Source organism: Pseudomonas sp. ASL7 (assembly GCF_056680375.1).
On sequence record NZ_CM155279.1, the window covers coordinates 3681283 to 3738598 of the forward strand.

Sequence of the window (57316 nt, forward strand, 5' to 3'; positions counted from 1 at the left end):
CGATCGCGCTGCTGACCTTGACGAATACGAACAGCTCCAACACCGGAAACAGTACAAAGAGCAATAAAAAAGGGCGCATCAAATGGTTCCTCAACGCAAGAATGCCTTGCCAGTCTTCCCTAGATGACGTCGCCGATTCGTGAATTCAAGCATCGGCCACTTCATTTTTCGGCCAATGCTCGGCGTGAGCCAGGAAAACCAAGGCTTCCCGGACTTGTGTCGGCGTATTACAAGGCGCTTGAAACGGCAGCCAATACAGAACCGGACCGATGCGCAGGTGCATGCCTTCGGTGTCGATACCGGCCAATTGTGCCGGTTCGGTCTTCGGCAAGCCTGCCAGCTCCACGTAATGCGCGATGGCTTTGGCATGGTCGGCATTCATGTGCTCGACCATGCCCGCTTCGGCTTTGCCGGTAAACGGATTGGCTAGCGTCAGCTGATCAACCCAGTGGATCGCGCCGAAGCCGCCGATGTAACGGTGGCGCACGGGTTTGAGCACCCAGAAATCAAAATCGTGGGCTTTGTGGTAGCTCTGCGAATCCGGGAAATAACGGTAGTAGCGCTCGGCCGCTGCTTCGATGGCGGCCTCGTCTTCGAGCTTTTCCGCTTCGGCCAGGTAGGTCAGGCGACCAACGGCTTGCACGTCTTCAGCCCCACGCTCGCCCACAAACAGCGAACATTTCGGGTCTTTCTGCAGGTTATGCGTGTGCTGGGCGATGCGGCTGATCAGGATCAGCGGCCGTCCCTGCTCATCCAGGCAGTAGGGAACCACGGAGCCAAACGGGAAACCGGGCATGGCCTTGGAGTGTGTCGACAACACGCCACGGTATTCCTTGAGAAGCAATTCTCGGGCATTCTTGGCCGCTTCAACGCTCAATTTATGACTCCTTCTATAGAATCCGTCGAAAAAACGGACAGGTGACTGGGGATACGTTTCCAGTGCGCCATCAGGGCAGTTCTCATGTGCAGCCGGACCACATCAGGTGCAGATCGAGAGGCCCTCTTAAAGGAAACCACTCTGACCTCCTACTTGGGGCATGCGAATGCAACTCACTGACAAAGTAATCATTATCACTGGCGGTTGCCAGGGTTTAGGCCGTTCCATGGCCGAGTATTTCGCCGGCAAAGGCGCGAAGCTGGCGCTGGTGGACTTGAACCAGGAAAAGCTCGACGAGGCCGTCGCCGCGTGCAAAGCCAAGGGCGTTGAGGCTCGCGCCTATCTATGTAACGTCGCCAACGAAGAACAAGTGACGCACATGGTCGCTCAGGTTGCCGAAGATTTCGGCGCGATCCATGGCCTGATCAACAATGCCGGAATCCTGCGTGATGGCCTGCTGTTGAAGGTCAAGGACGGCGAGATGACCAAGATGAGCCTGGCGCAATGGCAAGCGGTAATCGATGTCAACCTGACCGGCGTGTTTCTGTGCACCCGTGAAGTCGCGGCGAAAATGGTCGAGCTGAAAAACAGCGGCGCGATCATCAATATTTCCTCGATCTCCCGCGCCGGCAACGTTGGCCAGACCAACTACTCCGCCGCCAAGGCCGGTGTCGCTGCGGCGACCGTGACCTGGGCCAAGGAACTGGCGCGTTACGGTATTCGCGTGGCGGGCATTGCACCGGGCTTCATCGAAACCGAAATGACGTTGGGCATGAAGCCGGAAGCGCTGGATAAGATGACGTCCGGGATTCCACTCAAGCGCATGGGCAAGCCGCAAGAGATTGCCCATTCGGCGGCGTACATTTTCGAGAACGACTACTACACCGGTCGGATTCTGGAAATGGATGGCGGATTGCGGATCTAAGGCCCCCAAAAACAACTGTAGGAGCGAGCTTGCTCGCGATGAACTCGAAGGCGGCGCATTTTTCCAGAAAGCACGCGTTATCGTTTACGTCCATCGCGAGCAAGCTCGCTCCTACGGGGGGATCTATTTAATCGTCTTAATCGTCGCTGATGGTGATGTTCGGCATCGCCGGTGTCGCCGCTTCCTGCAATACGATCCGTGCGCCGACGTGGCGGGCGAGTTCCTGGTACACCATCGCAATCTGGCTGTCGGGCTCGGCGATCACCGTTGGCTTGCCGCCATCGGCCTGCTCGCGGATGACCATCGACAGCGGCAACGAAGCCAGCAATTCGACGCCGTACTGGTTGGCCAGCTTCACACCACCGCCCTCACCGAACAGATGCTCGGCATGCCCGCAGTTGGAGCAGATGTGCACGGCCATGTTTTCCACCACGCCCAGCACCGGGATGTTGACCTTGCGGAACATCTCCACGCCCTTGCGCGCATCCAGCAATGCCAGATCCTGTGGGGTGGTCACGATCACAGCGCCAGCTACCGGGACTTTCTGCGCCAGGGTCAGCTGGATGTCACCGGTGCCTGGCGGCATGTCGATGACCAGGTAATCCAGATCGCCCCACGCGGTTTGCGTCACCAGTTGCAACAATGCCCCGGAGACCATCGGCCCGCGCCAGACCATCGGCGTGTTGTCGTCGGTCAGGAATGCCATGGACATGACTTCGACGCCATGGGACTCGATCGGCAAGAACCACTTCTGGTCCTTGACCTTTGGTCGGGTGCCTTCAGGGATACCAAACATGATGCCCTGGCTCGGACCGTAGATGTCCGCGTCGAGAATCCCGACCTTGGCGCCTTCGCGCGCCAACGCCAACGCCAGGTTGGCGGCGGTGGTGGATTTGCCCACGCCCCCCTTGCCAGATGCCACGGCGACAACGTTTTTCACGTTCGCCAGGCCTGGAATCTGCGCCTGTGCCTTATGCGCGGCGATCACGCTGGTGATCTCGACACGAGCGATCGTCACACCTTCCAGCCCTTCGATGGCCATTTGCAGCATCTGCGACCAGCCGCTTTTGAACAGGCCCGCAGCGTAGCCCAACTCCAGCTGGACGCTGACGCGATCGCCCTGGATGTCGATGTTGCGCACACACCCGGCGCTGACCGGGTCCTGGTTCAGATAAGGGTCGGTGTATTGGCGAAGGACGGCTTCCACCGCTGCGCGATTGACGGCGCTCATGGGCAACTCCGATAACAAGACTGGAAAATCAGGCGGGTATCCTAACCGTTATATGGCTTGTTCGGCATGCTTTCAGAGTGTGACAAATATCCCATGGCTGAATGCTACCTGTAGCAGCTGGCGAAGCCTGCGTTCGCCTGTAGGAGCGAGCTTGCTCCGGGCGGCGTTCCGACGAAAGACGTTAACGATAACGCGTTCATGTTGGATAAACGTGTCGCTCTCAGGTCTTTCGCGAGCAAGCTCGCTCCTACAGGCAACCGGACGCAGGCTTGGGCGAGTCCATCCAATTACAAGGACCGTGGATGCCGGTCGCGGGGGTGAAAAATATGCGCCGGCGCTTTATAGTGGCCGACTTCCGTTTCATCAAGTAGCCGAGCCCCATGTCCGAGCCACGCAAGATCCTCGTCACCAGCGCCCTGCCCTATGCCAATGGTTCGATCCACCTCGGCCATATGCTGGAATATATCCAGACCGATATGTGGGTGCGCTTCCAGAAGCACCGCGGCAATCAATGCATTTATGTCTGCGCCGACGACGCCCACGGTTCGGCCATCATGCTGCGCGCGGAAAAGGAAGGCATCACCCCGGAACAACTGATCGCCAACGTCCAGGCTGAACACAGCGCCGACTTTGCCGAGTTCCTGGTGGACTTCGATAACTTCCACTCCACTCACGCCGAAGAAAACCGTGAGCTGTCGAGCCAGATCTACCTGAAGCTGCGCGACGCCGGGCACATCGCCCAGCGCTCGATCACTCAGTACTTCGACCCGGAAAAGAAGATGTTCCTGGCCGACCGCTTCATCAAGGGCACTTGCCCGAAATGCGGCACCGAAGACCAGTACGGCGACAATTGCGAAAAATGCGGTGCAACCTATGCACCGACCGACCTGAAGGATCCGAAGTCGGCGATCTCTGGCGCCACGCCGGTGCTCAAGGATTCCCAGCACTTCTTCTTCAAGTTGCCGGACTTCCAGGAAATGCTGCAGGCCTGGACCCGCAGCGGCACCCTGCAAGACGCGGTCGCCAACAAGATCGCCGAATGGCTGGACGCCGGCCTGCAGCAGTGGGACATTTCCCGCGATGCGCCGTACTTCGGTTTCGAGATCCCTGACGAGCCGGGCAAGTACTTCTACGTTTGGCTCGATGCGCCAATCGGCTACATGGCCAGCTTCAAGAACCTCTGCGACCGTCGTCCGGACCTGGATTTCGACGCGTTCTGGGGCAAGGATTCCACCGCCGAGCTGTACCATTTCATCGGCAAGGACATTGTCAATTTCCACGCGCTGTTCTGGCCAGCAATGCTCGAAGGTGCCGGTTTCCGCAAACCGACCGGCATCAACGTGCACGGCTACCTGACCGTCAACGGTCAGAAAATGTCCAAGTCCCGCGGCACCTTCGTCAAGGCGCGGACCTACCTGGACCACCTGTCGCCGGAATATCTGCGCTACTACTACGCGGCCAAGCTTGGCCGTGGCGTCGACGACCTGGACCTGAACCTCGAAGACTTCGTGCAGAAGGTTAACTCCGATCTGGTGGGCAAAGTCGTCAACATCGCCAGCCGTTGCGCCGGTTTCATCCAGAAAGGCAACGCCGGTGTGCTGGTGGCGGGTAACGCCGCACCCGAGCTGACCGACGCGTTCCTCGCCGCTGCGCCGAGCATCTGCGACGCCTACGAGGCTCGCGACTTCGCCCGTGCGATGCGCGAAATCATGGGCCTGGCCGACCGTGCCAACGCCTGGATCGCCGACAAGGCGCCGTGGTCGCTGAACAAACAGGAAGGCAAGCAAGACGAAGTCCAGGCCATCTGCGCCTTGGGCATCAACCTGTTCCGCCAACTGGTGATCTTCCTCAAGCCGGTGTTGCCACTGCTGGCCGCCGATGCCGAGGCGTTCCTGAACGTCGCGCCGCTGACCTGGAACGATCACGCAACGCTGCTCAGCAACCATCAGTTGAACGAGTTCAAACCGTTGATGACCCGTATCGACCCGGTGAAAGTGCAAGCCATGACCGATGCTTCGAAAGAAGACCTGACCGCCAGCGCAACCGACACCGGCGAAACCGCACCGGCCGGCAACGGCGAACTGGCCAAGGATCCGCTGTCGCCGGAGATCGAATTCGATGCCTTTGCCGCGGTCGACCTGCGCGTCGCTCTGATCCTTAAGGCCGAACATGTGGAAGGTGCCGACAAACTGCTGCGCCTGACCCTGGACATCGGTGACGAGCAACGTAACGTGTTCTCCGGGATCAAAAGCGCTTATCCGGATCCGTCCAAGCTCAATGGTCGCCTGACCATGATGATCGCCAACCTCAAGCCACGGAAAATGAAGTTCGGCATCTCCGAAGGCATGGTGATGGCGGCGGGCCCTGGCGGTGAAGAAATCTACCTGCTGAGCCCCGACAGCGGCGCCAAGCCAGGGCAGCGGATCAAGTAAGCTTCTGCGCTAAAACGAATCCCACCGTCGTGCCCGGCGCGACGGTGGGATTTTCATGTCTGGCCCACCCTCCCGCCTTGCCGGATAATGCCTAACCTTCAGGTAGACAGGCCTTTTCTTGCCGGCAAGATCATGACCCAGATGCTTCTTACACTTATCAGCGCTGCCCTGATCAACAACTTCGTGTTGCACTGGCCGCTGGGCGTCGATCCGCTAATGAGCAGTGAGCGCGGTCAAGTTCATGCACTGGGCATTGCGACGACGTGTCTGATGCTGATCGTCGGCATGCTCGGCTATGCGCTCTACCACTGGCTGCTGGTGCCACTGGAGCTGACTTCGCTGCGTCTGTTCGTATTTCTGCCGCTGAGCGTGTTGTTGATCGCGCCGCTGCTGAAGTTACTGTCGAAGGTAATGTCGACGCTTTCATTCGAAGGGCTCTGGCCGCTGCTCCTCGGCAATGCCGGCGTGCTTGGGCTGGCGCTGATCAACGTCCAGGACGACAAAGGATTTTTCCAGGCCACGACCCTGAGCCTTGGCGCCGGTCTGGGTTTCTGGCTGGTACTGAGTCTGTTCAGCGACTTGCGCCAGCGCACCGTCGATAACGATGTCCCCCTGCCTTTTCGCGGCCTGCCGATCGACCTGATTGGCGCCGGTCTGATCGCAGTGGCCTTTCTCGGATTCAGCGGACTGATCAAAACATGAGTCTGATTCAACGCATCGACGCCCTCCTGCCCCAGACCCAATGCGGCAAGTGCGGCCACCCCGGATGCAAGCCCTACGCCGAGGGCATCGCCAGCGGCGAGCCGATCAACAAGTGCCCACCGGGCGGCAGCGAAACCATTTCGGCCCTGGCCGATTTGCTGAAAGTGCCGGTGCTGGAACTGGATGTGAGTCGCGGTTCGGCCCCGGCGCAGATTGCGTATATTCGTGAAGCGGAGTGCATTGGATGCACCAAATGCATTCAGGCTTGCCCGGTGGACGCCATCGTCGGCGCAGCCAAATTGATGCACACGGTCATCGTCGATGAATGCACCGGTTGCGACCTCTGCGTGGCACCCTGCCCGGTGGATTGCATCGAGATGCGTCCGCTACCACTGGGCACGGTGCTGCCGATCGTCGGCGGCTTGGCCTTCAGCCTTGAGGAACAACGCGCCCGCGCGGCCAAACGCAATCACGCCCGCCGCCGTTTCGAACAACGCAACGCCAGGCTGCAACGTGAGGAAGAACAGAAACTCGCGGAACGTCAGGCTCGTGCGCAGCGCACAGTGCCGCAGCCCAGTGAAGCGCCCTCCCTCGACCCGGTTCAAGCCGCACTTGAGCGGGTGCGTGCTCAGAAAGCAGCCACTGCCGATGCAGTGTTGAAAAAAGCCAAGATCGATCTGGCCATGAGCCGGGCGCAACTGAACAAGTCGCTCAAGGCCTTCGGGCATCCACCGACGTTTGAACAGCAGGCGCAACTCATCGTCCTGCAACAGCAGTTCGAGGCGGCCGAGCAAGCGTTGGCGACATTGGAAAACAGCGCACCGCCCACCTCGGCGCCCGTTGCTCCGGCAAAAAATGCGGAGCTGAATCGGGCAAAAATTCAATTGGCGATGCGCCGCGCAGCGCTTAAAAAAGCTCAAGCGAGCGAAGCGTCCGCTGAACAAATCGAAATATTGGAGGGAGCAGTGAGCGAAGCCGAGCGTCAGGTGGATGCTTATGGCGCCCCTTGAATCGGTAGACGAACGCCTTCAGCAGGCCATGAAGCTGGTGTTGCTGGCCACGTTGCCGGGGATGCTGGTGTTGTTCGGGCTGTATGGTTGGGGGGTATTGATCAACCTGATCCTGGCGGGTGTAACAGCGCTGGCTGTTGAAGGGGCCGTGTTGCAGTTGCGCAAGCGAGCGCTCAAACCCACCTTGAGCGACGGTAGCGCCCTGGTCAGTGCGACGCTACTGGCGCTGGCCCTTCCGCCTTATTGCCCGTGGTGGCTGACGGTCAGTGCTGCGGCGTTCGCAATGGTGTTCGGCAAGCACTTGTATGGCGGCGTCGGCAAAAACCCTTTCAACCCGGCAATGCTCGGCTTCGCCCTGGTGCTGGTGACGTTTCCTCAACCAATGACCCATTGGCCGTCATCCCACGGCATGGACCTGTTGGGCGGTTTGCAGCAGGTGTTTGGTTTCAGCCTCAATGACCCTCCGGATGCCTGGGCCCAGGCCACGGCGCTGGACAGCCTGCGGATCAACAAAAGCCTGACCATGGACGAACTCTTCGCCGGCAACCCGGCGTTCGGCCACGTCGGCGGCCGTGGCGTGGAATGGGTCAACCTGGCGTTTCTGGCCGGGGGCGCATTTCTCCTGCAACGGCGAATATTCACGTGGCATGCGCCAGTCGGCATGCTCGCCAGCCTGTTCATCATCAGCCTGCTGTGCTGGAACGGCTCGGGTTCCGACTCTCATGGCTCGCCGCTGTTTCACCTGCTCACCGGCGCGAGCATGCTCGGTGCATTCTTCATCGTGACGGAACCGGTGTCTGGCGCAAAAGCCCCCGGTGCCCGACTGTTGTTCGGGGCGGGAGTGGGGCTGCTGACCTATTTGATTCGCACCTGGGGCGGCTACCCGGACGGCGTGGCATTTGCGGTGTTGCTGATGAACCTCTGTGTGCCGGCGCTGGACCGGTTTGTCGCCGCCAGGCAAGAGCGGAGTGCGCCATGAACCGAACGTCGAGCATTGTCACGCTGGTGCTGCTGGCAACCGTGGGGGTTGGTGCGACCTACCTCGTGCAACACGCCATCGCGCCGCACATCGCCGCCGAACAACGCCTGATCGACAGTCGCAACCTGCTGGACCTGCTGCCCTCGGACAGTTACGACAATCAACCGCTGGATCAGCCGCTCAACCTCGACAACATCGCACTGGCCAATAGCACCCTGCTCGTCGGCTACCGCGCAACCAAGGCCGGCCAACCCAGCGCCGTGTTGTTGCGCAGCCAGACCCTGGGCTATGCAGGCTCCATCGACTTGCTGATCGCCATCGACATCAACGGCAAGCTGCTGGGCGTCAAAACCCTCAAGCAATCTGAAACGCCTGGGTTGGGCGGTAAAATCGCCGACTGGCCCAATAGTTGGCTTCAGATTTTCTCCGGCAAGTCCCGAACCGAGCCTGACGACAGTCGCTGGTCTTTAAAAAAGGATCAGGGTCAATTCGATCAGATCGCGGGCGCGACCATTACTTCAAGAGCGGTGGTCAGCGCCATTCATGACGCGTTGCGCTACTTCGATGAGCACCGGCAACAGCTGATCGGGAGCAGTCTCCATGAATAAGTCATCGCCTCTGCAGAATTCGCTGATGCTGACGCCGCTGATCGGTGCCACCGACTCGTGGGTAACCGCGCTGGGCCTGTGGCTGATGTTTATCGTGGTGACCAGTACCTTCGGCGTGAGCATGGGCGCCTTGCGATCGCGAATGGTCCCGGCCACACGCCTGCTGGCCAGTGTGCTGCTGGCGGCGGCTCTGACCAGCTGCGCTGAACTCGCCGCGCAAGCCTGGTCGCTGCAAGGTCTGCAGCACGTGGGGATCTATGCAGGATTGATCGCCCTGCAATGCGTCGTGCTGGAACACACCGGGTTTTACCAGAGCGCATGGCGTGACCGCCTGCGCTTGTGCGGTGTGTTCGGCGCATTGCTGGTGGGCATGGGCCTGCTACGCGAACTCTTCGGCAACGGTAGCTTTCACTTGGCCACCCTGGCCCCTGGCGGATTCATTTTGCTGGGCCTATTGATAGCCGCCTGGCAGGCCTGCACCCGCCCGACCACTCCACACTGAACGCTTTCAAGGAAACGCACTGCCCATGAATGCCGCAAAACGTCTGGAAATCTTCCGCCGGTTTCACGAAGACAACCCGGAACCAAAGACCGAACTGGCCTATTCCTCGCCGTTCGAATTGCTGATTGCCGTGATTCTCTCGGCACAATCGACCGACGTCGGCGTCAACAAAGCCACTGCCAAACTCTTTCCGGTGGCCAATACGCCGGCGGCGATTTATGCACTGGGTGTCGAAGGGCTGTCGGAGTACATCAAGACGATCGGCCTGTTCAACAGCAAAGCCAAAAACGTGATCGAGACGTGCCGCTTGCTGGTGGAGCGTCACGCAGGCGAAGTGCCGCAGACCCGCGAGGAGCTGGAAGCACTACCCGGCGTCGGTCGCAAGACTGCCAACGTGGTGCTCAATACCGCCTTCCGTCAGCTGACCATGGCCGTCGACACGCATATCTTCCGGGTCAGCAACCGCACTGGCATTGCTCCAGGCAAGAATGTGGTCGAGGTTGAGAAAAAACTGATGAAGTTCGTGCCCAAGCAATACCTGCTCGATTCACATCACTGGTTGATCCTTCACGGACGCTATGTTTGCCTGGCCCGCAAGCCCCGCTGCGGCAGTTGCCGGATCGAAGACTTGTGCGAATACAAGCAAAAGACCTCCGACGATTGAGGCGCTATTAGGTTTTTTGATAAGTCGATTGAAAAAATCTTTTTTACCCGCGAGGAGAATGTCGATATAAGGAGCGCCAAAGGCAGTCTAAGCCTGGAGTTAACCTATGAGCACTGGCAAAGAGCAATTGGACGTAGAAGACGACTTCACCCCCGTTGAGGCCGATGACGCTGAACCGGTGGTTGAGGTGGCGAAGACCAACCTGAGCAAACGCCGTACCATCGACAATCTGCTGGAGGAGCGCCGACTGCAAAAGCAATTGGCCGATTACGATTTTGATCTATGACACCTAAAAGCCTCCCGAAACGGAGGCTTTTTACTTAGTGCCAAATGCTGACGCAATCACACCAGACCATTGCGTTGAGCCAACTCGATCAGGTCGACCAAGGAACGAGCATTGAGTTTCAACAACAGGCGAGTCTTGTAAGTACTGACGGTCTTATTGCTGAGGAACATACCATCGGCTATCTCTTTGTTGGTCTTGCCTCGCGCCAACTGTTGCAAGACCATCATTTCCCGCCCTGATAGACGATCCACCATATCGGCTTCACTGGCATTCCCCAGACTGGAGCGTACGGTATGCAAGGCTTGGTTCGGAAAGTAACTGTAGCCTGACAGCACGGCCTTTATTGCACTCAGCAATTCAGTAAGATCCTGCTGCTTGCAGACATATCCCGCAGCACCCGACTGCATGCAACGCATGGAAAAATGCCCCGGCGCCTGAGAAGTCAATATCAGCACTTTCATTGGCATCGCGGCCGATGTCAGACGTGCAATTACTTCCAGCCCATCCAGTTTCGGTATCCCAATATCGAGAATGACAATATCCGGCATATATTCACGTGCCAGTTGCAATGCATCCACGCCATTATCTGTTTCAGCAATGACCTCGTAGCCATGACGCTCCATTAGCATACGTACCGCAAGACGAATGACGGGGTGATCATCCACGATCAGCACTTTATTCATGGGCAAGTCCAATTTCGCTGTTCGAATTTTTAGAGCCCGCACAATAGCCTAGTCGTTTCACCCCTGGCATGCCGCGCCCCCCGCCCCCCCACACCGAGAGACATTCCCTACAAACAATACGGATCTCTCCTACAAAAATTCTTCGAAAACACCGCACCGGAAACTTTTTCAGACTGACGGTATTTCTCTTTTAACCAGTTTTTTGTATCAACTTACGACCAAAAAACGAAATAGCACGGCTTGGTTGTGGTGATTCGACAGGCGCAAATTATACAGTCATCCTTAAAAGTAACCGATATTTACCAAATCAACATTTATACCAGAAATATCACACACCAATTATCCACTTACGCTTACAGCAAAAAAACAAAACCCGAACATCATAAGAAATCAAACCAAGCGAGCACCCGCACCCTTCGGAATTTTTATTACCTTAAAAAAAGACAAGGCAGAACAACTCAATACAAACCTACTATATTGATTATTCCACCCCTCAACAATTACCCATTAACCATTCGAGAAAAGACAAAATTACATGAGTATAAAATATGAAAAGATTCAAACAAACAATTACCAACCCCATGACCGTCATCGCGATATTCGCAACACTGTCTGAAACATCGGCAGCTCTCTCACTGCCTTTCCTCGACGAGGATGAAAGAGATATCTACATCTGGTTCCTGATCAGCTTTCCTTATTATTTGATTTTACTTTTCTTCGCCACACTCAACTTTAACTACCGATCGCTTTACGCACCCTCTGACTTTGAAAAGGGAAAGCATTTCATAAAAGTCATGGACAGGGCTGAGCGCCCGGACAGTGACGCCATGCCGGAGGAAAAACTGAAGGAGAGCACATTGAAAAATTCAAAAACCCCTAAGAAACGCAGTAATCAATAGCGTTTGAGGGATTGTCAGGAGGGCTTGAAAGAAACCGGAAAAACGCTAAATCGCAGGACAGGTAGAACATCACCCTTTTCAAATGTGTGGCCACGTCGATGACGGGCCACACATTCTATTCGTTCTACGGCCTCAACGGTCTCAGAACAGCTTCCGGCCTTTGTTCGCCGCGATACGCATGCGCAAGGCGTTGAGCTTGATGAAGCCCGCCGCGTCGGCCTGGTTGTAGGCACCGCCATCTTCTTCAAAGGTTGCGATGTTGGCGTCGAACAACGACTCGTCAGACTTGCGACCCGTGACGATCACGTTGCCCTTGTACAGCTTCAGGCGCACAACGCCGTTCACGTGTGCCTGGGACGCATCGATCATCTGTTGCAGCATCAGACGCTCAGGGCTCCACCAGTAACCGGTGTAGATCAGGCTGGCGTATTTCGGCATCAGCTCATCTTTGAGGTGAGCGACTTCGCGGTCCAGCGTGATCGATTCGATCGCACGGTGGGCGCGCAACATGATGGTGCCGCCCGGGGTTTCGTAGCAGCCACGGGACTTCATGCCCACGTAACGGTTCTCAACGATGTCGAGACGGCCGATACCGTGTTCGCCGCCGATACGGTTCAGGGTCGCCAGCACGGTGGCCGGGGACATTTCGACGCCGTCCAGCGCGACGATGTCGCCGTTGCGGTAGGTCAGTTCCAGGTACTGCGCTTTGTCAGGAGCCTTCTCCGGGGAGACGGTCCATTTCCACATATCTTCTTCGTGCTCGGTCCAGGTATCTTCCAGCACGCCGCCTTCATAGGAGATGTGCAGCAAGTTGGCATCCATTGAGTACGGGGATTTTTTCTTGCCGTGACGCTCGATAGGGATGTTGTGCTTTTCAGCGTAATCCATCAGTTTTTCACGGGAGAGCAAGTCCCATTCGCGCCACGGAGCGATCACTTTCACACCCGGCTTCAACGCGTAGGCGCCCAGTTCGAAACGAACCTGGTCGTTGCCTTTGCCGGTGGCGCCGTGGGAAATGGCGTCAGCGCCGGTTTCGTTGGCAATTTCGATCAGGCGTTTGGCAATCAACGGACGAGCGATGGAAGTACCCAGCAGGTACTCGCCTTCGTAAACGGTGTTGGCGCGGAACATCGGGAAAACGAAATCGCGTACGAATTCTTCGCGCAAGTCGTCGATGTAGATCTCTTTGACGCCCATGGCCTGAGCCTTGGCGCGTGCAGGTTCGACCTCTTCGCCCTGACCCAGGTCAGCGGTGAAGGTCACGACTTCACAGTTATAAGTATCCTGCAGCCACTTGAGGATCACCGAAGTGTCCAGGCCGCCGGAATACGCCAGAACGACCTTGTTTACGTCCGCCATGCCATCACTCCACGGGGTTCTACGGAAAGCCGTCGAGTCTACCGGGCATGCAGAATAATTTACAGAGGCGCGACAGCTTATGACGACGAAGCGACAGATTATGTCGAGTGAGCGACGATTACAGCGGGTTCAGGAGGTCGCCGGGGTGCTGCCCGGAGACGTGGTTTGAGGCGCGACTTTCTCGGTCGGCGCCACCCGCTCCAGCCGCACGGCGACCCGGCGATTCTTCGCCCGGTTGGCCGCATTGGTGTTCGGTGCCACCGGGTACCGCTCACCGTGGAAGCGCAGGGTGATCTGCGACTCCTGAATGCCATTGGCCTTGAAATAGTCCATCACCGCCAACGCCCGGCGGCGTGACAATTCGCGGTTGGTCAGGCGATTGCCGCTATTGTCCGAGTGGCCATCGAGTTCGATATGGTTGACCGTTGGATCAGCCTTCATGAACTCCAGCATGACCTGCAACTGCGCCTTGGCTTGCGGGTTCAAGTCTATACCTTCCCCCGGAAAACCGATCTCGGACTGTTTAACCTGTTCGAAATTCTTTGGCAGCAGTTTCGCCACACAGCTTTGGTAATCATTGAAGGCCTTGCTGAACTTGACGGGTAACAGGCGTACTTCAGACACCCGTCCGTCGCCTGAGGAGTGCCGAATCACTGGGCTGCGACCGTCTATCAGGCCACTGATCAAGCGCCCGGCCTGAACTTGCGAACTGTTGAACAGTACATTACCGCTGCCGATTTGCACGGACCCCAAGTTGATGTCGCCACGCCCTGGCTGCCAAGGTGCGGCGGCTGCCAACAAGGTCGCCGAACCACCGCCAATCATCGCGTTATAGGCCTTCAGACGAAATATCGCCTGCTCGCCGGCCCGACGCACGAACTCCCCCGAACCGAAATCGGTGATCGGCTGCGTCAAGCGGCACTCGAACTTGTCACCTTCGACCGTCCACTCGATGCTCTCCAGACGGGTCTGGAAAGTGAGCGCCATCGCAGGAAGGCTGGCAAACACACTGAGCAAGGCTAAATAACGCTGGCGCACGGGAGGCTCCACTGGCTTCTACAACAAAAAGACCGACACACACATGTTTACGGCATACCTGTTGGATATCGGAAGCTTGCTGCAAAACTTGATAGCGAGTGCCTGCAAGAGTCTTTTCCGGTAGCATTCCCCTGAGTTTGACCCGCCTGGAATCCCCTCATGTCCGACCGCCTGACCCTGCTGCGTCCCGACGACTGGCACATTCATCTTCGCGATGGTGCCGTGTTGACCAATACCGTTGCGGATGTCGCGCGTACCTTTGGTCGCGCCATCATCATGCCCAACCTGGTACCTCCGGTGCGTAACGCCGCTGAAGCCGACGGCTATCGCCAGCGGATTCTCGCTGCACGCCCGGCCGGCAGTCGCTTCGAACCGTTGATGGTGCTTTACCTGACCGACCGCACACAGCCCGAAGAAATTCGCGAGGCCAAGGCCAGCGGTTTCATTCACGCCGCCAAGCTCTACCCGGCCGGCGCGACCACCAACTCGGACTCCGGTGTCACCAGCATCGACAAGATATTCCCTGCACTTGAGGCCATGGCCGAAGTCGGGATGCCCTTGTTGGTTCACGGAGAGGTCACCCGCGGCGATGTCGACGTGTTCGACCGCGAAAAAATCTTCATCGACGAGCACATGCGTCGGGTGGTCGAGCGCTTCCCGACACTCAAAGTCGTGTTCGAACACATCACCACCGCGGATGCCGTACAGTTCGTCAACGAGGCTGCGGCCAACGTCGGCGCAACCATCACCGCGCATCACCTGCTGTACAACCGCAACCACATGCTGGTGGGCGGGATTCGGCCGCACTTCTATTGCCTGCCGATTCTCAAGCGCAATACGCATCAGGAAGCACTGCTCGACGCCGCCACCAGCGGTAGCGAGAAATTCTTCCTGGGCACCGACTCGGCCCCCCACGCCCAGCACGCCAAAGAAGCGGCTTGTGGTTGCGCCGGTTGCTACACCGCTTACGCGGCGATCGAGATGTATGCCGAGGCCTTCGAACAGCGCAACGCGCTGGACAAGCTCGAAGCCTTCGCCAGCCTGAATGGTCCGCGTTTCTACGGCCTGCCGGTGAACACCGATCGAATTACCCTGGTCCGCGAAGAGTGGACCGCCCCTACCAGCCTGCCATTTGGCGAGCTGACCGTAATCCCGCTGCGCGCCGGTGAAAAACTGCGCTGGCGCCTGCTGGAGGAACACGCGTGAGTGAAGATCATTTCGACGACGAACAGGACGGTCAAGGCGGCGGAGGTGGTTCGCGCCACCCGATGGCAGCTCGCTTCCGTGGATACCTGCCAGTCGTTGTCGATGTTGAAACCGGCGGTTTCAACTCTGCCACTGACGCCTTGCTGGAAATCGCTGCGACCACCATCGCCATGGACGAAAAAGGGTTTGTGTATCCCGATCACACCTACTTCTTCCGTGTAGAACCCTTTGAAGGCGCGAACATCGAAGCAGCCGCGCTGGAATTCACCGGTATCAAACTGGATCACCCACTGCGCATGGCGGTGAGCGAAGAAGCCGCACTGACCGATATTTTCCGTGGCATTCGCAAGGCGTTGAAATCGAACGGCTGCAAACGGGCGATTCTGGTCGGGCATAACAGCAGCTTCGATCTGGGTTTCCTCAACGCCGCCGTCGCGCGCCTGGACATGAAACGCAACCCGTTTCATCCATTCTCCAGCTTCGATACCGCGACATTGGCGGGGCTGGCTTACGGTCAAACCGTACTGGCCAAGGCCTGTCAGGCAGCCGATATCGACTTCGACGGTCGCGAGGCTCACTCGGCTCGCTACGACACAGAGAAGACGGCCGAGTTGTTCTGCGGCATCGTCAATCGCTGGAAACAAATGGGCGGCTGGGAAGACTTCAACGACTGATTTGTGTGTGTATGTAGGAGCGAGCTTGCTCGCGATGGACGTGAACGATAACGCGTGCTGTCTGGGGAAAAACATCGCCTTCAGATTCATCGCGAGCAAGCTCGCTCCTACAGGGATTGCAGTATCCCGCCCATAAAAAAACCGGCCTCAACGGCCGGTTTTTTTATGCCTGACGCTTGGCTTACAGCTTGCCAGCGTTCTCGGTCAGGTAAGCAGCAACACCTTCTGGCGAAGCAGTCATGCCCTTGTCGCCTTTTTTCCAGTTGGCAGGGCAAACTTCGCCGTGCGCTTCGTGGAATTGCAGAGCGTCGACCAGACGAATCAGCTCTTCCATGTTACGGCCCAGTGGCAGGTCGTTGACGATCTGCGAGCGAACGACACCTTTGTCGTCGATCAGGAACGCGCCACGGAAAGCCACGCCGTCTGCAGACTCAACGTCGTAGGCCTTGGCGATGTCGTGCTTCATGTCGGCAGCCATGACGTACTGAACCTGACCGATGCCACCGGCATTGATCGGGGTGTTGCGCCAGGCGTTGTGGGTGAAGTGAGAGTCGATCGAAACAGCGATCACTTCAACGTTGCGTGCCTTGAAGTCTTCCATGCGGTGGTCCAGAGCGATCAGCTCGGACGGGCAAACGAAAGTGAAGTCCAGTGGGTAGAAGAACACCAGGCCGTATTTGCCTTTGATGGCCGAGGACAGGGTGTAGCTGTCTACGATCTCGCCATTGCCGAGTACGGCCGGGACGGTGAAATCTGGGGCTTGTTTGCCTACGAGTACGCTCATTGGATATCTCCTGGTGTAAAGACGTGAAGAACCGGGCTCGCATCAGCCTGCCACCCTCAGGCGACAGCCCTGTGACACAAACCGGTTTTGCAAAGACCGGTCATCATACACTGCGTGTTTGACCTGTCCAAAAAAGCATCCGTTACAGGTCGACGCGGATCACCTGCAGGCAAACCGTTCGTCAGTCACACGCCTGTGTGCCGCAAAGGTCATGGAAACCACTTTGACAATCATTCTCGTTAACATTAAGATCCATCGCAATTGAGTCACAACCAGCGACGGTTTTCACTTATGTATGTTTGTCTCTGCACTGGCGTCACCGACGGTCAAATCCGCGATGCAATCTATGAAGGTTGCTGCAGCTATAAGGAAGTTCGTCAGGCCACCGGCGTTGCGAGTCAATGCGGCAAATGTGCCTGCCTCGCCAAGGACGTGGTCCGCGAGACCCTGACCAAATTGCAATCGGCCCAGGCGGCGATACCTTTTCCAGTTGAATTTACAGCCGCATAAATACCCCATTTTAAAGAACCGGACTCATGTCCGGTTTTTTTATGCCAGAAAATCAATTGCTTATGCGCTAGACGCGGAACATAAACACTCTTATTTCGATTAATTTTCATTTAAGTTTCAATAGCTTAGGTTTGACACTCCTAATTACGCGGCTCAAACTCTGCCTTATTGACAGCTAATACAGGGCAGGACCCCATCATGAAAGGCGACACTACAGTCATCCAGCATCTCAACAAGATCCTTGCCAATGAGCTGGTCGCGATCAATCAATATTTCCTGCATGCGCGCATGTACGAAGATTGGGGCCTGAATAAGCTGGGCAAACACGAGTACCACGAATCCATCGACGAGATGAAGCACGCGGACCGGCTGATCAAGCGCATCCTGTTCCTTGAAGGCCTGCCGAATGTCCAGGATCTGGGCAAGCTGCAGATCGGTGAACACACCCAGGAAATGCTTGAGTGCGACCTGCGCATCGAGCGCACCGGCCACGCTGATCTCAAGAAAGCCATCGTTCATTGCGAAAAAGTGGGTGACTTCGGTAGCCGCGAACTGCTGGAAGATATCCTGGAGTCCGAAGAAGAACACATCGACTGGCTGGAAACCCAACTGGGCCTGATCGATAAAGTCGGTCTGGAAAACTATCTGCAATCGCAGATGGGCGAAGAGTAAGTTAGCGCCAGCTAAACTCGAGATAATAAAAAGCCCCGCGCTCTTTTGAAGAGGCGGGGCTTTTTCAGTCCTGTGGACATCAGGGGAATATTCCTAAAGCCTGCCCCCAACAAGTCGATAACCTGGCATCGATAGCTGTTGGCGATCCCCTCATTCGCCCATCACCTTTTCCAGAGAAGGTTTTTATGTCTTCCAACAAAGCCCGCGCAGACTCACTTTCGCTTCTGCTGTTTACCTTGCGCAGCGGCAAGCTGATGGCGATCAACCTGCTGAAAGTCAGTGAAATCATCCCCTGCCCGCCGCTGACCAAGCTCCCCGAGTCGCACCCTCACGTCAAAGGCATCGCCACCCTGCGCGGCGCCTCGTTGTCAGTCATCGACCTGAGTCGTGCCATCGGCGAACGCCCTCTGGAAGATCCTAACGGTGGCTGCCTGATCGTCACGGACATCAGCCGCTCCAAACAGGGCTTGCACGTTCAAGCGGTGAGCAAGATCGTCCATTGCCTGACCACCGACATCCGCCCGCCACCCTTTGGCTCTGGCGGCGTGCGTTCGTATATCACCGGCGTGACCTCCGTCGACGGCACGTTGGTGCAAGTGCTGGACATCGAAAAAGTGATCCACGGCATCGCCCCGGTACAGATCGAAATGGCCCCGACCGAACTCAGCATGGAAGACGCCGAGGTGTTGGGTCACGCACGGATTCTGGTGGTCGATGACAGCCAGACAGCGCTGCAACAATCGGTACACACCTTGCGCAACCTCGGGCTGCAATGTCACACCGCCCGTAGCGCCAAGGAAGCCATCGATTGCTTGCTGGACCTCCAAGGCACAGCGCAGCAGATCAACCTGATTGTTTCGGACATCGAAATGTCCGAAATGGACGGCTATGCCTTCACCCGTACCCTGCGTGAAACCCCTGACTTCGCGCACCTCTATGTGTTGCTCCACACCTCGCTGGATAGCGCGATGAACAGCGAAAAGGCCCGTCTTGCCGGTGCGAACGGGGTACTGACCAAGTTCTCCTCCCCAGAACTGACCAAGTGCCTGATCGAAGCGGCCAAGGCAGTCGCCGCACAAGGTCATTGAGTGTTGGTCGAAAAATTCTGCTTTCTGATGCGGCGCAGCCTCACTGAAGCTGTGCCCGCGATCACCTGGCCCCAGGGAATCGTCCTGACCCAATACCGTCCCGACCTGGCAGAAGACGTTCATCGCTTGATGGAACTGGGTTATCTGCAAGGAGGGGGTCGCGTACCGGCTCTGGACGTGTGGCAACAGCGTTTTGAAACTGATCCCGAATACGATCCAACGCTGTGTTTCATCGCGCTGGATGCCCAAGGCATCGTTGGCGTGTGCCAGTGCTGGACGAGCGCCTACATCAAGAGTCTGGTGGTGCATCCGCGGGCTCAGGGACGAGGTTTGGGGCGAGCGTTGCTGCTGAATGCATTCAATGTGTTTCAGCAGCGGCGCGAAGGATTTGTAGATTTGAAAGTGCTGGAAGACAACCTTCGGGCGCAGCGGCTGTACGAAAGCGCCGGCATGCGGGTAGTCCGCCGGGAACCGGTCCCCACCTGACACACTGAACAATGCGTTTATTTCGTTACGGGCGGCCTGATCCAGGCGATGAGTTGTCTTTGATGGCCTCATCGCGAGCAGGCTCGCTCCCACCTCTGATCTCCATAGCACACAGACTCGTGTTCGGCGCAGATTCTACTGTAGGAGTGAGCCTGCTCCCGATGGCGGCAGCGGCACGGCCTTACAAGTAGGTGATGGTGACCCTACCTTTTTCAGGTGTCGAAACGACACTGGCCTCATCTGCCTTCAACGACTCGAAAGCCGTCGAAAACGGTATCGGACCGTGACCGCAGGCATTGCGATAGGTATCCACGTCCAGATCCAAACCGGATGTCACCTGGATACGTTGCGACTCGGCAAACTGCGACGGCCCGGCATGACTCACCGCACATCCCGAATTGACGATCTGCCCGACAAAATGCACGCTGCCCGACACCATTTGCGGTGCAGCGGATACCGCCAGAGGTATGAACAACAGCACACTCGAAACCACGATTTTCCGCTTCATTTCAAGCGCACTCCAGCATCGCTCATGGATCACCTCCTCTGTATCCGGTCATAGAAAATATCTTTAATCAGCTTAGTCGCCCTCGCCAGCAAGCCAGCTCCTGCGGGGGACTGTGGTGTACGCAAATGTTTCACAAAATTCATCAGGCTTCCAAACTGACAGCGCCGTCAGTTAGCAGTCACCCTCCTGACCGTCGAACAGGTTTATAAGGGAAGTATAAATCTGCCCAAAATCCCGACCACCCAGCCCCGGCGCCCCACTCGCATGCGAACTCAGAAAAAAAACGTCCTTCTCGCAGCCTTTCTGATCGTGTTGGTTGCGCTGGGCGGGTGGTATCTCGCTAAACCCACCACGGCCAAACTCGCCACGCCGCCGGCCATCCCCGTGCGCGTGGTCAACGTTGTCGAAAAAGACGTCCCCCGTTACGTCAGTGGCATCGGCTCAGTGCTGTCCCTGCACAGCGTCGTGGTACGACCGCAAATCGACGGCATCCTCACCAAAATCCTGGTCAAAGAAGGCCAACTGGTGAACAAAGGCGATTTGTTGGCCACCATCGACGACCGTTCGATCCGCGCCAGCCTCGACCAGACCCGGGCCCAATTGGGTGAAAGCCAGGCGCAACTGCAAGTGGCCCTGGTCAATCTCCAGCGCTACAAACTACTGAGCGTCGACGACGGCGTTTCCAAGCAGACCTACGACCAGCAACAAGCCCTGGTCAACCAACTCAAAGCCACTGCCCAAGGCAATCAGGCCTCAATCGACGCCGCTCAGGTGCAGCTTTCCTATACTCAGATTCACTCTCCGGTCACCGGTCGCGTCGGCATTCGTACCGTGGACGAAGGTAACTTTCTGCGCATGACCGACGCTCAAGGGCTGTTCACGGTGACCCAGATCGACCCGATCGCCGTGGAGTTCTCCCTGCCACAGCAAATGCTACCGATCCTGCAAGGCCTGATCAGCGATCCACAACGCGCCCAGGTCAAGGCCTACATCGGTGCCGACACTGACGGTGAAACCGGCAACCTGTTGGGTGAAGGCCACCTGACATTGATCGACAACCAGATCAACGCCAACACCGGGACCATCCGGGCCAAGGCTGAATTCAACAATCCCGGGCAGAAACTCTGGCCGGGGCTGCTGGTGACGGTAAAGATTCAGACAGCACTGGATAAAGATGTGCTGGTCGTACCGCCCACTGTCGTACAGCGCGGGCTCGATCAACATTTCGTCTACCGCGTCAAAGGCGACAAGGTCGAAACCGTCCCCGTGCAATTGGTCTATCAGGACAGCGGCATGAACATCATTAAAGGCGTGCAGGCCGGCGACCAACTGGTCAGTGACGGCCAGTCGCGGCTCAAACCAGGCGCGACCGTCCAGGTGCTGAGCGATCCGCCGCAGGTTGTTCAGTCGGAGATGGAGCAATGAAGGGCCACGGCTCGGTCTCCGCCTGGTGCATCGACCACCCGGTGGCCACTCTCCTGCTGACCTTTGCCCTGGTACTGCTCGGCGTCATCGCCTTCCCGCGCCTGCCGATTGCGCCATTGCCGGAAGCCGAGTTCCCAACCATTCAAGTCTCCGCGCAACTGCCCGGTGCCAGCCCGGATACCATGGCGTCATCGGTGGCCACGCCGCTTGAAGTGCAATTCAGTGCCATTCCCGGCATGACCCAGATGACCTCAAGCAGTGCCCTCGGCTCGAGCATCCTGACACTGCAATTCACCCTCGATAAAAGCATCGATACCGCCGCCCAGGAAGTTCAGGCCGCGATCAACACCGCTGCCGGCAAACTGCCCAAGGACATGCCGACCCTGCCGACCTGGAAGAAGGTCAACCCGGCCGACAGCCCGGTGCTGATCCTCAGTGTCAGCTCGGACCAGATGCCCGGCACCGAACTCAGTGACCTGGTGGAAACCTTACTGTCGCGCCAGATCAGCCAGATCGATGGCGTAGGCCAAATCAACATCACCGGTCAGCAACGTCCGGCAATTCGCGTTCAGGCGTCAGCCGACAAACTGGCAGCCATTGGCCTGACGCTGGCGGACATTCGCCTGGCGATCCAGCAGACCAGCCTCAATCTTGCCAAAGGTGCGCTGTATGGCAAATCGAGCATTTCGACCCTGTCCACCAACGACCAGTTGTTCCACCCCGAGGAATACGGTCAGCTGATCGTTTCCTACAAGAACGGTGCACCGGTCCATCTCAAGGATGTGGCCAACGTCGTCAACGGTTCGGAAGATGCTTACGTTCAGGCCTGGGCCGGCGATAAACCGGGGGTCAACCTGGTAATTTCCCGGCAACCGGGGGCCAATATTGTCGAGACCGTGGATCGCATTCAGGCGGCCCTGCCCGCCCTGGAAGCCATGCTGCCAGCCTCGGTGCAAGTCAAAGTGCTGATCGACCGCACGCAAACCATTCGCGCGTCCCTGCATGAAGTGGAAATCACCCTGCTGATCGCAATCATGCTGGTGGTGGCGGTGATGGCGCTGTTCCTGCGCCAATGGTCGGCGACGATGATCGTGTCGGCGGTACTCGGCGTTTCGCTGACCGCCAGTTTCGCCCTGATGTACATCATGGGCTTCAGCCTGAACAACCTGACCCTGGTGGCGATTGTCGTCGCCGTCGGGTTTGTGGTGGACGACGCGATTGTGGTGGTGGAGAACATTCACCGCCACCTGGAGGCCGGCGACGGCATGCGCGAGGCGGCGATCAAAGGCGCCGGCGAGATTGGCTTTACCGTGGTTTCGATCAGTTTCTCGTTGGTGGCGGCGTTCATTCCGCTGCTGTTCATGGGCGGTGTGGTCGGGCGACTGTTCAAGGAGTTCGCACTGACCGCCACCTCGACCATCATGATTTCGGTGGTGGTGTCGTTAACGTTGGCACCGACCCTGGCCGCGCTATTTATGCGCGCCCCCGTGCATCACGCCCACAGCAAACCAACGTTCGGTGAACGCTTGCTGGGTGGCTATGAAAAACTTTTGCGTCGCGCCCTTAACCATCAGAAATTGATGATCGGTGTGTTTGGCCTGTCACTCGGTTTGGCCATCGCCGGTTACATCTTCATTCCGAAAGGCTTCTTCCCGATACAGGACACCGGCTTCGTCCTCGGCACCACCGAAGCGGCTGCCGATATTTCCTACGGCGACATGGTGAAAAAACACCTGGCGATGGCTGAAATCGTCGCTGCGGATCCGGCGGTACAGGCGTTTTCCCACTCGGTCGGCGTCTCGGGCAGCAACCAGACCATTGCCAACGGCCGTTTCTGGATCACGTTGAAAAAACGCGGTGACCGTGACGTTTCGGCCAGCCAGTTCATCGACCGGATTCGCCCGCAACTGATGAAAGTCCCCGGCATCGTGCTCTACCTGCGCGCCGGCCAGGACATCAACCTCAGCTCCGGCCCGAGCCGCGCGCAATACCAATACGTGCTCAAGAGTAACGATGGCCCGACCCTCAGCACCTGGACCCAACGCCTGACGGAAAAACTGCGCAGCAACCCGGCGTTCCGGGATATTTCCAACGACTTGCAACTGGGCGGCAGCATCACCCACATCAGCATCGACCGCAGTGCCGCCGCACGCTTCGGCCTGACCGCCAGCGATGTCGACGAAGCGCTGTACGACGCATTTGGCCAACGGCAAATCAACGAATTCCAGACCCAGATCAACCAGTACAACGTAATCCTCGAGCTCGATACCAAGCAGCGCGGCAAGGCTGAAAGTCTCAACTATTTCTACCTGCGCTCCCCCCTGAGCGGCGAAATGGTGCCACTGTCGGCCTTGGCCAAATTCGATGCGCCGACCGTTGGCCCATTGTCCATCGCCCATGACGGGATGTTCCCGGCCGCCAACCTGTCATTCAATCTGGCGCCCGGCGTCGCGCTGGGCGATGCGGTGATCATGCTCAATCAGGCCAAGATTGATATCGGCATGCCGGCCGCCATCAGCGGCAACTTCCAGGGCGCGGCCCAGGCGTTCCAGAGTTCTCTGGCCAGCCAGCCATGGCTGATTCTGGCGGCGCTGGTGGCGGTGTACATCATTCTCGGCGTGCTCTATGAGAGCTTCGTCCACCCGCTGACCATCATCTCGACCCTGCCGTCGGCGGGGCTCGGGGCAGTGATCATGCTGTGGATCTGTGGCCAGGACTTCTCGATCATGGCGCTGATCGGATTGGTGCTGCTGATCGGCATCGTGAAGAAAAACGGCATCCTGATGATCGACTTCGCCCTCGACGCACAGCGCAAGGGCGGCTTGTCGCCGGAAGAGGCGATTTTCCAGGCGTGTATCACGCGGTTCCGGCCAATCATCATGACGACCCTCGCCGCCCTGCTCGGCGCCTTGCCGCTGATGCTCGGCTATGGCACCGGCGCCGAACTGCGCCAACCCTTGGGGATCGCGGTCGTCGGTGGCTTGCTGGTGAGCCAGGCGCTGACGCTGTTCACCACGCCAGTCATATACTTGTGGCTTGAGCGGCTTTTCCATCGGCACACACCCACACCAGCGCCTGCTCCGATACCGGCGCTGGCGAACACAGACTGAGGCGGGGTCATGCGCGTTCTGATTATCGAAGACGAGGAAAAAACCGCGGACTATTTGCACCGCGGCCTGACGGAACAGGGTTACACCGTGGACCTGGCCCGGGACGGCGTTGAAGGATTGCACCTGGCATTGGAAAGCGACTACGCGGTGATCGTCCTCGACGTCATGCTGCCTGGCCTCGACGGTTTCGGCGTACTGCGCGCCTTGCGTGCGCGCAAGCAAACCCCGGTCATCATGCTCACTGCCCGCGAGCGTGTGGAGGACCGCATCAAAGGCTTGCGCGACGGCGCCGACGATTACCTCGGCAAGCCGTTTTCCTTCCTCGAACTGGTGGCGCGCCTGCAAGCGTTGACCCGACGCAGCGGCGGCCACGAACCGGTGCAAGTGACCATCGCCGACCTGTGGATAGATTTGATCAGCCGTAAAGCCACCCGGGCCGGCACGCGCCTGGACCTGACCGCCAAGGAGTTCTCGCTGCTCAGTGTCCTGGCGCGTCGGCAAGGTGAAATCCTTTCGAAAACCGCCATCGCCGAAATGGTCTGGGACATTAATTTTGACAGCGATGCCAACGTCGTCGAAGTGGCGATAAAACGCCTGCGCGCCAAGCTCGATGGGCCGTTCGACGAAAAACTGCTGCACACGATTCGTGGCATGGGTTATGTGCTGGAGAGCCGCGGTGTCCAGTAATTCCATTGCCCTGCGCCTCAGTGGAATGTTCACGCTGGTGGCGCTGCTGGTGTTCCTGTTGATTGGCTGGGCGCTGTATCAACAGGTCGATAAAGGCTTGGGTTTGCTGCCCGAGGCTGAGCTGGATGCGCGTTACAGCGTGCTCGAATCCACCGTCGGCCGTTTTGGCACGCCCGAGCATTGGGTGAAGATCAACAGCAAGCTCAAGTTGCTCGGCGAAGAAGACAGGCGCATCAGTTTCTGGATCATCAGCGGCGATCCCAACTACGAATACGGCAACCTTACACCGCAGATTCGCGCCTTTTCGCAAGGGCCGCTGGGCAAGCGTGACCTGAAACTGCCGGATCACCCTTACCCATTGAAGGTGCTGGTCAGCCAGTTCCCGGCCAAGGACCAGCGACCAGCGCTGCGTTTCATGATAGGCATCGACACCGAGACGTTTTTTCAGACTCAACACCATTTGCTGATTGCCCTGATCAGCCTGGCGATTATCGGCGTATTACTGGCCTCGGCCCTGGGGTATTGGGTCGCGCGGATTGGCCTCAAGCCACTGATCAAACTGTCCCAGGAAGCCCAGCGACTGGCCCCTCCATTGCGTTCCGGTCGCTTGCGATTGTCTTCACTACCACCGGAACTCAATCAGTTCGTCAACTCGTTCAACTCCACGCTGGAGCGGGTCGAGCAGGCTTATTCGCGCCTCGAATCATTCAACGCGGACGTCGCCCACGAACTGCGTTCACCACTGACCAATCTGATTGGCCAGACCCAAGTCGCGCTGACTCGCGGGCGCTCGGCGGAACACTATTTCGAAGTACTGCAATCGAACCTTGAGGAGCTTGAGCGACTGCGTTCAATCATCAACGACATGCTATTCCTCGCCAGCGCCGACCAGGGCAGCAAGGCCACCAAACTGACGTCCACCTCGCTGGCGGATGAAGTGGCAACGACGCTGGAGTATCTGGATTTCATTCTTGAAGACGCTCAGGTTCAGGTTCAGGTCAGCGGTGATGCGCAAGTGCGGATCGAAATCGCTCATCTGCGCCGGGCGTTGATCAATCTGCTCAGCAACGCGGTGCAGCACACCGAGCCAGGGCAGGTGATTGAGGTACGCATTGAGGTTGAGGCGCATCAGGTCAGCATTGGTGTCGCGAACCCGGGCTTGCCGATAGCCAGCGAACATCTGTCGCGCTTGTTCGAGCGTTTTTATCGGGTTGATGCATCGCGCAGCAACAGCGGCAACAACCACGGCTTGGGGTTGGCGATCGTCAAGGCGATTGCGCTGATGCATGGCGGGGACGTGTTTGTGCGCAGTGATCATGGGATGAATACGTTCGGGATTCATCTGCCCGTCTGACGCTTTACTCGACACCAGAACTGCACCCGATCCTGTAGCAGCTGGCGAAGCCTGCGTTCGGCTGCGAAGCAGTCGTGAAATCAGGCGATGCGGTCTATCAGATAAATCGGGTGTGCAGGGTTTGCGACTGCTTCGCAGCCGAACGCAGGCTTCGCCAGCTGCTACACGTGCGGCGTCGTGCGACTTACTGTTGCTTTACCCGCAACAGTCCTTTCATGGATCCGCTCTTTTTCCCTTCTCCAAACCCCCTTATCGTTGCCCGCACCAAACAGCACTTGCCAGGCAAGAAGGTCTTAAAGGTGTCCGACTGAAAAAGACAGCTGACCTGACGACCACTCCGTTTTCTCGACACGGTCCAGGGGCTCTTCCCTTTGTACCGTTGTCTTCAAAGCCGCTGCTATCAGCGGCTTTTTTTCGTTATGTGAGCAATCGTCGACTACCCGTTCAATGTCTTCTAAGCTTCAACCTGCAAAAGGCCCCTCCGAGCCTTAGGAAGGCATCAGTCCCATGACCGCAAGCCGTCCCCGTTACGTTTCAGGCAAAACCGGGCGACCTGAGGTCATGGTGATCCTTGGCAGTTCGCTGACCGTCATCGCCATTCTCGGCATCGTGGCCTTCCTGCTGATCCGCGAACACGCCAACGCCGAACAGGAAGCCACACGCAGCGCAACCACCATCGCGCAGCTGATCGACGCCGATGTCCTGCGCACCGTTGAACTTTACGACTTGACCCTGCAAGGCCTGATTGCTGCCGCGCAACGAGACGATCTGAAACAGGTTTCGCCGCAAATCCGCCATTTGGTGCTGTTCGACCGCTCCACCACGGCACGCTTCAAGGGCGACGTTATGTTGCTGGGCAAGCACGGCGAGGTGCTGGCCGACTCGTCGTCGATAGAGCCCAAACCAGGCAATTTCGCTGATCGAGACGACTTTCTCGCCCACGCCTCCAATCGCGACACAGGTATGTTCATCAGTCGACCGTTCAAGCCCCAGTGCGACTGCGAAGACAGCGACGAATGGCAGATCAGTTTCAGCCGGCGCATCTCCTCGCCTACCGGTGAATTTCTGGGGGTGGCGGTGGCCTCCATGCGCCTGAGTTACTTCGACCAGTTGTTCAACAGCCTGGACATCGGCACTGGCAGCACGCTGAACATCATCAATGACGACGGTATTTTGCTCGCGCGAAAGCCATACCTGGAAAACGACTCAATCGGTAAAAATTTCGCCAACCGCCCCAACGTCATGCGTGTCCTGCGTGAGGGCAACGGCAGCTTCAGCAGTCTATCGAGCGTTGACCATAAGCAACGCCTATATACCTTTTCCAGGGTCGGTAACCTACCGTTGACGGTGATTGTCGCCCTGTCCAGCGATGAAGTGCTCGCCGCCTGGGAGCGCACGGCGGTCGTGATCAGCGGTGCCACCGGCGTGTTGTGCATTGGTCTGCTATGGCTGAGCTTGTTGCTCTGTCGAGAACTGCGTCTGCGCCACAACGCCGAACAGGAGTTGGAGCAATTGGCGGCCACCGATGCCTTGACCGGTGTAGCCAATCGCCGGACGCTGGACCAAACCCTGCGCCACGAATGGTTTCGCGCCCAACGCTCCGGCAAACCACTGTCGCTGCTGATGATCGATGCCGACCATTTCAAGGCCTTTAACGATCAGCATGGCCATCAGGCTGGAGACGATGCCCTGCGCGCCTTGGCCCAGGTGATCTCCGAGAATGTGCGGCGACCGGCGGATCTGGTCGCCCGTTACGGGGGTGAGGAGTTTTCGGTGATCCTGGCGGAAACGGGCAGCGCAGGTGCGCAGCAGATTGCCGAACACATCCGCGCTGCTGTGGAACAATTGCCGTTCGTGGCAGGCATTGAATCGCCGATTACTGTCAGTATTGGTATCAGCACCTGGACCACGAGCACCGATACCAGCCTCGAGCAGTTGCTGTTTGCAGCGGACAAGGCGCTGTATCTGGCGAAGGAAAGCGGGCGCAATCGGGTGATTGCCACCAACTGAGGAGTGATGTTGTGCTGACTGCCCCTTCGCGAGCAGGCTCGCTCCCACAGTAAACCGAGTCCCTGTGGGAGCGAGCCTGAACTGGTCAAGTAATCTTGGACACCGTTTAAGGTTTCACGCAGCCAGTCTCTCTCTAGCGACTGGCGATCGATAATCGTTGTAGCTATGAGGCCTGGTGGTGTTGTAACGCGATACGTAGCGCTGCACATCCGCTCGGGCCTCATGTTCCGATTCGTAGCCGGTTTCAGGCACCCATTCTGATTTCAAACTGCCAAAGAAACGCTCCATAGGGGCGTTGTCCCAGCACTCGCCTTTACGACTCATGCTTTGCCGCAGGCCATACTCCAATAGCTCGTTCCTGAACTTATGGCTGGTGTACTGACAGCCTTGATCGGAGTGAAACAGCACGTCTTTGGGTCGACCTCGTAGCTCAACCGCCATCCGTAAGGCCTCGCAGGTCAGCGAAGCATCGGAGATCATCGAAAACGACCAACCCACAACGCGACGAGCGTACAGATCCAGAACCGCCGCGAAATACAGCCACCGCTTACCAACCTTGATGTATGTCACGTCGCCACACCACACCTGATTGACCGCTTTAACATCAAACTTGCGCTTGAGTACGTGCGGCGCCACCAACGCCTCCACGCCAGGCGACTTGTACTTATGGCGCCTGCGCTGGCGACTGGTGATGCCGGTTTCGCGCATCAAACTGCGGGCCAAATACCGCCCGATGCGGTGCCCTTTCTCTTGCAGCTCCTTGGCCAGAGTCCGCGACCCCGCAGAGGCTCTTGACGCCCTGTGATGCTTGACCAGCACGGCTTTGAGCCTCTCCCGCTCGGGATTCACTTTGCCTTGGCGCTGACGCCAGGCGTAAAAGCTGCTGCGATTGATGCCAAACGCTCGGCAGCAATTGTTAACGCCGTACTGCTCGTCCAGCTCGCAGATCAACGAGAATGATCTTTGGCGTCCAAAAGCAGGAGAGCACTGGCCTTTTTTAGGATTTCGATATCCAGGTCTTTTTGCCGGAGCAACGCTTTAAGCTTCTGGATCTCTCGCTGATCAGCGGTAATCGCCTTGGCTCCTACCGGGGTCGAACCCAAGCGCTCCTTACGAACCTGATCGACCCAGCGGCGCAAGGCCGTGGGACCAATATCCAAACTGGCACAGACCTCGGGAACCGATTGTCCTTCGTCCAGCACCATGCTGGCAGCCTTGAGCTTGAACTCACTCGAGTAAGATTTCCGCATATCCAAAACACCTCAGATTTGGGCGCCATCATAGCGCCCGATTGAGGTGTCCAAAATCATTAGGCCAGTTCAGCCTGCTCGCGAAGAGGCCATGGAGAGCACCATCAAAACCGGGACATAAAAAAAGGCCACCCGAAGGCAGCCCTTAAAAACTAGAGAGGTTTTTTGCTTACACGGCCGCGACAGGGCGCATGTAAGAGATCGGTGCAGTACTGGCGTCTTCGAAAGTCACGACTTCCCAAGCATCTGTCTGCTCAATCAACTTGCGCAGCAGCTGGTTGTTCAATGCATGCCCGGACTTGAAGCCCTTGAACTCACCAATCAGGCTATTGCCCAGCAGGTAGAGGTCACCAATTGCGTCGAGGATTTTGTGCTTCACGAATTCGTCTTCATAGCGAAGGCCGTCTTCGTTCAGTACACCATCCGCGTCGACCACAATAGCGTTTTCAACGCTACCGCCGAGTGCGAGGTTGTGCTTGCGCAGGTACTCGATATCACTCATGAAACCAAAGGTACGGGCGCGACTGACTTCTTTTACGAACGAAGTACTGGAAAAATCCACGCTTGCACTTTGTGTGCGGTCACGGAAAACCGGGTGATCGAAATCGATCTCGAAGCTCACTTTGAAGCCTTCGAAAGGGACGAAAGTGGCGCGCTTGTCGCCGTCTTCCACTGTCACTTCCCGCAGGATACGGATGAACTTCTTGGCGGCGTCCTGTTCTTCCAGGCCGGCCGATTGAATCAGGAATACGAAAGGTCCAGCGCTACCATCCATGATCGGAACTTCGGACGCGGAGAGCTCGACGTAGGCGTTATCGATGCCCAGGCCAGCCATGGCCGAGAGCAAGTGCTCCACCGTATCCACTTTGGTATCACCACTGACCAATGTGGTCGACATCGTGGTTTCACCAACGTTTTCCGCGCGGGCAGGAATTTGCACCACAGGGTCGAGGTCGGCACGACAAAACACAATGCCGGTGTCGATAGGTGCAGGCTTGAGGGTCAGGTATACCTTCTCCCCGGAATGCAGGCCTACACCTGTGGCACGGATAATATTTTTCAGTGTGCGTTGTTTAATCATGGCTTGGGCCGCTTCAGCGCAAATTGCGAACTGGTATCAACAAAGGCTGGCGATGATAGCAGACCAGACCTTTGCTGAACACCAATCACCTTCATAGCCCTGATACATTCCATTAATCGGCCTGACGACGCAGGAAAGCCGGGATATCCAGATAATCCAGGTCATCTTGTGGATTCATCTTCGCGGCAGTCGCAGCACCGGCCTGAGCCTGGTTGCGCATGACGGTCGGACGGTCCAGGTCACGGTAGTTAACCGCTGGCGCTTCCTGGCGAGCAGGTGCCGATTGCTGCGGCTGGGAGGTCATGGAAGTGTGAACGGTATTGTCGATAACCTTCATAGGCTTCTCGATTTTCGCGCCCAGACCGGTAGCAACCACAGTCACGTGCAGTTCGTCGCGCATGTCCGGATCGATAACGGTACCGACCTTGACCATGGCGTGCTCGGAAGCGAACGCTTCGATGATGCTACCCACGTCGGAGTACTCACCCAGGGACAGGTCAGGACCGGCGGTGATGTTCACCAGGATGCCGCGTGCACCTTGCAGGTTCACGTCTTCCAGCAGCGGGTTGCGAATGGCCGCTTCGGTGGCCTCACGTGCACGGTTCGGACCGCTGGCGCAGCCAGTGCCCATCATCGCCATGCCCATTTCGCTCATCACGGTACGCACGTCGGCAAAGTCGACGTTGATCATGCCCGGACGCTTGATGATGTCGGAGATACCGCGAACGGCACCGGCCAATACATCGTCAGCCTTGGCGAAAGCCGACAGCAGGCTGGCGTCCTTACCGAGGATGGTCAGCAGTTTCTCGTTGGGAATGGTGATCAACGAGTCGACGCTTTCAGACAGCAGACGGATACCTTCGTCAGCGATCTGCATACGCTTGCGGCCTTCGAACGGGAACGGACGAGTCACCACCGCAACGGTGAGGATCCCCATTTCCTTGGCCACTTCAGCAATGATTGGCGCAGCACCGGTACCGGTACCACCGCCCATGCCGGTGGTGATGAACACCATATTGGTGCCCTGCAGGACTTCGGCAATGCGCTCACGATCTTCGAGAGCGGCCTGACGACCTACTTCAGGGTTGGCGCCAGCGCCCAGACCTTTGGTCACGCCGGTGCCCAGTTGCAGGATGGTCCGCGCGCCAATGCTCTTCAGCGCCTGGGCATCAGTGTTGGCGCAGATGAACTCAACGCCTTCAATGTTGCTCTTGACCATGTGGTTGACGGCGTTGCCGCCGCCTCCGCCAACACCGATAACTTTAATAACCGGGCTTGCGGGGATGTTGTCTACGAGTTCGAACATTTTCCCTCTCCTTTGATTCTCTAGTTTTTTCGCCTACTGCCTGTCTCTACAACGGTGCTGCGGTAAATCTTTAGAAGTTGCCTTGTACCCAGCTCTTGATGCGATCGAGCAAGGCGGCTTTCGGTTCGTCGTTGCTGTAGCTGTCGCGACTGCTGATGCCCGAGAACGAAACCCCGTCGGACTGCTTCTGCAGGCCATACATCAACAAGCCGACACCCGTGGAATAAATCGGGTTGCGGACCACGTCGTCCAGGCCCTTGACGCCATGCGGCACGCCCAGGCGGACCGGCATGTGGAAGATTTCCTCGGCCAGTTCGGTGGCGCCTTCCATCTTCGACGTACCACCGGTGAGCACGATGCCGGCCGGGATCAGGTCTTCGTAGCCACTGCGACGCAGCTCGGCCTGGATCAGCGTGAACAGTTCGTCGTAACGCGGCTCGACCACTTCGGCCAGGGCCTGACGGGACAGCTCGCGCGGTGGACGATCGCCAACGCTCGGGACTTTGATGGTTTCGCCGGCACCGGCCAGTTTGGCCAGGGCGCAGGCGTAGCGAATCTTGATTTCTTCGGCGTACTGGGTCGGTGTGCGCAACGCCATGGCGATGTCATTGGTCACCTGATCGCCCGCAATCGGGATCACCGCGGTGTGGCGAATCGCGCCTTCAGTGAAGATCGCGATGTCGGTGGTGCCGCCGCCGATATCAACCAGGCACACGCCCAGTTCTTTCTCGTCGTCGGTCAGCACCGAGTACGCGGATGCCAGTTGCTCGAGGATGATGTCGTCGATTTCCAGACCGCAACGGCGCACGCATTTTTCAATGTTCTGTGCGGCGTTGACGGCGCAGGTGACCACGTGGACCTTGGCTTCCAGACGTACGCCGGACATGCCCAGTGGCTCACGAACGCCTTCCTGGTTATCGATCACGTAATCCTGCGGCAGGGTGTGCAACACACGCTGGTCAGCCGGGATCGCCACGGCCTGGGCGGCATCAAGCACGCGCTCAAGGTCAGCTGTACTGACTTCGCGATCACGAATCGCGACGATGCCGTGGGAGTTCAGGCTGCGGATGTGATTGCCCGCCACGCCAACGAACGCCGAGTGGATCCGGCAACCGGCCATCAGCTGTGCTTCTTCGATCGCGCGCTGGATCGACTGCACGGTGGACTCAATGTTCACCACCACGCCTTTCTTCAGGCCACGGGACGGATGCGTACCGATCCCGACGATTTCCAGCGTGCCGTCGTCCGACACCTCACCTACCAGCGCCACCACTTTGGAGGTGCCGATATCAAGACCGACGATCATTTTGCCGCTTTGCACGTTTGCCATGGGTCCTGCCTCTTCTTAATTCTTCGCGACAGCGGGTTGGGCTGTCGTGGGCGCTACAGGTTCCCGCCAGCCAACGGCGAGGCCGTTGGCGTAGCGCAGATCGATGCGCGCAATGTTCGTAATCTGTTCTTTAAGCGTCTTGTCGTAGATGGCAATGAAACGGCGCATCTTTTCCACCAGGTTGCCGCGACCCAGCAGCAGTTCGATCCCCGGGCCCGCACTGCCGGCGCCGGTGGTCAGGAACCAGCTGCCTCGTTCACGCAACTCCAGGCGTGCAATCGAGAAGCCCAACGGCCTGAGCATCTGGCTCAGCACCTGGTATTGCTGCATCACTTGCTGCTGAGCCCGCTGTGGGCCGAACAGCTGCGGCAAGTGTTCGTAGTTCGCCAGCTCTCGCGGGGTGAACGCCTGGCCCTGGTTGTTCAACAGCGATTCGTCGCCCCAACGGGCCACCGGCAGTTGTTCTTCCAGGCGGATCACTACTTGATCCGGCCACACCCTGCGCACTTCTGCGTGGGCAATCCATGGCATCTGTTCCAGCTCGGTGCGCATGCTCGCCAGGTCGATGGTGAAGAAGCTCGACGCCACGTACGGGGCGATCCGCTGCTGCACCGCTTGCTGGCTGATGTAACTCAAATCGCCCTGCACGTTGATCTTGGTGATAGGACGGTCGGCGTAGGGCAACAATCGCTGAGCGCCTTCATAAGTGCCGAAGCCCAGCGCCACCAGCAACACGGGCCAGAACAAGCTTTTCAGAAAGCCAAAATTGGCTTTCGGCAGGCGCACAGACATCGGCTCTTTGGCCACCATTCGGCTGGCTCCCCGAGGTACCGGCTTGCGGCCGGGTGCTGGGGGTGGCTGATGTCTTAGCTGAGCGCCTTGCATGGTCTTAACCTCGCGGCTCGTTGTTGCCGGCAATGCTGGCGGCCAAAATCGCCAGAACCAGTTGCTGGAAATCCAGACCGGCAGCACGGGCCGCCATCGGCACCAGACTGTGATCGGTCATGCCCGGTGCGGTGTTGACTTCCAGGAACCAGAACTGCCCGTCGGCGTCCTGCATCACGTCTGCCCTGCCCCAACCGGCGATACCCAGCGCCTCACAGGCTTTCGCCGTCAGGTCCATGAGTTCCTTTTCTTTGTCGCTGTCCAGGCCACACGGGATCCGGTACTGGGTATCGGAAGCCACGTACTTGGCGTCGTAGTCGTAGAAGCTGTGCGTCGTGCCCAGGGCAATCGGTGGCAACACCTGGTCACGCAGGGTGGCGATGGTGAACTCCGGACCTTGAATCCATTGCTCGACCAACACTTGCGAATCGTAGGTACTGGCCGCTTTCCAGGCGTCAATCAATTCAGACGCGCAAGTCACTTTGGCCATCCCGATACTTGAACCTTCATGCGCCGGTTTGACGATCAAAGGGAAGCCCAGTTCCGTGGCCGCCGAAATACAATCGGCCTCGCTGCTCAAAGCAGCGTGACGTGGCGTCGGGATACCCAGGCTGTGCCAGACCTGTTTGGTCCGCAGCTTGTCCATCGCCAGCGCCGAGGCAAGAATGCCGCTGCCGGTGTACGGAATGCCCAGGCATTCGAGCAAGCCCTGCATGCTGCCGTCTTCACCGCCACGACCGTGGAGGATGATGAAGGCGCGGTCGATCTTTTCGTTCAACAGACGCTGCAGAAGGTCATCGCCCACGTCGAGACCGAACGCGTCCACACCCGCGCTTTGCAGTGCCTGGAGAACCGCGTTACCCGACTTCAAGGAAACCTCACGCTCGGCACTCTTGCCGCCGAACAGCACGGCGACGCGGCCGAAGTCTTTCGGCGCGAGGGTGGAGACGAGGTTGGCGTAAGCAGCAGTCATTTCAACTTCCCCACAGTTGGCGCGGCAACGGCGCCAGCAAACAACGGACTCTTCAACAGTTTTGGTGCGAGACCACCGATATCACCAGCGCCCTGGCACAGCAGGATGTCACCGGCACGCAGCAACGGCTTGACCACCGGCGCGAGGTCGACACCACGATCGATGTAGATCGGATCGAGCTGACCTCGCTGGCGGATGCTGTTGCACAGCTTGCGGCTGTCAGCGCCCGGAATCGGCTCTTCACCGGCCGGATACACTTCCATCAACAGCAGCACGTTGGCGTCGGCCAGTACATTGACGAAATCGTCGTACAGGTCACGGGTGCGGCTGTAACGGTGCGGCTGGTACACCATCACCAGACGGCGCTCAGGCCAGCCACCGCGTACGGCTTTGATCACGGCGGCGACTTCGGTCGGGTGGTGACCGTAATCGTCGACCAGCATCACGTTGCCACCCTCTACCGGCAATTCGCCGTAGACCTGGAAGCGTCGACCAACACCCTGGAACCCGGACAGTCCCTGGACGATAGCTTCATCGCTGACGCCTTCGTCGGTGGCGATGCAAATGGTGGCCAGCGCGTTCAACACGTTGTGGTTACCCGGCATGTTCACCGAGACATCCAGCGGCTCGCAATCAGGACGCAGCACGGTGAAGAAGGTCTGCATGCCTTGCTGGCGCACATTGATGGCGCGCACGTCACAGTCATCGCCGAAGCCATAAGTGACCGTCGGACGTTTCACCAGCGGCAGGATTTCACGCACCACCGGATCGTCCAGGCACACCACCGCCAGCCCATAGAAAGGCAGGTTGTGGAGGAACTCGACGAAGGTTTTCTTCAGTTTGTTGAAGTCACCGTCGTAGGTCGCCATGTGGTCGGCGTCGATGTTGGTGACGACAGCCACCAGCGGCTGCAAGTGCAGGAAGCTGGCATCGCTTTCGTCGGCTTCGGCAATCAGGTAGCGGCTGGTGCCGAGCTGGGCATTGGTGCCAGCAGCATTCAGGCGGCCACCGATGACGAACGTCGGGTCCAGGCCACCGGCCGCGAACACCGAGGCGATCAGGCTGGTGGTGGTGGTTTTGCCGTGGGTACCGGCGACGGCGATGCCGTGACGGTAACGCATCAGCTCAGCCAGCATTTCAGCGCGCGGCACCACCGGAATCCGGCGTTCCAGTGCGGTGGCGACTTCCGGGTTGGAAGTGTTCACTGCACTCGACACCACCAGCACGTCCGCGGCGGCAGCGTTCTCGGCACGGTGGCCGATGAAAATCTTCGCGCCGAACGATTCCAGGCGTTCGGTCACTGGCGAGGCTTTCAGGTCGGAACCGGACACGTCATAGCCCAGGTTCAACAACACTTCGGCAATCCCGCACATGCCCACGCCGCCGATACCGACGAAGTGGATGCGACGGATGCGGCGCATTTCCGGTTGCGGCATGGCTTTCTGATTCTCAACCATGGGCCACCTCCAGGCAGGTATCGACCACGTTACGGGTGGCATCGGGTTTGGCCAGGCGGCGGGCCGCGGTGGCCATGTCGGTGAGTCGTTGTGGTTGCATCAGGACCTCGGTCAGGCGCGCGGCAAGATCCGCTGCGCCAGTCGTTCTTTGCGGCATCACGAAGGCAGCGCCTTCACGGGCCAAATAATCGGCATTGCGGGTCTGGTGATCGTCGATCGCATGGGGCAAAGGCACCAACATCGAGGGCAGACCGGCGGCAGCCAGTTCACTGATGGTCAGCGCGCCTGCGCGGCATACCACCAGGTCGGCCCAGCCATAGGCTTGGGCCATGTCTTTGATGAAAGGCTGCACTTGCGCCTCGACGCCAGCCGCGCGATAGCGCTCTGCAGTCACTTCATCGTGGTTTTTGCCAGCCTGATGAAACACTTCCGGGCGCAGGTCGGAGGCGACTTGCGACAGGGCTTCAGGCAGCAATTTGTTCAACGGTTCTGCGCCCAGGCTTCCGCCCAGAATCAGTAAACGCGCCTTGCGACCAGCCAGGGCAGGTCGCGGTGTATCGAGGAACAGCTCGGTGCGCACCGGGTTACCGGTGGTCCGACGGCTGTCCGACAGGGTAAAGGTGTCGGGGAACGCTTCACAGACTCGGGCGGCCAACGGCACCAGCAACCGATTGGCGGTACCGGCTATTGCGTTCTGCTCGTGAACGATCACCGGCACGCCGGCCAGTTTGGCCGCGACGCCGCCAGGACCGGTCACAAAACCACCGAAACCGACCGCACACACCGGCCGCAGCTGGCGAATGATTGCGCGCGCCTGCCAGATGGATTTGAGCAACATGAACGGCGCCTTGAGCAGCGACAATTTGCCCTTGCCGCGCAGTCCGCTGGCATTGATCCGGTGCAGCTCGATGCCGGCCATCGGCACCAGGTCGTTTTCGATGCCACGCGGCGTCCCGAGCCAGTGCACGGTGTAACCGCGGGCCTGAAATTCGCGAGCGCAAGCCAGCGCCGGGAACACATGGCCCCCAGTACCGCCGGCCATGATCAAAACGTTAGCGCCCATGGTTCGGCTCCTCGTCGAAGTCGCTCTCATGGAACTCCATTTCTTCACTGCCGAGGTGGGTTCGACTCTCCCACTCGATGCGTAGCAACAAACCGAGACAGGCGCAGCAAATCACCAACGAACTACCGCCATAACTGAGGAACGGCAGCGTCAGACCTTTGGTTGGCAGCAGCCCCACGTTCACTCCGATGTTGATCAGGAACTGACCAATCCACAGGAACGACAAGCCGTATGCGATGTAGGCGGCAAAGAATTGCTTGGCCTTCTCGGCCCAAAAGCCGATGTACATGCCACGAATACAGACAAAGACGAACAGCGCTACGGTGCACAAAGAACCCACCGCGCCGAGTTCTTCGGCCAGGACCGAAAACACGAAGTCGGTGTGGGCTTCCGGCAGGTAGAACTGCTTCTGCACGCTGTTGCCCAGGCCAACGCCCAGCCATTCACCGCGACCAAAAGCAATCAAAGCCTGGGACAACTGATAGCCGGCACCGAACTGGTCGGCCCATGGATCGGCAAAGTTGGTCAGGCGCGCCATTCGATACGGCTGCACTTGAATCAACAACACCACCGCCGCAACCGCCAGGACAACCATCAAGGAAAACCGGAACAGCCCGACCCCGCCGAGGAACAGCATCGCCGCAGCAGCCCCCATCATCACGACGGTGGCACCGAAGTCCGGCTCCATCAGCAACAGACCTGCCATGGGTAACAGAACGATGAAAGGCTTGAAGAAGCCCATCCAGCTTTCACGCACTTCTTTCTGGCGCCGCACCAGATAGCCGGCGAGGTAGATCACCACGAACACCTTGGCGATCTCGGAAGGCTGAACGTTGAAGAAACTGAAGCCGATCCAGCGCATCGAACCGTTCACTTCACGGCCGATGCCCGGGACGATCACCATTACCAGCAAACCGAATGCACCCAGCAGCATCAGCCAGCCCATGCGTTGCCAGGTGGCAATCGGGATCATCATGGTGACGATGCAGGCACCAAGGCCGAGCACGATGTAAATAAGGTGTCGAATCATGTAATACAGCGCACTGCCCGACTGCACCGCCGCCACTTCGGTGGAGGCCGATGCAATCATGACCAGGCCCAGACCGAGCAAGGCCAGGCAGCCGGCAAGCATCGGAAAATCGAGGTCGATGCCGCGTCCGGTAATGATCGGCGACGGATACGGCTTAATGATATTTCGCAGGCTCATGCCAGATCCTCCACAGCGCGGACGAACTGGTGACCACGGTCTTCGTAATTCTTGAACATGTCGAAACTGGCGCAAGCTGGCGACAGCAGGACCGCATCGCCCGGTTCGGCGAGGGCGCGGCATTGCGCGATTGCTTCGTCCAGCGAGCTGACGCGAACCAACGGCACGGCATCGCCGATGGCCTGGCCGATCAAGTCGGAGTCACGGCCCATCAACACCACGGCGCGGCAGTTGGCCGCCACCGGATCACGCAGGTCCTTGAACTCGGCTCCCTTGCCGTCGCCACCGGCGATCAGCACGAGTTTGCCCTCGATGTCCGCGCCCAACCCTTCGATAGCCGCCAGTGCGGCGCCGACGTTGGTAGCTTTGGAATCGTTGTAGTAGCTCACGCCATTCAGATCACGCACCCACTGGCAGCGATGCTCAAGCCCGGCAAACGTACGCAGGCTCGCGAGCATGGCATCGAACGGCAGGCCCACCGCGTGGCCCAAGGCCAATGCTGCCAGTGCGTTGGACTGGTTGTGGGCGCCGCGAATTTTCAACTCGCGCACCGGCATCAGGTTCTGGAACTCGAAGGCCAGGTATTTCTCGCCGTCTTCTTCGCGGATACCGAATGCCTTGAAATCGGGTTTGCTCAAACCGAAGGTCCAGCAAGGCTGACCTTCACCTATCAACGGACGGCTCAGGGCATCCTGACGGTTGACCACAAACTGTCTGGCGCCACGGAAGATCCGGTGCTTGGCCAGATGATAGGCCGGCAGGCCGCTGTAGCGGTCCATGTGGTCTTCGCTGACGTTGAGCACCGTCGCCACTTCAGCACCCAGGTGGTCGGTGGTTTCCAGCTGGAAACTCGACAGCTCCATCACGTACAGCTCGACGTCATCGCTGAGCAGGTCCAGCGCCGGTGTACCGAGGTTGCCGCCAACGGCGACACGCTTGCCGGCCGCTGCCGCCATCTCGCCGACCAGGGTGGTGACGGTGCTTTTCGCGTTGGAACCGCTGATGGCGACAATCGGCGCTTTCGCGTTACGCGCGAACAGTTCGATGTCGCCGGACAATTTCACGCCACGGGCGGCGGCGGCCTGCAGGGCCGGCGTTGCCAACGCCAGGCCAGGGCTGACGTAGAGTTCATCGGCGCGGCACAAGAACTCAACGTCCAGCTCGCCACAACGCACCTCCACGTGCGGATAGTCACGCTTGAGCGTGGCCAGTTCCGGTGGATTTTCCCGCGTATCGGCGACAGCAAACGACGTGCCCCGGTTCGCCAGGAAGCGAACCAGGGACATGCCGCTCTTGCCGAGACCGACAACGATGCGGAAGTGGTCAGAAGCGATCAGAGACACTCGTTCTACCTCAGCTTCAGGGTGGCAAGGCCAATCAGCACGAGAATCACGGTGATGATCCAGAAACGGACGATCACGCGCGGCTCGGGCCAGCCCTTGAGTTCAAAGTGGTGGTGAATCGGCGCCATGCGGAATACACGGCGACCGGTCAGTTTAAAAGAGGCGACCTGAATGACGACGGAGAGGGTTTCCATCACGAACACACCGCCCATGATGAACAGGACGATTTCCTGACGGACGATCACTGCGATGGTGCCCAAGGCTGCGCCCAGCGCCAATGCGCCAACGTCGCCCATGAAAACCTGTGCCGGATAAGTATTGAACCAGAGGAATCCGAGGCCGGCACCGATCAACGCGCCGCAGAACACGATCAGCTCACCCGCGCCTGGCACATAAGGAATAAGCAGGTACTCAGCGAATTTCACGTTACCCGACAGGTAGCAGAAAATGCCCAGCCCGCCGCCCACCATCACGGTCGGCATGATCGCCAGGCCATCGAGGCCGTCGGTCAGGTTGACCGCGTTGCTGGAGCCGACGATCACGAAATAGGTCAGGACAATGAAGCCAGCCCCCAGCGGAATGCTGTAGTCCTTGAGCATCGGCAGGATCAGGGTGGTTTCCACCGGCGTCGCTGCGGTCATATAAAGGAAGATCGCCGCGCCCAGGCCAAACACCGACTGCCAGAAGTACTTCCAGCGGCTCGGCAAGCCACGGGAGTTCTTCTCGATCACTTTGCGATAGTCGTCGACCCAGCCGATAGCGCCAAACAGCAGGGTCACCAACAACACGACCCACACGTAACGGTTCGCCAGGTCAGCCCAAAGCAAGGTACTGACACCGATGGACGACAGAATCAGCGCGCCGCCCATGGTCGGGGTGCCTGACTTGGAGAGGTGCGATTGTGGACCGTCGTTGCGAACGGATTGACCGATCTGACGGTTCTGCAAAGTGCGGATCATCCACGGGCCATAGCACAGCGACAAAACCAGCGCGGTCAGCACACCGAGAATCCCGCGCAGGGTCAGGTACTGAAAGACCGCGAAGCCTTTGTAGAACTGTTGCAGATACTCCGCTAGCAGCAGCAGCATTAATGTTTCTCCAGGCTGGTCCCGCACAAAGCGGCGACGATGTTTTCCATCGCGGCGCTGCGCGAACCCTTGATCAAAATGGTGGTGTTTGTGTCTTGCTCGGCGCCAAGTGCCTTGATCAGTTCAGCCTGAGTGGTGAAGTGATAGGCCTGCTCGCCGAAAGCGTTGACGGCGTGAGCCATCATTGGCCCGACCGCGTATAGCGCGCAAACCTTGCCACGGGCGTATTCGCCCACGTCGCGGTGCCCCTGCTCCGCCCAATCGCCCAACTCGCCGATATCCCCGAGCACCAGAACGGTGCGGCCGGAAAAGCCGGCGAGTATATCAACGGCGGCGCACATCGAGGTGGGGTTCGCGTTGTAGGTGTCATCAATCACGCGCATGCCATTAGTGGCCAGTTGCGCGACAGTACGACCCTTCACAGGTTGTACCGCGCCGAGGCCGGTGGCGATGCCGAACAGCGACACGCCCAAGGCATGAGCGGCAGCGGCAGCGGCCATGGCATTGGCGACGTTATGGGTGCCGAGCAGGTTCAGTTGAACGCGCTCCACACCGTCAGGACTGTGCAGGTTGAACGCCGGGCAACCGCGAGCGTCGCGGTCCAGATCGCTGGCGTAGAAATCGGCGCTGACGTTGCTCAGGGCGAAAGTCAGGATTTTGCGACCGGCAGCGCGGGTCTTCCAGATCTCGAATGCCTTGTCGTCCAGATTGAGAACGGCGACGCCATCGGCAGCCAGCCCTTCAATAATCTCGCCTTTGGCTTCAACGATTTTTTCCGGCCCGCCGAACTCGCCGACATGGGCGGTCCCGGCGTTGTTGAGGATGGCCACATGCGGCTTGGTCATGCCGACGGTATAGGCAATTTCGCCTAGCCGCGAAGCACCGAGCTCGATGACGGCGGCGGTGTGTTCCGGCGCGAGTTCGAGCAGGGTCAACGGAACACCGAGGTCGTTGTTCAAGTTGCCACGGGTCGCCAACACCGGACCACGAGTGCGCAGGATGCTCGCGAGCATTTCCTTGACCGTAGTCTTGCCGCTGGAACCGGTGATCGCCGCGACCGGTTGGTTGAAAGCGGCACGATTGATTGCGCCCAATTGGCCCAATGCCTGGCGGGTGTCTTTGACCTGCAATTGCGGTAGCGCGCAGTCGGCCACTTCGTGCTCGACCAGGGCAGCCACGGCGCCTTTGCCAGCCACGTCATTCAAATAGTCATGACCATCGAAACGCGGACCGGTCAGCGCAATAAAGAGTTGGCCTGGCTTGATCGCGCGGCTGTCGATGCTGACGCCATCGAACGTGGCATCGATCCCGAACAACTGCCCCTTCAATGCGCCAGTCAGCTCGCTCAACTTCAAGTTTTTAAGCATGGGCCACCTCCCACGCAGTCAAGGCGTGATCGGCTTCGACCAGATCGGAGAACGCGTGACGTTCCCCGTTGATTTCCTGATAGTCCTCGTGACCTTTGCCGGCCAGGACAATCACGTCATCCGCCGACGCACTGGCGATCAACTGCGCTATCGCCTGGCCGCGGCCAGCGACGAAAGTCACTTTATCCACCGCCGTGAAACCGGTACGGATGTCATCAAAAATCACTGCTGGGTCTTCAGTGCGCGGGTTGTCGTCGGTGACCAGCACACCATCGGCCAGACGCTCGACCACTTCAGCCATCAGCGGACGCTTGCCGCGATCGCGATCGCCGCCGCAACCGAACAGGCACAGCAAACGACCTTTGGCGTGGGGACGCAGGGCCGTCAGTACTTTTTCCAGCGCATCCGGGGTGTGGGCGTAATCGACCACCACCAGCGGTTGAGTACCGCCGCCAAGACGCTGCATCCGACCGGCCGGGCCTTCGAGCTTCGGCAGGACCTTGAGGATTTCGTCCAACGCGTAGTCCAGACCGAGCAAAGCACCGACGGCTGCCAGCACGTTGCTCAAGTTGAAGCGACCGAGCAGGGTGCTGCGCAAATGGTGCTCGCCTTGCGGCGTGACCAATGTGGCGCGCACCCCCTCGTCGTCGAACTGCGCTTCGCGGCAATACAGGTAGGCGCTGCTGTCGAGCAGGCTGTAGGTGATCAGTCGCGATTCGAGTTTATCGGCGGCCAGCTGCCGGCCAAAATCGTCGTCGAGGTTAACCACCCGGCACTTCAACTCGCTCCAGGCAAACAGCTTGGCCTTGGCATCAGCGTAGGCCTGCATGGTGCCGTGGTAATCCAGATGATCGCGGGACAGGTTGGTCATCACCGCGACATTGAACGCCAGTGCGGTCACTCGGCCTTGATCCAGGCCATGGGAAGAGACTTCCATGGCCACGGCTTTGGCGCCGGCCTTTTTCAGGTCGGCAAGGGTCGCTTGCACGGCAATCGCATTCGGCGTGGTGTGCAGGCCACTTTCCAGCGCGCCGTAGAAACCGGTGCCCAACGTACCGACGATGCCACAATGTTGGCCGAGCAGATCGAGGGCCTGGGCAACCAATTGGGTCACACTGGTTTTACCGTTGGTGCCGGTCACTCCGACCAGGTTCAGGTGACGACTGGGGTCACCATAAAAACGTCCGGCGATATCTGACAGCTGCGCAGCCAGGCCTTTGACCGGAATCAATGGCACATCGGTAATGGGCAATACGGTGGCGCCCTCGACTTCATACGCCACGGCAGCCGCGCCGCGTTGCAAGGCGTCAGCGATGTGCGCGCGACCGTCGAACTTGCCGCCAGGGACGGCGAGAAACAGATCGCCAGCTCGCACATTGCGACTGTCCAGCGCCAGTTCGCGGATCAACAGATCACGGCCGGCATGGGCGAAAATCTTGTTCAGACTCAGAGACATCAGCCGCGCCCTCCATTGGCTTTCAGCGGAACGACGGGGGTTGCGTTGGCTGTTTGAGTAGGCGGCAGGTTATCCGGGGTGATGTTCATCAGGCGCAAGGTCCCGGACATCACTTTGCTGAACACCGGCGCCGAAACCAGACCACCGAAGTAACCAGCCTTGGTCGGCTCGTCGATCACCACCACGATCGCGTAGCGCGGGTCGCTCATCGGCCCGAAGCCGGCGAACAGCGAGCGATACGAGTTTTCGGCATAGCCTTTGGAGCCCACCGACGTTTTACGCGCAGTACCCGATTTGCCTGCCACGTGATACGCCGGCACCTGCGCACGGAATACACCGCGCGGGGCTTCGATCACTTGGGTCAGCATGCCTTGCATGGTTTTCGCGACGGCTTCCGGCATCACTTGCGTGGTTTGCGGCGCCTTGTCGGTTTTGATCAGGGTCAGCGGCGCGAGACGACCGTTGTTGGCCAGGGCCGAGAAGGCGTGGACCAACTGGATCGCGGTCACCGAAATACCGTAGCCGTAGGACAGCGTGGCCGTTTCAGCCTTGCGCCACTCGCGATAGTTCGGCAGGTTGCCAACCCGCTCACCCGGGAAGCCAAGGCCGGTATCCTGGCCGAGGCCGACTTTCTGCGCCAGACGGAAAATCGTTTCGCCGCCGATGTCGAACGCGACCTTACTCATGCCGACGTTACTGGAGTTGATCAGAATGCCGGTCAGGTCGAGTACCGGACCTTCGGTCTTCGATACGTCCTTGATGGTGTACTTACCAATCTGCAAGCTGCCCGGGTACACCTCGACGGTATCGCTCGGTTTCCAGCGCCCGGTTTCAATCGCGGCGCTCATGGAGATCGCTTTCATGGTCGAGCCTGGCTCGAACACGTCGATCATCGCGCGGTTGCGCATCATCGCCGGTTGCAGGTTGCGACGGTTGTTCGGGTTATAAGTCGGCTGGTTGACCATGGCGAGGATCTCGCCGGTCTTCACGTCCATGATCACCAGGCTGCCGGCCTTGGCGCCGTTTTCGATGATCGCGTTGCGCAGCTCACGGTTGGCCAGGTATTGCAGGCGCAGGTCAATGGACAACGCCAAGGGCTTTCCGGCCTTGGCGTTTTTGGTGACCTGGACATCTTTGATAAGCCTGCCGCGCCGGTCCTTGATGACCTGACGCTTGCCGGCGACCCCGGCCAGCCATTCATCGTAGGCCAGCTCCACACCTTCACGACCATGGTCGTCGATGTCGGTAAAACCAACCATGTGCGCAGTCACTTCACCGGCGGGGTAGAAACGCCGGAATTCTTCGATGCCATAAACGCCCGGAACTTTCAGGTCGAGCACGGACTGGCCTTGCTCAGGCGTGAGCCCGCGCACCAGATAGATAAATTCTTTGTTGGCCTGAGCTTCGAGACGTTCGGCCAGGGCTTTAGGGTCTTGGCCCAGTGCCGCCGCCAGAGCAGGCCATTTATCTTTGGCCAGCTGCATTTCCTTGGCGTTGGCCCACAGCGTGGTCACCGGGGTGCTGACGGCCAAAGGCTCGCCGTTACGGTCGGTGATCAGACCACGGTGAGCCGGAATCGGAATATGTCGAACGCTGCGCGCGTCGCCCTGGCCTTTCAGGAAGGCACGGTCAACCACTTGCAGATCGATGATGCGCCAGGAAATCGCCGCGACCATGATGCCGAGCAAGCCCAGCACCACACGGAACCGCCATGGGTAAAGTGCGCCTTCGAGTTTCATCATGGCGCTACCATCCGCACTTCAGCTGCGCCAGGAATGCGCATCTTCAGTTGCTCGGTTGCCAATACTTCGATTCGGCTGTGGGCGGTCCAGGTGCTCTGCTCGAGAATCAACCGCCCCCACTCCGCCTGCGCCTTGTCGCGCACGCTCAGCTCGTTGTATAGCGAGTTCAGTAGTTGACGGTTCCAGTGGGCGCTGTAGGACACGCCGATGGCCGACACCAGCACGCCAATGAACAACAGCAGCATGAAAAAGCTTCCGCCGGGAAGTGGCTTGGCGAATAGCTTGCTCACCGCAGCTTCTCCGCGACACGCATGACAGCGCTACGGGAACGTGGGTTGGCTTTGAGTTCGGCCTCGGAGGCGGACTGCGCTTTGCCATGGATTTTGATAATCGGTTCGAAAGCGACGTGACGTACCGGCAGGTTGCGCGGCAGGTTGTCGGCTTCGCCTTTAACCAGCTTGCGCATGAACAATTTGACGATGCGGTCTTCGAGCGAGTGGAAGCTGATGACCACCAGGCGGCCGCCCACTTCCAGGCATTCCAGCGCGGCTTCGAGGCCGGCTTCCAGATCGCCCAGTTCGTTGTTGACGTGAATACGCAAGCCCTGGAAGGCACGGGTCGCCGGGTTCTTGCCCTTTTCCCATGCAGGGTTGGCGACTTTCAAGACTTCAGCGAGGTCGGCAGTACGCTCAAACGGCTTGATGTCGCGACGCTCGGCCACGGCACGGGCCATGCGACCGGAAAAGCGTTCTTCGCCGTATTGCTTGAACACGCGGGCAATTTCTTCCACCGGCGCGGTGTTGACGAATTCGGCGGCGCTGATCCCGCGGGACGGGTCCATGCGCATGTCCAGCGGACCATCATTGAGGAAACTGAAACCGCGCTCAGGGTCGTCGAGCTGTGGCGACGACACGCCAAGGTCGAGCAAAATGCCGCTGACCTTGCCGTCCAGACCGCGCTCGGCAACTTCCGAACCGAGTTCGGCAAAGCTGCGCTGCACAACGACAAAGCGGCCGTCTTCGGCCGCTAGCGCTTGCCCGGTGGCAATCGCTTGAGGGTCTTTGTCGAACCCGAGCAACCGACCATCTGGCCCGAGCTGGCTGAGGATCAACCGGCTGTGCCCGCCGCGTCCGAACGTGCCGTCCAGATAGCAGCCATCAGGACGTACGGCGAGAGCCTCCACGGCTTCGTCAAGCAGTACGGTGATGTGGTTAAAGCCGCTATCAATAGTCACAGGATCAAATCACGCAGTTCATCAGGCATGGCGCCCGGTTGTTGAATAGCAGCCAGGTCAGCGGCAGAAACCGCATCCCAGGCATCCTCGTCCCACAATTGGAACTTGTTCAGTTGGCCTACCAACATCGCGCGCTTATCCAACTTGGCATATTCACGAAGACGCGGCGGAACCAGAAAACGACCACTGCCATCGAGCTCGAGGTCGACGGCATTACCAATCAGCAAACGTTGCAGGCGGCGGTTCTCTTCGCGAAGCGAAGGCAGTGCGCGCAGTTTGGTTTCAATAACTTCCCACTCATCGAGGGGGTAAACACACAAACACGGATCAACGGCATCAATTGTGACGATAAGCTGACCGGAACTACGCGAAACGAGCTCGTCACGGTACCGGCTCGGCATGGCGAGACGGCCCTTTGCATCGAGACTGATAGCGTTAGCTCCGCGAAACACGTCAGCGTTTCTCCAAATATTAGCGTTTTGAGCTCAAAAAACCCACTTCATGCCACTTTCCGCCACTTGCGCACACTATAGGAATGCGGCCACCGCACCGTCAAGGCGCGGATTAAAGGAAAACCCTTACAGAACTGAGATTTAGGAGCATATAAGGAGGGGTAACGAGAATCTGACGCGTCAATCAGCTCAATAACTTGAATCAGCTCTGAGGGCTGCATTCGAAAGTTAAAGTAGTTTGTTAAGAGTAAGATTTTTTTGGTATTACGAAAGTGCTTCAGCTGATGATTCTGGAACGAGGGAAAATCACTACTGCCAGCACCCTGTTCAATGCTTCAAACAGGGAGAGAAAAAAGGTGGAGAGTCGATCTGTAAGCCGGGTTCTGTCTTGAACAGTCATTCGTCTACGATGGCCATCACTGGACATCTTTAGCAACCTACCCGGTCCCAGCGCGGGCCACGCCTTGGGACCCTATTTGGTCTTGCTCCAAGTGGGGTTTACCTAGCCACGAACTGTTGCCAGACGTGCGGTGCGCTCTTACCGCACCTTTTCACCCTTACCGGCGCCGAAGCGCTTAGGCGGTTATTTTCTGTGGCACTTTCCGTAGGCTCACGCCTCCCAGGCATTACCTGGCACTTCGCCCTATGGAGCCCGGACTTTCCTCCCCCCCCTAATTTTCATAGAGGGCAGCGACTGTCCGATCGACTCTCCGCCGCGAAGGTTAACGGCAGATTAGCCGAAGAACAAGCGCTAAACACCTTTAGACCTACCGGTGCGTCGGGTTTTACTCGCCTTTTTGTTTATCCAGGGCGACCTGGTAGAGAACATTCTTACGCTCACCGGTAATTTGTGCCGCCAATGCTGCGGCACGCTTGAGCGGCATCTCTTCGAGCAACAGATTGAGGATGCGCATGGCTTCACCGCTGACGGCATCTTCAGTCTCAGGGGCCGACCAGCCCGCGACTAACACCACGCACTCGCCACGCTGTTGATTGCTGTCCGACTCGACGAACTCACGCAGTTCGGCCAGCGGCAAGCCTTTGAGGGTTTCGAAAGTCTTGGTCAGTTCACGCGCCAGCAATGCCGGACGTTCGGGACCAAATACCAACTCCATGTCTTGCAGACATTCGAGGATCCGATGCGGGGCTTCATAGAAAATCAGCGTGCGCGGCTCTTCCTTTACCAACTCGAGACGAGCTCGCCGCCCGACCGCTTTGGCCGGCAAAAAGCCTTCAAAGATGAAACGGTCGGATGGCAAACCCGCCGCCGACAATGCCGCGATCAATGCACAAGCACCCGGCACAGGCACGACATTGATTCCCGCAGCCCGGGCCTGCCGCACCAGGTGATAGCCGGGATCGGAAATCAACGGCGTGCCGGCGTCAGAGATCAACGCCACATCGTCACCGGCGAGCAGACGGGTAATAAAGCGACTACCTTCATCCCGCTCATTGTGTTCATGGCACGCCGCCAGCGGCGTGGGAATACCGAAATGCTGCATCAGCCGCTGAGAGTGACGGGTGTCTTCGGCAGCAATCAGGGCGACGTCACGCAGGATTTTCAGCGCGCGCGCACTGATGTCGTCCAGGTTGCCGATGGGCGTCGCCACCACATAAAGCGAGCCAGCAGCGGAATTCAAAGCACCTGGAGCAGTCAAAGCGCACACCTCATGATCGGTAAAAGCGGCCATTGTAGCGCGTAGCGACGCTTTCGATATGCGCAAGCTATTCTCGTCTTTTCGGCATTTTGTGCAGTACTGCAACATTTACACGAGCTAAATTGATCGATTCACGCCAGTAACATCGCGCCCCGGCCAGTGCTTGGGTACAATTCCACGCTAATTTGATCGAGTATCAGGAACACTTACATGATCGCTTGCCTGCGGCTGTTCACTGCCCTCTGCCTCGCTGCCTTGCTGGCGGCTTGCGCCAGCTCACCCTCCTCCAGCCTTGGCGAACTTCCACGGACCCCGGATGCCAGTATCGAGCAACTGCTCGAGCAGGCCACTCAAAGCAAGGATCCGGAAAAAGCCTCGCTGTTGCGCCTGAGCGCAGCAGATCTGGCCTATCACCAGGGGAATGCCGGCCAGTCCGCGCAAATCCTGCAACAAGTGCCCATCGAACAACTCAAACCTGGCCCGCAGGTTTTTGATAGCACGCTGGCGGCCGAACTGGCCATGACCCGCAATCAACCGAAAGCGGCGCTGACTGCATTGAGCCACCCGAGCCTGCAGCGCCTGAGCGAACTGCCTGCCGAGCAACAGGTTCGTACCGGCACCGTGCATGCACGCGCGCTCGAAGCCGATGGCCAGACCCTGGCCGCTGCACGGGAACGCATTTTTATCGCCCCGATGATCAGCGGCGAAGCGGCCCGCAAGAACCATGAAGCAATCTGGAGCCTGATCGCTTCGCTGCCCACCGACCAATTGCAGCCGACCACTGCCGATGACCTCGGTGGCTGGATGGGCCTGGCGCTGGCAGTGAAATCCGCCGGCTCCCCGGAACAGCAGCAAGCCGCGATCGATAAATGGCGCGCCCAGAACCCCAAGCACCCGGCCGCTATTCAGTTGCCGCTGCCACTGACCAACCTCAAGGAACTGGCCGGCCAGTCCCTGAGCAAGATCGCCCTGCTCCTGCCGCAAGACGGCCCCCTGGCCTCAGTCGGCAAAGCGTTGCGTGAAGGCTTCATGGCCGCTCACTACCAGGCACAACAAGCCGGGCAGAAGCCACCTGCCATCGAGTTCTATGACAGCTCCCACCTGACCTCCATGGATGAGTTCTATCGCAAGGCGCAGGCTGACGGCGTACAACTGGTCGTCGGTCCGCTGGAGAAACCACTGGTCAAACAGCTCAGCACTCGTCCGCAACTGCCGATCACCACCCTGGCACTGAACTACAGCGAAGGCGATCAAGGTCCGGCCCAGCTGTTCCAGTTCGGTCTCGCTGCCGAAGACGAAGCCCGCGAAGTATCCCGTCGCGCTCGCGCCGACGGCCTGCACCGCGCCGCCATCATGGTGCCGAAAGGCGAATGGGGCGACCGTGTACTCAGGGCGTTCAGCCAGGACTGGCAAGCCAACGGCGGCAGCATTGTCGCGACCGAACGTGTCGATCAGCCGGTTCAACTGGCCCAGCAGATTGCTGACATGTTCCAGCTGCGTCAGAGCGAAGGCCGCGCCAAGAGCCTGCAAAGCACCGTCGGCGCGCAGATAACTGCCCAGCCTTCACGCCGCCAGGACATCGAGTTCATCTTCCTGGCTGCGACCCCGCAACAGGCCCAGCAGATCAAACCGACCCTGAACTTCCAGTACGCAGGTGACGTGCCGGTTTACGCCACGTCCCACGTATTCAGCGCTAGCGGCGACGTAAACCAATACAACGACATGAACGGCATTCGCTTCTGCGAAACCCCATGGTTGCTGGACGCCAATGATCCGCTGCGCAAACAAGTCACTGCACAATGGCCACAAGCTGCTGGCAGCCTGGGCCGCCTGTATGCAATGGGCGTCGACGCCTATCACCTGGCACCGCGCCTGGGCCAACTCAAGGCCCTGCCGGACAGCCGCATCGAAGGTCAGTCGGGCAGCCTGGGCATGACTCAAAACCAGCGCGTCGTACGTCAACTGCCCTGGGCGCAGTTCGTCAACGGCCAGGTTCAACGTCTGCCGGACACCCCGCGCTAATGCCCGACAGGTCACGCCAGCAAAGCGGCAAGGATGCCGAGCGCCATGCGCTCGAGCATCTACAACAACAGGGACTGCGCCTGCTGGCGCAGAACTGGTTGTGTAAACGCGGCGAGCTTGATCTGGTCATGCTTGATGGCGATACAGTAGTATTCGTTGAAGTTCGCTACAGAAAAAACACTCAATGGGGTGGCGCGCTCGATAGCATCGATGGGCGCAAACAGCAGAAACTGATATTTGCCGCGCAATATTTTCTTCAACGCGAGTCGCGCTGGGCCAATTCCCCTTGCCGTTTCGACGTGATTGCCATCGACAGCAACCTCGACCAGCTGAACTGGTTGCAGAATGCCTTCGACAGTTGATCGCGTGCGTCACGAACCGGACACTCTCACCCAACACTTTTGCTCTTTGCTTTGCGGGCTGCACATTCTTGTGCCGAGTAGCCGCGCTAATTAAGGTCACACAGATGGACATGCAATCCCGAATTCGCCAGCTTTTTCAGGCCAGTATCGACACCAAGCAACAGGCGATGGAAGTACTTGCACCGCACATCGAGCAAGCCAGCCAGGTCATGGTCAACGCCCTGCTCAACGAAGGCAAAATGCTCTCGTGTGGCAACGGCGGTTCCGCCGGTGATGCCCAGCATTTTTCGTCCGAGCTGCTCAACCGCTTCGAACGTGAACGCCCGAGCCTGCCAGCCATCGCACTGACGACCGACAGCTCGACGATCACCTCGATCGCCAACGACTACAGCTACAACGAAATCTTCTCCAAACAGATCCGCGCCCTTGGCCAGCCAGGTGACGTATTGCTGGCAATTTCCACCAGCGGCAACTCGGCAAACATAATTCAGGCGATCCAGGCCGCACATGATCGCGAAATGGTTGTCGTAGCATTGACGGGACGCGATGGCGGCGGCATGGCATCACTGCTATTGCCCGAGGACGTCGAGATTCGCGTACCGGCCAACGTCACTGCACGTATTCAAGAAGTCCACCTGCTGGCGATCCATTGCCTTTGCGACTTGATCGACAGCCAACTGTTCGGGAGTGAAGAATGACCCCTAATCGCCTAGGCCTACTGGCCTTGACACTGTGCCTCGGCATCAGCGGCTGCACCTCGGTGGTTAACGCCAGCCGTGAAGCACCGATTGAAGATGACCGCGGCACGCGCACCTTAGGCAGCAAGATCGATGACTCCCTGATCGACACCAAGGTCGGCGTGAACATCGCCAAGGCTGATCCGGCCCTGGACAACGACTCCCACATCGTCGTCACCAGCTTCAACGGCGTCGTACTGCTCGCCGGCCAAACCCCGCGCGAAGACCTCAAGGCCAAGGCCGAACAGGCTGCTGCCGCCGTTCAGCGCGTGAAGTCGGTGCACAACGAACTGCAGGTTATGCCTCCCTCCAGCTTCCTAGCCCGCCAGAACGACAACTGGCTGACCTCCAAGATCAAGGCGCAGATGCTCACCGACCCGAACATCCCTGGCTCGCGCATCAAGGTTGTTACCGAGAACGGCATCGTCTACCTGCTGGGCCTGCTGACCAAACAGGAAGCTGCTCAAGCCACTAACCTGGTGCAAGGCGTTTCCGGGGTGCAGAAGATCGTGAAGCTGTTCGAATACATCGACTGACAAGCCCTTGTAGGAGCGAGCTTGCTCGCGAAGGTCGTCAACGATAACGCGGCAAACCTGACACCCAGCGGCGCTTTGAGGTTTTTCGCGAGCAAGCTCGCTCCTACAGAAGTAATAAAAAAGGCGATCCTTTCGGATCGCCTTTTTTATTACTTCACCACTTTCAAACTGGGTCGACCGCTGGGACGCGGCGGCTCACTGTCGGGTGGCGGAAGATCATCATCCGGCTCGATCTCTTCCTCGTCTTCCATAGGCGACTCAAGATCGAACACCATGCCCTGACCGTTCTCCCGGGCGTAGATACCCAGGATCGATGCGATAGGCACGTACAGGGTGTGCGGCACGCCACCGAAGCGCCCTTCGAAGCTGACCGCTTCGTTGTCCATGTGCAAATGACGTACGGCTGCCGGTGATACGTTCAGGACAATCTGTCCATCACTGGCAAAACCCTGAGGCACCTGCACCGACGGATACTCGGAATTGACCAGCATGTGCGGGGTGCAATCGTTGTCCACAATCCACTCATAGAGCGCGCGGACCAGATAAGGTCGACTGGAGTTCATAGCGGCTCCTTAAGCCTTAGCGCATATCGCGTTCGACACCAGACAGACTCGCCTGGAAAGCCTCACGCGCAAACGAGCGCTCCATATAATCAAGCAGCGGCTTGGCAGGCCGCGGCAGTTCTATGCCCAGAATCGGCAATCGCCAGAGTATTGGCAATAGGCAGCAGTCCACCAGACTTTGTTCCTCACTGAGGAAAAACGGCTTGTCGGCAAACAGCGGCGACACGCCTGTCAGGCTTTCGCGCAGCTCTTTACGAGCCACGACACGGGCTGCCTCTTTGGTCCGCGAATCCAGGATCAGATCCACCAGACCACACCAGTCACGCTGAATACGATGAATCAGCAGACGACTGTTGGCACGCGCCACTGGATAAACCGGCAGTAAAGGCGGGTGCGGGTAACGCTCATCCAGATATTCCATCACCACGGTCGACTCCCACAACGCCAGGTCACGATCGACCAGGGTGGGCAAGCTGCCGTAAGGGTTCACTTCAATCAGTTTAGGCGGCTGGCGACCAGCTTCCACGTAAATGATCTCGGCGCTGACACCCTTCTCTGCAAGTACGATGCGCACTCGGTGGGAATAGTGGTCGGCGGGGTCGGAGTAACAGGCCAACCGATTGGTCACGCCCATGGCGGTCCTCCTCGCTTGTTGAAATTATCGGAAGCGGAAAAACGAGCGCGCCCAGAGGGCGCCTCCCGTAACGCCTGGATCACCAGGCTCATTACACTTTCAGAGGCACCCTTGGGCGCGCGCGATTAACAGCAATTGCTTGAAGCTTTATCAGTGCACATCTTTCCAGTATTCGCGCTTGAGCAAGTAGGCGAATACGAAGAAGAACGCGAGGTACAGCAATACGTACGTACCGATGCGCTGATGTTGCAACTTAACCGGGTTAGCCGAGTAAGCCAGGAAGGTTACCAGATTCTTGACCTTCTCATCGAACTGCTCTTCGGTCATTGCACCGCTTTTCGGCACAATGGTCATCTGATCGCACGCTTCGTGAGTCAGCGGCGTACCGGTCAACGGATCGTATTGCTTCTTGCCGTCTTCGACGATCTGAACCTGCTTGCAACCGATAATCTGGCGACCTTGCAAGCCGGCCAAGACGTTAGGCATACCCACGTTCGGGAAAACCTTGTTGTTCACACCCCAAGGGCGCGACGGGTCTTCGTAGAACGACTTCAGGTAACCATAGAGCCAATCGGTACCACGAACACGAGCAACCAGGGTCAGGTCCGGCGGTGCTGCACCAAACCACGTCTTGGCGTCAGCCGGCTGCATGCCGATGCTCATGTGGTCGCCGATCTTGGCGCCGGTGAACACCAGCTTCGAGAGCATCAGGTCATGAGGGATGCCCAGATCATCGGCAACCCGCTCATAACGCTGGAACTTGGTGCTGTGGCAGCCCATGCAATAGTTGGCGAATGTACGCGCGCCATCCTGCAGTGCAGCCTTGTCGGAAACGTCGATGTCGACCTTTTCCAGCTCAGGACCACCGTGTTCAGCCGCGAAGGACAGCACGGGCAAAGCAGCAAGAATTAATACAGCAAATAGCTTTTTCATCAGCCAGTCACCCTTTCCGGAACCGGTTTGGTCTTCTCGAGCCTGGTATAGAACGGCATCAGGATGAAGTACGCGAAGTACAGGAAGGTACAGACCTGCGACAGCAACGTACGCTCAGGGGTAGGCGCCATAACGCCCAACCAGCCAAGAATCACGAAGGAGATGCAGAATACCCAGAGCCAGATCTTGCTCAGCCAGCCCTTGTAGCGCATGGACTTGACCGGACTACGGTCGAGCCAGGGCAGGACGAACAGCATGGCGATCGAAGCACCCATGGCAACAACGCCCATGAGCTTGTCCGGAATCGCACGCAGAATCGCGTAGAACGGGGTGAAATACCAGACCGGAGCAATGTGCTCTGGGGTCTTGAAGGCGTTCGCCACTTCAAAGTTCGGCTTCTCGAGGAAATAGCCGCCCATTTCGGGGAAGAAGAACACGATCGAGCAGAAGATGAACAGGAACACCACCACGCCGACGATATCTTTCACGGTGTAGTACGGGTGGAAGGCAATGCCGTCCAGCGGTACGCCGTTTTCGTCTTTGTGTTTCTTGATGTCCACGCCGTCCGGGTTGTTCGAGCCGACTTCGTGCAGCGCCAGAACGTGCAGCACCACCAGACCGAGGATCACGATCGGCAAGGCCACGACGTGCAGGGCGAAGAAGCGGTTCAGGGTAATACCGGAAATCAGGTAGTCACCACGAATCCACTGGGTCAGGTCGTTACCGATAACCGGAATCGCACCGAACAGCGAGATGATCACCTGGGCGCCCCAGTAGGACATCTGGCCCCATGGCAGCAGGTAACCCATGAAGGCTTCAGCCATCAGCGCCAGGTAAATCAGCATGCCGAACACCCACACCAGCTCACGAGGCTTCTGGTATGAACCGTAAAGCAGACCACGGAACATATGCAGATAAACCACGATGAAGAACGCCGAAGCGCCGGTGGAGTGCAGCAGACGCAGGATCGAACCGTACTCGACATCGCGCATGATGTATTCGACGGAAGCAAACGCCTCTTCCGCCGACGGGGTGTAGCTCATGGTCAGCCAGACACCGGTAACGATCTGGTTGACCAGGACCAGCAGCGCCAGGGAGCCAAAGAAATAGAAGAAGTTGAAGTTCTTCGGGGCGTAGTACTTGCTGAGATGGTCTTCCCACATTTTGGTTGCGGGAAAGCGCGCATCAACCCAATCCATGAACTTGCTCATCACGCTTTCTCCGTATCGACGCCGATGACGATGATGTCATCGGTCTCATAGGAATGCGGGGGAACTGGCAGGTTCAAAGGCGCAGGTTGCGACTTGTAGACGCGACCAGCCAGATCGTAGTGGGAACCGTGGCAAGGGCAGAAGTAACCGCCTACCCACTTCGGACCAAGATCCGCGGGTGCCACTTCCGGCCGAAAAGTCGGTGAGCAGCCCAAGTGTGTGCAAATACCGATCAGCAGCAGAATTTCTGGCTTGATCGAACGCGTTTCTGGATCGACATAGGTCGGTTGCGTCGATTTCTTGGAATCAGGATCAGAGAGTTGGTCCTCGATCTTCTTCAGATTCCCCAGGATTTCCGGAGTACGGCGGACAATGAACACCGGCTGGCCGCGCCACTCAGCAATCATTTGCTGACCTGGCTCGATTTTGCTGACATTCACTTTCACCGGTGCACCTGCGGCTTTCGCCTTGGCACTGGGAAACCATGACCCCACGAACGGGACCGCAGCCCCCACCGCTCCTGCAGCACCCACCACGGATGTGGCTGCTACCAAGAAGCGACGCCGGCCTGTATTCACGCCGTCATTGCTCATTCAGTCCTCTCCCATCAGCTTTGTGGCCTGTTAAATCAGGCATCTACTAAGTAAAAATCTGAACTTATAAAAATTTTGCCGAATGGTAATGAAAAGCCCCAATTCTGACAAGGTAATTACCGAA

General features: G+C 58.4%; 55 protein-coding genes, 1 other RNA gene and 1 pseudogene (1 of these 57 cut by a window edge). 25 read left to right on the forward strand and 32 right to left on the reverse strand.

Features of this window, described 5'->3' with window-relative positions:
• Both AC1MDT_RS16935 and AC1MDT_RS16940 read right to left on the reverse strand, forming a co-directional pair.
• On the reverse strand, positions 1-79 hold the 5' end (the start) of the coding sequence (locus tag AC1MDT_RS16935; RefSeq protein WP_480418197.1) for an FxsA family protein. 398 nt of this gene lie to the left of the window's left edge; 79 of the gene's 477 nt are visible here — the first part of the coding sequence; its start codon is at positions 77-79; its stop codon lies off the left edge, out of view.
• Between the two features lie 66 nt (positions 80-145).
• Positions 146-877, reverse strand: a complete 732-nt coding sequence (locus AC1MDT_RS16940; protein WP_480418198.1) for a HugZ family pyridoxamine 5'-phosphate oxidase — start codon at positions 875-877, stop codon at positions 146-148.
• 166 nt (positions 878-1043) lie between these two features.
• On the opposite strand from AC1MDT_RS16940, the gene AC1MDT_RS16945 reads away from it, so the two are divergent.
• Entirely contained in the window at positions 1044-1802 is a 759-nt protein-coding gene (locus tag AC1MDT_RS16945) for an SDR family oxidoreductase (RefSeq protein ID WP_480418199.1), read from the forward strand.
• A 136-nt stretch (positions 1803-1938) separates the two neighbouring features.
• Here AC1MDT_RS16945 and apbC read toward each other — a convergent pair whose 3' ends face one another.
• Positions 1939-3033 carry an iron-sulfur cluster carrier protein ApbC gene (gene apbC / locus AC1MDT_RS16950; protein WP_480418200.1) on the reverse strand — a complete coding sequence of 365 codons (1095 nt, stop codon included), beginning with the start codon at positions 3031-3033 and terminating at the stop codon, positions 1939-1941.
• A 380-nt stretch (positions 3034-3413) separates the two neighbouring features.
• Here apbC and metG point away from each other — a divergent pair, with 380 nt between their 5' ends.
• The 8 genes from metG to AC1MDT_RS16990 all read left to right on the forward strand — a co-directional run bounded on the left by metG (position 3414) and on the right by AC1MDT_RS16990 (position 10216).
• Positions 3414-5465, forward strand: a complete 2052-nt coding sequence (gene metG, locus AC1MDT_RS16955) for a methionine--tRNA ligase (RefSeq protein WP_480418201.1) — start codon at positions 3414-3416, stop codon at positions 5463-5465.
• Between the two features lie 132 nt (positions 5466-5597).
• Positions 5598-6167, forward strand: coding sequence for an electron transport complex protein RnfA (locus tag AC1MDT_RS16960; protein ID WP_480418202.1), 570 nt, complete (start codon positions 5598-5600; stop codon positions 6165-6167).
• Complete coding sequence (rsxB, locus tag AC1MDT_RS16965) at positions 6164-7177, forward strand: electron transport complex subunit RsxB (RefSeq protein ID WP_480418203.1); 1014 nt, start codon at positions 6164-6166, stop codon at positions 7175-7177. Before AC1MDT_RS16960 ends, rsxB begins: the two co-directional genes overlap by 4 nt.
• Positions 7164-8156, forward strand: coding sequence for an RnfABCDGE type electron transport complex subunit D (locus AC1MDT_RS16970; protein WP_480418204.1), 993 nt, complete (start codon positions 7164-7166; stop codon positions 8154-8156). The genes rsxB and AC1MDT_RS16970 overlap by 14 nt, the downstream gene beginning before the upstream one ends.
• A complete protein-coding gene (locus AC1MDT_RS16975; RefSeq protein ID WP_480418205.1) occupies positions 8153-8764 on the forward strand; it encodes an RnfABCDGE type electron transport complex subunit G in 612 nt (203 codons plus the stop codon). Before AC1MDT_RS16970 ends, AC1MDT_RS16975 begins: the two co-directional genes overlap by 4 nt.
• Entirely contained in the window at positions 8757-9266 is a 510-nt protein-coding gene (locus tag AC1MDT_RS16980) for an Rnf-Nqr domain containing protein (protein ID WP_480418206.1), read from the forward strand. The genes AC1MDT_RS16975 and AC1MDT_RS16980 overlap by 8 nt, the downstream gene beginning before the upstream one ends.
• A gap of 25 nt (positions 9267-9291) precedes the next feature.
• Positions 9292-9930, forward strand: coding sequence for an endonuclease III (nth, locus tag AC1MDT_RS16985; RefSeq protein ID WP_480418207.1), 639 nt, complete (start codon positions 9292-9294; stop codon positions 9928-9930).
• Between the two features lie 106 nt (positions 9931-10036).
• Positions 10037-10216, forward strand: a complete 180-nt coding sequence (locus AC1MDT_RS16990) for a PA3496 family putative envelope integrity protein (RefSeq protein ID WP_007898493.1) — start codon at positions 10037-10039, stop codon at positions 10214-10216.
• 56 nt (positions 10217-10272) lie between these two features.
• Here AC1MDT_RS16990 and AC1MDT_RS16995 read toward each other — a convergent pair whose 3' ends face one another.
• Positions 10273-10899, reverse strand: coding sequence for a response regulator transcription factor (locus AC1MDT_RS16995; RefSeq protein WP_201120491.1), 627 nt, complete (start codon positions 10897-10899; stop codon positions 10273-10275).
• A 548-nt stretch (positions 10900-11447) separates the two neighbouring features.
• On the opposite strand from AC1MDT_RS16995, the pseudogene AC1MDT_RS17000 reads away from it, so the two are divergent.
• Positions 11448-11726: pseudogene (locus AC1MDT_RS17000) on the forward strand (hypothetical protein); the annotation flags it as partial.
• Between the two features lie 213 nt (positions 11727-11939).
• Here AC1MDT_RS17000 and AC1MDT_RS17005 read toward each other — a convergent pair.
• A complete protein-coding gene (locus AC1MDT_RS17005) occupies positions 11940-13157 on the reverse strand; it encodes an argininosuccinate synthase (protein ID WP_059406294.1) in 1218 nt (405 codons plus the stop codon).
• Positions 13158-13286: 129 nt separating this feature from the next.
• Positions 13287-14195 carry a flagellar protein MotY gene (locus AC1MDT_RS17010; protein WP_480418208.1) on the reverse strand — a complete coding sequence of 303 codons (909 nt, stop codon included), beginning with the start codon at positions 14193-14195 and terminating at the stop codon, positions 13287-13289.
• A gap of 159 nt (positions 14196-14354) precedes the next feature.
• Between AC1MDT_RS17010 and pyrC the strand changes: the two genes are divergently transcribed.
• Positions 14355-15401 (forward strand): dihydroorotase, encoded by a 1047-nt coding sequence (gene pyrC, locus AC1MDT_RS17015; protein WP_480418209.1) that lies wholly within the window; start codon positions 14355-14357, stop codon positions 15399-15401.
• The gene (gene rnt, locus AC1MDT_RS17020) at positions 15398-16075 is read left to right on the forward strand and encodes a ribonuclease T (protein ID WP_201120607.1); all 678 of its coding nucleotides are present in this window, start codon (positions 15398-15400) and stop codon (positions 16073-16075) included. Before pyrC ends, rnt begins: the two co-directional genes overlap by 4 nt.
• 181 nt (positions 16076-16256) lie before the next feature.
• Here the strand turns inward: rnt and AC1MDT_RS17025 are convergent, their stop codons facing one another.
• On the reverse strand, positions 16257-16859 hold the full coding sequence (locus tag AC1MDT_RS17025) for a peroxiredoxin (protein WP_480418210.1): 603 nt from the start codon (positions 16857-16859) through the stop codon (positions 16257-16259).
• A gap of 291 nt (positions 16860-17150) precedes the next feature.
• On the opposite strand from AC1MDT_RS17025, the gene AC1MDT_RS17030 reads away from it, so the two are divergent.
• The 4 genes from AC1MDT_RS17030 to AC1MDT_RS17045 all read left to right on the forward strand — a co-directional run bounded on the left by AC1MDT_RS17030 (position 17151) and on the right by AC1MDT_RS17045 (position 19615).
• Entirely contained in the window at positions 17151-17369 is a 219-nt protein-coding gene (locus AC1MDT_RS17030; RefSeq protein WP_414910023.1) for a bacterioferritin-associated ferredoxin, read from the forward strand.
• A gap of 198 nt (positions 17370-17567) precedes the next feature.
• The gene (gene bfr, locus AC1MDT_RS17035) at positions 17568-18041 is read left to right on the forward strand and encodes a bacterioferritin (RefSeq protein ID WP_480418211.1); all 474 of its coding nucleotides are present in this window, start codon (positions 17568-17570) and stop codon (positions 18039-18041) included.
• A 185-nt stretch (positions 18042-18226) separates the two neighbouring features.
• The gene (locus tag AC1MDT_RS17040; RefSeq protein ID WP_480418212.1) at positions 18227-19129 is read left to right on the forward strand and encodes a chemotaxis protein CheW; all 903 of its coding nucleotides are present in this window, start codon (positions 18227-18229) and stop codon (positions 19127-19129) included.
• A gap of 27 nt (positions 19130-19156) precedes the next feature.
• The gene (locus tag AC1MDT_RS17045) at positions 19157-19615 is read left to right on the forward strand and encodes a GNAT family N-acetyltransferase (protein WP_480422812.1); all 459 of its coding nucleotides are present in this window, start codon (positions 19157-19159) and stop codon (positions 19613-19615) included.
• 181 nt (positions 19616-19796) lie between these two features.
• Here the strand turns inward: AC1MDT_RS17045 and AC1MDT_RS17050 are convergent, their stop codons facing one another.
• Positions 19797-20123: a type 1 fimbrial protein gene (locus AC1MDT_RS17050; RefSeq protein WP_480418213.1), complete on the reverse strand. Its 327-nt coding sequence runs from the start codon at positions 20121-20123 to the stop codon at positions 19797-19799.
• A gap of 264 nt (positions 20124-20387) precedes the next feature.
• Here AC1MDT_RS17050 and AC1MDT_RS17055 point away from each other — a divergent pair, with 264 nt between their 5' ends.
• The 5 genes from AC1MDT_RS17055 to AC1MDT_RS17075 all read left to right on the forward strand — a co-directional run bounded on the left by AC1MDT_RS17055 (position 20388) and on the right by AC1MDT_RS17075 (position 28709).
• The gene (locus AC1MDT_RS17055) at positions 20388-21548 is read left to right on the forward strand and encodes an efflux RND transporter periplasmic adaptor subunit (RefSeq protein ID WP_480418214.1); all 1161 of its coding nucleotides are present in this window, start codon (positions 20388-20390) and stop codon (positions 21546-21548) included.
• Complete coding sequence (locus AC1MDT_RS17060; protein ID WP_480418215.1) at positions 21545-24658, forward strand: multidrug efflux RND transporter permease subunit; 3114 nt, start codon at positions 21545-21547, stop codon at positions 24656-24658. Before AC1MDT_RS17055 ends, AC1MDT_RS17060 begins: the two co-directional genes overlap by 4 nt.
• A gap of 9 nt (positions 24659-24667) precedes the next feature.
• Complete coding sequence (locus tag AC1MDT_RS17065; protein ID WP_480418216.1) at positions 24668-25345, forward strand: heavy metal response regulator transcription factor; 678 nt, start codon at positions 24668-24670, stop codon at positions 25343-25345.
• Positions 25335-26699 (forward strand): heavy metal sensor histidine kinase, encoded by a 1365-nt coding sequence (locus AC1MDT_RS17070; protein ID WP_480418217.1) that lies wholly within the window; start codon positions 25335-25337, stop codon positions 26697-26699. Before AC1MDT_RS17065 ends, AC1MDT_RS17070 begins: the two co-directional genes overlap by 11 nt.
• A 507-nt stretch (positions 26700-27206) precedes the next feature.
• Complete coding sequence (locus tag AC1MDT_RS17075; RefSeq protein ID WP_480418218.1) at positions 27207-28709, forward strand: diguanylate cyclase; 1503 nt, start codon at positions 27207-27209, stop codon at positions 28707-28709.
• A 114-nt stretch (positions 28710-28823) separates the two neighbouring features.
• Here the strand turns inward: AC1MDT_RS17075 and AC1MDT_RS17080 are convergent.
• The 19 genes from AC1MDT_RS17080 to rsmI form a co-directional block, all read right to left on the reverse strand.
• A protein-coding gene (locus AC1MDT_RS17080) for an IS3 family transposase (protein ID WP_480418219.1) occupies positions 28824-29959 on the reverse strand; the annotation gives its coding sequence in 2 pieces (ribosomal slippage) (positions 28824-29710 and positions 29710-29959; 1137 coding nt in all).
• A gap of 169 nt (positions 29960-30128) precedes the next feature.
• A complete protein-coding gene (gene lpxC, locus AC1MDT_RS17085) occupies positions 30129-31040 on the reverse strand; it encodes a UDP-3-O-acyl-N-acetylglucosamine deacetylase (protein ID WP_045059296.1) in 912 nt (303 codons plus the stop codon).
• A 112-nt stretch (positions 31041-31152) separates the two neighbouring features.
• Positions 31153-32346 (reverse strand): cell division protein FtsZ, encoded by a 1194-nt coding sequence (gene ftsZ / locus AC1MDT_RS17090; RefSeq protein WP_480418220.1) that lies wholly within the window; start codon positions 32344-32346, stop codon positions 31153-31155.
• 70 nt (positions 32347-32416) lie between these two features.
• Positions 32417-33676 carry a cell division protein FtsA gene (gene ftsA / locus AC1MDT_RS17095; protein WP_414910012.1) on the reverse strand — a complete coding sequence of 420 codons (1260 nt, stop codon included), beginning with the start codon at positions 33674-33676 and terminating at the stop codon, positions 32417-32419.
• Positions 33677-33691: 15 nt separating this feature from the next.
• The gene (locus AC1MDT_RS17100; protein ID WP_480418221.1) at positions 33692-34561 is read right to left on the reverse strand and encodes a cell division protein FtsQ/DivIB; all 870 of its coding nucleotides are present in this window, start codon (positions 34559-34561) and stop codon (positions 33692-33694) included.
• A gap of 4 nt (positions 34562-34565) precedes the next feature.
• Entirely contained in the window at positions 34566-35534 is a 969-nt protein-coding gene (locus AC1MDT_RS17105; RefSeq protein WP_480418222.1) for a D-alanine--D-alanine ligase, read from the reverse strand.
• Entirely contained in the window at positions 35531-36991 is a 1461-nt protein-coding gene (gene murC / locus AC1MDT_RS17110; RefSeq protein ID WP_480418223.1) for a UDP-N-acetylmuramate--L-alanine ligase, read from the reverse strand. The genes AC1MDT_RS17105 and murC overlap by 4 nt, the downstream gene beginning before the upstream one ends.
• Complete coding sequence (murG, locus tag AC1MDT_RS17115) at positions 36984-38054, reverse strand: undecaprenyldiphospho-muramoylpentapeptide beta-N-acetylglucosaminyltransferase (RefSeq protein WP_480418224.1); 1071 nt, start codon at positions 38052-38054, stop codon at positions 36984-36986. The genes murC and murG overlap by 8 nt, the downstream gene beginning before the upstream one ends.
• The gene (gene ftsW / locus AC1MDT_RS17120) at positions 38044-39261 is read right to left on the reverse strand and encodes a putative lipid II flippase FtsW (RefSeq protein ID WP_480418225.1); all 1218 of its coding nucleotides are present in this window, start codon (positions 39259-39261) and stop codon (positions 38044-38046) included. The genes murG and ftsW overlap by 11 nt, the downstream gene beginning before the upstream one ends.
• On the reverse strand, positions 39258-40604 hold the full coding sequence (gene murD, locus AC1MDT_RS17125; RefSeq protein WP_480418226.1) for a UDP-N-acetylmuramoyl-L-alanine--D-glutamate ligase: 1347 nt from the start codon (positions 40602-40604) through the stop codon (positions 39258-39260). The genes ftsW and murD overlap by 4 nt, the downstream gene beginning before the upstream one ends.
• 5 nt (positions 40605-40609) lie before the next feature.
• The gene (gene mraY, locus AC1MDT_RS17130; RefSeq protein WP_007939841.1) at positions 40610-41692 is read right to left on the reverse strand and encodes a phospho-N-acetylmuramoyl-pentapeptide-transferase; all 1083 of its coding nucleotides are present in this window, start codon (positions 41690-41692) and stop codon (positions 40610-40612) included.
• Entirely contained in the window at positions 41692-43059 is a 1368-nt protein-coding gene (locus tag AC1MDT_RS17135) for a UDP-N-acetylmuramoyl-tripeptide--D-alanyl-D-alanine ligase (RefSeq protein ID WP_480418227.1), read from the reverse strand. The genes mraY and AC1MDT_RS17135 overlap by 1 nt, the downstream gene beginning before the upstream one ends.
• Positions 43052-44515 carry a UDP-N-acetylmuramoyl-L-alanyl-D-glutamate--2,6-diaminopimelate ligase gene (locus tag AC1MDT_RS17140; RefSeq protein ID WP_480418228.1) on the reverse strand — a complete coding sequence of 488 codons (1464 nt, stop codon included), beginning with the start codon at positions 44513-44515 and terminating at the stop codon, positions 43052-43054. The genes AC1MDT_RS17135 and AC1MDT_RS17140 overlap by 8 nt, the downstream gene beginning before the upstream one ends.
• On the reverse strand, positions 44515-46254 hold the full coding sequence (locus tag AC1MDT_RS17145; RefSeq protein ID WP_480422813.1) for a peptidoglycan D,D-transpeptidase FtsI family protein: 1740 nt from the start codon (positions 46252-46254) through the stop codon (positions 44515-44517). Before AC1MDT_RS17145 ends, AC1MDT_RS17140 begins: the two co-directional genes overlap by 1 nt.
• Positions 46254-46547 (reverse strand): cell division protein FtsL, encoded by a 294-nt coding sequence (gene ftsL / locus AC1MDT_RS17150; RefSeq protein ID WP_054045567.1) that lies wholly within the window; start codon positions 46545-46547, stop codon positions 46254-46256. Before ftsL ends, AC1MDT_RS17145 begins: the two co-directional genes overlap by 1 nt.
• Positions 46544-47491 carry a 16S rRNA (cytosine(1402)-N(4))-methyltransferase RsmH gene (rsmH, locus tag AC1MDT_RS17155; protein WP_414910003.1) on the reverse strand — a complete coding sequence of 316 codons (948 nt, stop codon included), beginning with the start codon at positions 47489-47491 and terminating at the stop codon, positions 46544-46546. Before rsmH ends, ftsL begins: the two co-directional genes overlap by 4 nt.
• On the reverse strand, positions 47488-47943 hold the full coding sequence (gene mraZ / locus AC1MDT_RS17160) for a division/cell wall cluster transcriptional repressor MraZ (RefSeq protein WP_007943733.1): 456 nt from the start codon (positions 47941-47943) through the stop codon (positions 47488-47490). The genes rsmH and mraZ overlap by 4 nt, the downstream gene beginning before the upstream one ends.
• 356 nt (positions 47944-48299) lie before the next feature.
• An RNA gene (gene rnpB, locus AC1MDT_RS17165) (RNase P RNA component class A) lies at positions 48300-48653 on the reverse strand.
• A 75-nt stretch (positions 48654-48728) separates the two neighbouring features.
• A complete protein-coding gene (gene rsmI / locus AC1MDT_RS17170) occupies positions 48729-49634 on the reverse strand; it encodes a 16S rRNA (cytidine(1402)-2'-O)-methyltransferase (RefSeq protein WP_480418229.1) in 906 nt (301 codons plus the stop codon).
• A 177-nt stretch (positions 49635-49811) separates the two neighbouring features.
• On the opposite strand from rsmI, the gene AC1MDT_RS17175 reads away from it, so the two are divergent.
• The 4 genes from AC1MDT_RS17175 to AC1MDT_RS17190 all read left to right on the forward strand — a co-directional run bounded on the left by AC1MDT_RS17175 (position 49812) and on the right by AC1MDT_RS17190 (position 53258).
• Positions 49812-51623 (forward strand): penicillin-binding protein activator, encoded by a 1812-nt coding sequence (locus AC1MDT_RS17175; protein ID WP_480418230.1) that lies wholly within the window; start codon positions 49812-49814, stop codon positions 51621-51623.
• Positions 51623-51985, forward strand: a complete 363-nt coding sequence (locus AC1MDT_RS17180) for a YraN family protein (protein ID WP_414910000.1) — start codon at positions 51623-51625, stop codon at positions 51983-51985. Before AC1MDT_RS17175 ends, AC1MDT_RS17180 begins: the two co-directional genes overlap by 1 nt.
• A 104-nt stretch (positions 51986-52089) precedes the next feature.
• Complete coding sequence (locus tag AC1MDT_RS17185) at positions 52090-52683, forward strand: phosphoheptose isomerase (RefSeq protein ID WP_201120583.1); 594 nt, start codon at positions 52090-52092, stop codon at positions 52681-52683.
• Positions 52680-53258 carry a BON domain-containing protein gene (locus AC1MDT_RS17190; RefSeq protein WP_480418231.1) on the forward strand — a complete coding sequence of 193 codons (579 nt, stop codon included), beginning with the start codon at positions 52680-52682 and terminating at the stop codon, positions 53256-53258. The genes AC1MDT_RS17185 and AC1MDT_RS17190 overlap by 4 nt, the downstream gene beginning before the upstream one ends.
• A gap of 149 nt (positions 53259-53407) precedes the next feature.
• On the opposite strand, the gene AC1MDT_RS17195 is transcribed toward AC1MDT_RS17190, so the two are convergent.
• The 5 genes from AC1MDT_RS17195 to petA form a co-directional block, all read right to left on the reverse strand.
• On the reverse strand, positions 53408-53821 hold the full coding sequence (locus AC1MDT_RS17195; protein ID WP_008037283.1) for a ClpXP protease specificity-enhancing factor: 414 nt from the start codon (positions 53819-53821) through the stop codon (positions 53408-53410).
• A gap of 16 nt (positions 53822-53837) precedes the next feature.
• Positions 53838-54455 (reverse strand): glutathione S-transferase N-terminal domain-containing protein, encoded by a 618-nt coding sequence (locus AC1MDT_RS17200; protein ID WP_007905304.1) that lies wholly within the window; start codon positions 54453-54455, stop codon positions 53838-53840.
• Positions 54456-54605: 150 nt separating this feature from the next.
• Entirely contained in the window at positions 54606-55388 is a 783-nt protein-coding gene (locus AC1MDT_RS17205; protein ID WP_480418232.1) for a cytochrome c1, read from the reverse strand.
• A complete protein-coding gene (locus AC1MDT_RS17210; RefSeq protein ID WP_201120579.1) occupies positions 55388-56599 on the reverse strand; it encodes a cytochrome b in 1212 nt (403 codons plus the stop codon). The genes AC1MDT_RS17205 and AC1MDT_RS17210 overlap by 1 nt, the downstream gene beginning before the upstream one ends.
• A complete protein-coding gene (gene petA / locus AC1MDT_RS17215) occupies positions 56599-57192 on the reverse strand; it encodes a ubiquinol-cytochrome c reductase iron-sulfur subunit (protein WP_480418233.1) in 594 nt (197 codons plus the stop codon). The genes AC1MDT_RS17210 and petA overlap by 1 nt, the downstream gene beginning before the upstream one ends.
• Between the last annotated feature and the right edge of the window lie 124 nt (positions 57193-57316).

Coding starts and splice junctions, on each gene's coding strand:
- AC1MDT_RS16945 (WP_480418199.1), top strand. CDS start 1,044: ATGCAACTCACTGACAAAGTAATCATTATCACTGGCGGTTGCCAGGGT.
- apbC (WP_480418200.1), bottom strand. CDS start 3,033: ATGAGCGCCGTCAATCGCGCAGCGGTGGAAGCCGTCCTTCGCCAATAC.
- metG (WP_480418201.1), top strand. CDS start 3,414: ATGTCCGAGCCACGCAAGATCCTCGTCACCAGCGCCCTGCCCTATGCC.
- AC1MDT_RS16960 (WP_480418202.1), top strand. CDS start 5,598: ATGACCCAGATGCTTCTTACACTTATCAGCGCTGCCCTGATCAACAAC.
- rsxB (WP_480418203.1), top strand. CDS start 6,164: ATGAGTCTGATTCAACGCATCGACGCCCTCCTGCCCCAGACCCAATGC.
- AC1MDT_RS16970 (WP_480418204.1), top strand. CDS start 7,164: ATGGCGCCCCTTGAATCGGTAGACGAACGCCTTCAGCAGGCCATGAAG.
- AC1MDT_RS16975 (WP_480418205.1), top strand. CDS start 8,153: ATGAACCGAACGTCGAGCATTGTCACGCTGGTGCTGCTGGCAACCGTG.
- AC1MDT_RS16980 (WP_480418206.1), top strand. CDS start 8,757: ATGAATAAGTCATCGCCTCTGCAGAATTCGCTGATGCTGACGCCGCTG.
- nth (WP_480418207.1), top strand. CDS start 9,292: ATGAATGCCGCAAAACGTCTGGAAATCTTCCGCCGGTTTCACGAAGAC.
- AC1MDT_RS16990 (WP_007898493.1), top strand. CDS start 10,037: ATGAGCACTGGCAAAGAGCAATTGGACGTAGAAGACGACTTCACCCCC.
- AC1MDT_RS16995 (WP_201120491.1), bottom strand. CDS start 10,899: ATGAATAAAGTGCTGATCGTGGATGATCACCCCGTCATTCGTCTTGCG.
- AC1MDT_RS17005 (WP_059406294.1), bottom strand. CDS start 13,157: ATGGCGGACGTAAACAAGGTCGTTCTGGCGTATTCCGGCGGCCTGGAC.
- pyrC (WP_480418209.1), top strand. CDS start 14,355: ATGTCCGACCGCCTGACCCTGCTGCGTCCCGACGACTGGCACATTCAT.
- AC1MDT_RS17025 (WP_480418210.1), bottom strand. CDS start 16,859: ATGAGCGTACTCGTAGGCAAACAAGCCCCAGATTTCACCGTCCCGGCC.
- AC1MDT_RS17030 (WP_414910023.1), top strand. CDS start 17,151: ATGTATGTTTGTCTCTGCACTGGCGTCACCGACGGTCAAATCCGCGAT.
- bfr (WP_480418211.1), top strand. CDS start 17,568: ATGAAAGGCGACACTACAGTCATCCAGCATCTCAACAAGATCCTTGCC.
- AC1MDT_RS17040 (WP_480418212.1), top strand. CDS start 18,227: ATGTCTTCCAACAAAGCCCGCGCAGACTCACTTTCGCTTCTGCTGTTT.
- AC1MDT_RS17045 (WP_480422812.1), top strand. CDS start 19,157: ATGCGGCGCAGCCTCACTGAAGCTGTGCCCGCGATCACCTGGCCCCAG.
- AC1MDT_RS17050 (WP_480418213.1), bottom strand. CDS start 20,123: ATGAAGCGGAAAATCGTGGTTTCGAGTGTGCTGTTGTTCATACCTCTG.
- AC1MDT_RS17055 (WP_480418214.1), top strand. CDS start 20,388: ATGCGAACTCAGAAAAAAAACGTCCTTCTCGCAGCCTTTCTGATCGTG.
- AC1MDT_RS17060 (WP_480418215.1), top strand. CDS start 21,545: ATGAAGGGCCACGGCTCGGTCTCCGCCTGGTGCATCGACCACCCGGTG.
- AC1MDT_RS17065 (WP_480418216.1), top strand. CDS start 24,668: ATGCGCGTTCTGATTATCGAAGACGAGGAAAAAACCGCGGACTATTTG.
- AC1MDT_RS17075 (WP_480418218.1), top strand. CDS start 27,207: ATGACCGCAAGCCGTCCCCGTTACGTTTCAGGCAAAACCGGGCGACCT.
- lpxC (WP_045059296.1), bottom strand. CDS start 31,040: ATGATTAAACAACGCACACTGAAAAATATTATCCGTGCCACAGGTGTA.
- ftsZ (WP_480418220.1), bottom strand. CDS start 32,346: ATGTTCGAACTCGTAGACAACATCCCCGCAAGCCCGGTTATTAAAGTT.
- ftsA (WP_414910012.1), bottom strand. CDS start 33,676: ATGGCAAACGTGCAAAGCGGCAAAATGATCGTCGGTCTTGATATCGGC.
- AC1MDT_RS17100 (WP_480418221.1), bottom strand. CDS start 34,561: ATGCAAGGCGCTCAGCTAAGACATCAGCCACCCCCAGCACCCGGCCGC.
- AC1MDT_RS17105 (WP_480418222.1), bottom strand. CDS start 35,534: ATGACTGCTGCTTACGCCAACCTCGTCTCCACCCTCGCGCCGAAAGAC.
- murC (WP_480418223.1), bottom strand. CDS start 36,991: ATGGTTGAGAATCAGAAAGCCATGCCGCAACCGGAAATGCGCCGCATC.
- murG (WP_480418224.1), bottom strand. CDS start 38,054: ATGGGCGCTAACGTTTTGATCATGGCCGGCGGTACTGGGGGCCATGTG.
- ftsW (WP_480418225.1), bottom strand. CDS start 39,261: ATGAGCCTGCGAAATATCATTAAGCCGTATCCGTCGCCGATCATTACC.
- mraY (WP_007939841.1), bottom strand. CDS start 41,692: ATGCTGCTGCTGCTAGCGGAGTATCTGCAACAGTTCTACAAAGGCTTC.
- AC1MDT_RS17135 (WP_480418227.1), bottom strand. CDS start 43,059: ATGCTTAAAAACTTGAAGTTGAGCGAGCTGACTGGCGCATTGAAGGGG.
- AC1MDT_RS17140 (WP_480418228.1), bottom strand. CDS start 44,515: ATGTCTCTGAGTCTGAACAAGATTTTCGCCCATGCCGGCCGTGATCTG.
- AC1MDT_RS17145 (WP_480422813.1), bottom strand. CDS start 46,254: ATGAAACTCGAAGGCGCACTTTACCCATGGCGGTTCCGTGTGGTGCTG.
- rsmI (WP_480418229.1), bottom strand. CDS start 49,634: ATGGCCGCTTTTACCGATCATGAGGTGTGCGCTTTGACTGCTCCAGGT.
- AC1MDT_RS17175 (WP_480418230.1), top strand. CDS start 49,812: ATGATCGCTTGCCTGCGGCTGTTCACTGCCCTCTGCCTCGCTGCCTTG.
- AC1MDT_RS17180 (WP_414910000.1), top strand. CDS start 51,623: ATGCCCGACAGGTCACGCCAGCAAAGCGGCAAGGATGCCGAGCGCCAT.
- AC1MDT_RS17185 (WP_201120583.1), top strand. CDS start 52,090: ATGGACATGCAATCCCGAATTCGCCAGCTTTTTCAGGCCAGTATCGAC.
- AC1MDT_RS17190 (WP_480418231.1), top strand. CDS start 52,680: ATGACCCCTAATCGCCTAGGCCTACTGGCCTTGACACTGTGCCTCGGC.
- AC1MDT_RS17195 (WP_008037283.1), bottom strand. CDS start 53,821: ATGAACTCCAGTCGACCTTATCTGGTCCGCGCGCTCTATGAGTGGATT.
- AC1MDT_RS17200 (WP_007905304.1), bottom strand. CDS start 54,455: ATGGGCGTGACCAATCGGTTGGCCTGTTACTCCGACCCCGCCGACCAC.
- AC1MDT_RS17205 (WP_480418232.1), bottom strand. CDS start 55,388: ATGAAAAAGCTATTTGCTGTATTAATTCTTGCTGCTTTGCCCGTGCTG.
- AC1MDT_RS17210 (WP_201120579.1), bottom strand. CDS start 56,599: ATGAGCAAGTTCATGGATTGGGTTGATGCGCGCTTTCCCGCAACCAAA.
- petA (WP_480418233.1), bottom strand. CDS start 57,192: ATGAGCAATGACGGCGTGAATACAGGCCGGCGTCGCTTCTTGGTAGCA.